58 protein-coding genes and 2 pseudogenes are annotated in these 56,042 nt (G+C 60.9%); 29 read left to right on the forward strand and 31 right to left on the reverse strand.

From position 1 onward, the window contains the following. A partial coding sequence (locus LWH48_RS08900) for a hypothetical protein (protein ID WP_442908303.1) occupies positions 1-1,814 on the forward strand: 1,814 nt, incomplete at its 5' end. Beyond that, entirely contained in the window at positions 1,807-4,992 is a 3,186-nt protein-coding gene (locus LWH48_RS08905; RefSeq protein WP_232912283.1) for a tyrosine-type recombinase/integrase, read from the forward strand. The genes LWH48_RS08900 and LWH48_RS08905, both read left to right, overlap by 8 nt. 153 nt (positions 4,993-5,145) lie before the next feature. Here LWH48_RS08905 and cadR read toward each other — a convergent pair whose 3' ends face one another. Beyond that, positions 5,146-5,553, reverse strand: coding sequence for a Cd(II)/Pb(II)-responsive transcriptional regulator (cadR, locus tag LWH48_RS08910; protein WP_004364961.1), 408 nt, complete (start codon positions 5,551-5,553; stop codon positions 5,146-5,148). 95 nt (positions 5,554-5,648) lie between these two features. Here cadR and LWH48_RS08915 point away from each other — a divergent pair, with 95 nt between their 5' ends. Further along, entirely contained in the window at positions 5,649-6,545 is an 897-nt protein-coding gene (locus LWH48_RS08915) for a cation transporter (protein WP_004574643.1), read from the forward strand. A 3-nt stretch (positions 6,546-6,548) separates the two neighbouring features. Further along, positions 6,549-6,839, forward strand: a complete 291-nt coding sequence (locus tag LWH48_RS08920; RefSeq protein WP_442908304.1) for a signal peptidase II — start codon at positions 6,549-6,551, stop codon at positions 6,837-6,839. Positions 6,840-6,864: 25 nt separating this feature from the next. On the opposite strand, the gene LWH48_RS18245 is transcribed toward LWH48_RS08920, so the two are convergent. The 6 genes from LWH48_RS18245 to merT all read right to left on the reverse strand — a co-directional run bounded on the left by LWH48_RS18245 (position 6,865) and on the right by merT (position 9,956). Continuing rightward, positions 6,865-6,999, reverse strand: coding sequence for a hypothetical protein (locus LWH48_RS18245; protein WP_008957399.1), 135 nt, complete (start codon positions 6,997-6,999; stop codon positions 6,865-6,867). Positions 7,000-7,080: 81 nt separating this feature from the next. After that, a complete protein-coding gene (gene merA, locus LWH48_RS08925) occupies positions 7,081-8,730 on the reverse strand; it encodes a mercury(II) reductase (RefSeq protein WP_082051506.1) in 1,650 nt (549 codons plus the stop codon). Further along, positions 8,723-8,962 (reverse strand): mercury resistance system transport protein MerF, encoded by a 240-nt coding sequence (gene merF / locus LWH48_RS08930; protein ID WP_027965777.1) that lies wholly within the window; start codon positions 8,960-8,962, stop codon positions 8,723-8,725. Before merF (LWH48_RS08930) ends, merA begins: the two co-directional genes overlap by 8 nt. Before the next feature lie 73 nt (positions 8,963-9,035). Then, complete coding sequence (merF, locus tag LWH48_RS08935) at positions 9,036-9,293, reverse strand: mercury resistance system transport protein MerF (RefSeq protein ID WP_033988342.1); 258 nt, start codon at positions 9,291-9,293, stop codon at positions 9,036-9,038. Between the two features lie 2 nt (positions 9,294-9,295). Further along, complete coding sequence (gene merP, locus LWH48_RS08940) at positions 9,296-9,592, reverse strand: mercury resistance system periplasmic binding protein MerP (protein WP_022519794.1); 297 nt, start codon at positions 9,590-9,592, stop codon at positions 9,296-9,298. A 13-nt stretch (positions 9,593-9,605) separates the two neighbouring features. Then, positions 9,606-9,956, reverse strand: a complete 351-nt coding sequence (gene merT / locus LWH48_RS08945) for a mercuric ion transporter MerT (RefSeq protein WP_027965778.1) — start codon at positions 9,954-9,956, stop codon at positions 9,606-9,608. Between the two features lie 73 nt (positions 9,957-10,029). Here merT and merR point away from each other — a divergent pair, with 73 nt between their 5' ends. Both merR and LWH48_RS08955 read left to right on the forward strand, forming a co-directional pair. Beyond that, a complete protein-coding gene (gene merR / locus LWH48_RS08950; RefSeq protein ID WP_006911920.1) occupies positions 10,030-10,476 on the forward strand; it encodes an Hg(II)-responsive transcriptional regulator in 447 nt (148 codons plus the stop codon). Positions 10,477-10,554: 78 nt separating this feature from the next. Then, a complete protein-coding gene (locus LWH48_RS08955) occupies positions 10,555-11,856 on the forward strand; it encodes an ISL3 family transposase (protein WP_033988338.1) in 1,302 nt (433 codons plus the stop codon). A gap of 190 nt (positions 11,857-12,046) precedes the next feature. On the opposite strand, the gene LWH48_RS08960 is transcribed toward LWH48_RS08955, so the two are convergent. Beyond that, a complete protein-coding gene (locus LWH48_RS08960) occupies positions 12,047-12,421 on the reverse strand; it encodes a histone-like nucleoid-structuring protein, MvaT/MvaU family (RefSeq protein WP_232912284.1) in 375 nt (124 codons plus the stop codon). Between the two features lie 235 nt (positions 12,422-12,656). On the opposite strand from LWH48_RS08960, the gene LWH48_RS08965 reads away from it, so the two are divergent. From LWH48_RS08965 to LWH48_RS08985, 5 genes are read left to right on the forward strand one after another with little or no spacing between them, the layout of a single operon-like run. Beyond that, a complete protein-coding gene (locus tag LWH48_RS08965; RefSeq protein WP_133483946.1) occupies positions 12,657-13,091 on the forward strand; it encodes a TIGR03757 family integrating conjugative element protein in 435 nt (144 codons plus the stop codon). Continuing rightward, positions 13,088-14,038: a TIGR03756 family integrating conjugative element protein gene (locus tag LWH48_RS08970; protein ID WP_442908305.1), complete on the forward strand. Its 951-nt coding sequence runs from the start codon at positions 13,088-13,090 to the stop codon at positions 14,036-14,038. The genes LWH48_RS08965 and LWH48_RS08970 overlap by 4 nt, the downstream gene beginning before the upstream one ends. Before the next feature lie 13 nt (positions 14,039-14,051). Then, complete coding sequence (locus LWH48_RS18250) at positions 14,052-15,536, forward strand: integrating conjugative element protein (protein ID WP_269816162.1); 1,485 nt, start codon at positions 14,052-14,054, stop codon at positions 15,534-15,536. After that, positions 15,536-15,916 carry a hypothetical protein gene (locus tag LWH48_RS08980; RefSeq protein WP_232912285.1) on the forward strand — a complete coding sequence of 127 codons (381 nt, stop codon included), beginning with the start codon at positions 15,536-15,538 and terminating at the stop codon, positions 15,914-15,916. The genes LWH48_RS18250 and LWH48_RS08980 overlap by 1 nt, the downstream gene beginning before the upstream one ends. Beyond that, positions 15,916-17,448 carry a conjugal transfer protein TraG N-terminal domain-containing protein gene (locus LWH48_RS08985; RefSeq protein WP_232912286.1) on the forward strand — a complete coding sequence of 511 codons (1,533 nt, stop codon included), beginning with the start codon at positions 15,916-15,918 and terminating at the stop codon, positions 17,446-17,448. The genes LWH48_RS08980 and LWH48_RS08985 overlap by 1 nt, the downstream gene beginning before the upstream one ends. Positions 17,449-17,457: 9 nt before the next feature. Here LWH48_RS08985 and LWH48_RS08990 read toward each other — a convergent pair whose 3' ends face one another. Both LWH48_RS08990 and LWH48_RS08995 read right to left on the reverse strand, forming a co-directional pair. Then, positions 17,458-17,850, reverse strand: coding sequence for a hypothetical protein (locus LWH48_RS08990; protein WP_232912287.1), 393 nt, complete (start codon positions 17,848-17,850; stop codon positions 17,458-17,460). Positions 17,851-17,916: 66 nt separating this feature from the next. Continuing rightward, the gene (locus LWH48_RS08995; RefSeq protein ID WP_232912288.1) at positions 17,917-18,231 is read right to left on the reverse strand and encodes a helix-turn-helix domain-containing protein; all 315 of its coding nucleotides are present in this window, start codon (positions 18,229-18,231) and stop codon (positions 17,917-17,919) included. A 204-nt stretch (positions 18,232-18,435) separates the two neighbouring features. Between LWH48_RS08995 and LWH48_RS09000 the strand changes: the two genes are divergently transcribed. From LWH48_RS09000 to LWH48_RS09010, 3 genes are read left to right on the forward strand one after another with little or no spacing between them, the layout of a single operon-like run. Beyond that, a complete protein-coding gene (locus LWH48_RS09000; RefSeq protein ID WP_232912289.1) occupies positions 18,436-19,278 on the forward strand; it encodes a Mu transposase domain-containing protein in 843 nt (280 codons plus the stop codon). 16 nt (positions 19,279-19,294) lie between these two features. Beyond that, positions 19,295-20,050, forward strand: coding sequence for an IS21-like element helper ATPase IstB (gene istB / locus LWH48_RS09005; protein WP_023007304.1), 756 nt, complete (start codon positions 19,295-19,297; stop codon positions 20,048-20,050). Positions 20,051-20,087: 37 nt separating this feature from the next. Next, complete coding sequence (locus LWH48_RS09010) at positions 20,088-20,861, forward strand: sodium:calcium antiporter (protein WP_200861427.1); 774 nt, start codon at positions 20,088-20,090, stop codon at positions 20,859-20,861. A gap of 202 nt (positions 20,862-21,063) precedes the next feature. Here the strand turns inward: LWH48_RS09010 and LWH48_RS09015 are convergent, their stop codons facing one another. The 4 genes from LWH48_RS09015 to LWH48_RS09030 all read right to left on the reverse strand — a co-directional run bounded on the left by LWH48_RS09015 (position 21,064) and on the right by LWH48_RS09030 (position 22,918). Continuing rightward, complete coding sequence (locus LWH48_RS09015; RefSeq protein WP_232912290.1) at positions 21,064-21,504, reverse strand: DUF411 domain-containing protein; 441 nt, start codon at positions 21,502-21,504, stop codon at positions 21,064-21,066. Next, positions 21,501-21,653: a hypothetical protein gene (locus LWH48_RS09020; protein ID WP_023007307.1), complete on the reverse strand. Its 153-nt coding sequence runs from the start codon at positions 21,651-21,653 to the stop codon at positions 21,501-21,503. Before LWH48_RS09020 ends, LWH48_RS09015 begins: the two co-directional genes overlap by 4 nt. A gap of 78 nt (positions 21,654-21,731) precedes the next feature. Beyond that, a complete protein-coding gene (locus LWH48_RS09025) occupies positions 21,732-21,989 on the reverse strand; it encodes a hypothetical protein (protein ID WP_232912291.1) in 258 nt (85 codons plus the stop codon). 164 nt (positions 21,990-22,153) lie between these two features. Further along, a complete protein-coding gene (locus LWH48_RS09030) occupies positions 22,154-22,918 on the reverse strand; it encodes a Spy/CpxP family protein refolding chaperone (RefSeq protein ID WP_232912292.1) in 765 nt (254 codons plus the stop codon). A 210-nt stretch (positions 22,919-23,128) separates the two neighbouring features. Between LWH48_RS09030 and LWH48_RS09035 the strand changes: the two genes are divergently transcribed. The 14 genes from LWH48_RS09035 to LWH48_RS09100 all read left to right on the forward strand — a co-directional run bounded on the left by LWH48_RS09035 (position 23,129) and on the right by LWH48_RS09100 (position 39,214). Next, positions 23,129-23,623 carry a cupredoxin domain-containing protein gene (locus LWH48_RS09035; RefSeq protein ID WP_232912293.1) on the forward strand — a complete coding sequence of 165 codons (495 nt, stop codon included), beginning with the start codon at positions 23,129-23,131 and terminating at the stop codon, positions 23,621-23,623. Between the two features lie 9 nt (positions 23,624-23,632). Beyond that, positions 23,633-24,298 (forward strand): response regulator, encoded by a 666-nt coding sequence (locus LWH48_RS09040; RefSeq protein ID WP_232912294.1) that lies wholly within the window; start codon positions 23,633-23,635, stop codon positions 24,296-24,298. Between the two features lie 22 nt (positions 24,299-24,320). Beyond that, on the forward strand, positions 24,321-25,613 hold the full coding sequence (locus tag LWH48_RS09045; protein ID WP_232912295.1) for an ATP-binding protein: 1,293 nt from the start codon (positions 24,321-24,323) through the stop codon (positions 25,611-25,613). A 72-nt stretch (positions 25,614-25,685) separates the two neighbouring features. Further along, a complete protein-coding gene (locus tag LWH48_RS09050) occupies positions 25,686-27,521 on the forward strand; it encodes a copper resistance system multicopper oxidase (RefSeq protein WP_232912296.1) in 1,836 nt (611 codons plus the stop codon). Positions 27,522-27,530: 9 nt separating this feature from the next. Further along, positions 27,531-28,301 carry a copper resistance protein B gene (locus tag LWH48_RS09055; RefSeq protein WP_232912297.1) on the forward strand — a complete coding sequence of 257 codons (771 nt, stop codon included), beginning with the start codon at positions 27,531-27,533 and terminating at the stop codon, positions 28,299-28,301. A 130-nt stretch (positions 28,302-28,431) separates the two neighbouring features. Further along, on the forward strand, positions 28,432-28,848 hold the full coding sequence (locus LWH48_RS09060) for a hypothetical protein (RefSeq protein WP_152527156.1): 417 nt from the start codon (positions 28,432-28,434) through the stop codon (positions 28,846-28,848). A 226-nt stretch (positions 28,849-29,074) separates the two neighbouring features. Continuing rightward, complete coding sequence (locus LWH48_RS09065; RefSeq protein ID WP_152527157.1) at positions 29,075-29,488, forward strand: hypothetical protein; 414 nt, start codon at positions 29,075-29,077, stop codon at positions 29,486-29,488. A 157-nt stretch (positions 29,489-29,645) separates the two neighbouring features. Further along, the gene (locus LWH48_RS09070; protein WP_232912298.1) at positions 29,646-30,950 is read left to right on the forward strand and encodes a TolC family protein; all 1,305 of its coding nucleotides are present in this window, start codon (positions 29,646-29,648) and stop codon (positions 30,948-30,950) included. A gap of 35 nt (positions 30,951-30,985) precedes the next feature. Beyond that, positions 30,986-32,614, forward strand: a complete 1,629-nt coding sequence (locus LWH48_RS09075; RefSeq protein WP_232912299.1) for an efflux RND transporter periplasmic adaptor subunit — start codon at positions 30,986-30,988, stop codon at positions 32,612-32,614. Beyond that, positions 32,614-35,739 carry an efflux RND transporter permease subunit gene (locus LWH48_RS09080; protein ID WP_232912300.1) on the forward strand — a complete coding sequence of 1,042 codons (3,126 nt, stop codon included), beginning with the start codon at positions 32,614-32,616 and terminating at the stop codon, positions 35,737-35,739. The genes LWH48_RS09075 and LWH48_RS09080 overlap by 1 nt, the downstream gene beginning before the upstream one ends. A 284-nt stretch (positions 35,740-36,023) precedes the next feature. After that, a complete protein-coding gene (gene lgt, locus LWH48_RS09085; RefSeq protein ID WP_232912301.1) occupies positions 36,024-36,833 on the forward strand; it encodes a prolipoprotein diacylglyceryl transferase in 810 nt (269 codons plus the stop codon). Positions 36,834-36,908: 75 nt separating this feature from the next. Then, the gene (locus tag LWH48_RS09090; RefSeq protein WP_232912302.1) at positions 36,909-37,247 is read left to right on the forward strand and encodes a cation transporter; all 339 of its coding nucleotides are present in this window, start codon (positions 36,909-36,911) and stop codon (positions 37,245-37,247) included. Positions 37,248-37,361: 114 nt separating this feature from the next. Next, complete coding sequence (locus tag LWH48_RS09095; protein WP_232912303.1) at positions 37,362-38,303, forward strand: cation diffusion facilitator family transporter; 942 nt, start codon at positions 37,362-37,364, stop codon at positions 38,301-38,303. After that, positions 38,300-39,214 (forward strand): DMT family transporter, encoded by a 915-nt coding sequence (locus tag LWH48_RS09100; RefSeq protein WP_232912304.1) that lies wholly within the window; start codon positions 38,300-38,302, stop codon positions 39,212-39,214. Before LWH48_RS09095 ends, LWH48_RS09100 begins: the two co-directional genes overlap by 4 nt. On the opposite strand, the gene LWH48_RS09105 is transcribed toward LWH48_RS09100, so the two are convergent. The 17 genes and pseudogenes from LWH48_RS09105 to LWH48_RS09180 form a co-directional block, all read right to left on the reverse strand. Next, entirely contained in the window at positions 39,202-39,471 is a 270-nt protein-coding gene (locus tag LWH48_RS09105) for a hypothetical protein (RefSeq protein ID WP_232912305.1), read from the reverse strand. The genes LWH48_RS09100 and LWH48_RS09105 overlap by 13 nt on opposite strands. A gap of 34 nt (positions 39,472-39,505) precedes the next feature. Further along, positions 39,506-40,075: pseudogene (locus LWH48_RS18450) on the reverse strand (MFS transporter); the annotation flags it as partial. Continuing rightward, positions 40,075-40,275 carry a hypothetical protein gene (locus LWH48_RS09110; protein ID WP_089677401.1) on the reverse strand — a complete coding sequence of 67 codons (201 nt, stop codon included), beginning with the start codon at positions 40,273-40,275 and terminating at the stop codon, positions 40,075-40,077. The gene LWH48_RS09110 and the pseudogene LWH48_RS18450, both read right to left, overlap by 1 nt. Before the next feature lie 68 nt (positions 40,276-40,343). Further along, complete coding sequence (locus tag LWH48_RS09115) at positions 40,344-41,414, reverse strand: YncE family protein (RefSeq protein ID WP_232912306.1); 1,071 nt, start codon at positions 41,412-41,414, stop codon at positions 40,344-40,346. Positions 41,415-42,172: 758 nt separating this feature from the next. Then, positions 42,173-43,204: a zinc-dependent alcohol dehydrogenase family protein gene (locus LWH48_RS09120; RefSeq protein WP_045995012.1), complete on the reverse strand. Its 1,032-nt coding sequence runs from the start codon at positions 43,202-43,204 to the stop codon at positions 42,173-42,175. A 113-nt stretch (positions 43,205-43,317) separates the two neighbouring features. Beyond that, positions 43,318-45,069: a PHA/PHB synthase family protein gene (locus tag LWH48_RS09125; protein WP_089677403.1), complete on the reverse strand. Its 1,752-nt coding sequence runs from the start codon at positions 45,067-45,069 to the stop codon at positions 43,318-43,320. After that, entirely contained in the window at positions 45,069-46,088 is a 1,020-nt protein-coding gene (locus LWH48_RS09130) for a bifunctional enoyl-CoA hydratase/phosphate acetyltransferase (RefSeq protein ID WP_232912307.1), read from the reverse strand. Before LWH48_RS09130 ends, LWH48_RS09125 begins: the two co-directional genes overlap by 1 nt. Further along, complete coding sequence (locus LWH48_RS09135; protein ID WP_232912308.1) at positions 46,085-47,287, reverse strand: acetate/propionate family kinase; 1,203 nt, start codon at positions 47,285-47,287, stop codon at positions 46,085-46,087. The genes LWH48_RS09130 and LWH48_RS09135 overlap by 4 nt, the downstream gene beginning before the upstream one ends. A 52-nt stretch (positions 47,288-47,339) precedes the next feature. After that, positions 47,340-47,798, reverse strand: a complete 459-nt coding sequence (locus tag LWH48_RS09140) for a hypothetical protein (RefSeq protein WP_043337196.1) — start codon at positions 47,796-47,798, stop codon at positions 47,340-47,342. A gap of 66 nt (positions 47,799-47,864) precedes the next feature. Further along, on the reverse strand, positions 47,865-49,565 hold the full coding sequence (locus LWH48_RS09145) for a DUF3141 domain-containing protein (protein ID WP_089677405.1): 1,701 nt from the start codon (positions 49,563-49,565) through the stop codon (positions 47,865-47,867). A 49-nt stretch (positions 49,566-49,614) separates the two neighbouring features. After that, positions 49,615-49,821: pseudogene (locus LWH48_RS09150) on the reverse strand (hypothetical protein); the annotation flags it as partial. Between the two features lie 84 nt (positions 49,822-49,905). Continuing rightward, the gene (locus tag LWH48_RS09155) at positions 49,906-50,565 is read right to left on the reverse strand and encodes a methyltransferase family protein (protein WP_089677406.1); all 660 of its coding nucleotides are present in this window, start codon (positions 50,563-50,565) and stop codon (positions 49,906-49,908) included. Continuing rightward, the gene (locus tag LWH48_RS09160) at positions 50,558-50,803 is read right to left on the reverse strand and encodes a DUF2933 domain-containing protein (protein WP_052384922.1); all 246 of its coding nucleotides are present in this window, start codon (positions 50,801-50,803) and stop codon (positions 50,558-50,560) included. The genes LWH48_RS09155 and LWH48_RS09160 overlap by 8 nt, the downstream gene beginning before the upstream one ends. A 2-nt stretch (positions 50,804-50,805) precedes the next feature. Continuing rightward, positions 50,806-53,214, reverse strand: coding sequence for a copper-transporting P-type ATPase (locus tag LWH48_RS09165; RefSeq protein ID WP_176761525.1), 2,409 nt, complete (start codon positions 53,212-53,214; stop codon positions 50,806-50,808). A 100-nt stretch (positions 53,215-53,314) separates the two neighbouring features. After that, a complete protein-coding gene (locus tag LWH48_RS09170; protein ID WP_023004667.1) occupies positions 53,315-53,569 on the reverse strand; it encodes an SHOCT domain-containing protein in 255 nt (84 codons plus the stop codon). Between the two features lie 399 nt (positions 53,570-53,968). Continuing rightward, the gene (locus LWH48_RS09175) at positions 53,969-54,295 is read right to left on the reverse strand and encodes a DUF5676 family membrane protein (protein ID WP_083970599.1); all 327 of its coding nucleotides are present in this window, start codon (positions 54,293-54,295) and stop codon (positions 53,969-53,971) included. After that, a complete protein-coding gene (locus LWH48_RS09180) occupies positions 54,288-54,641 on the reverse strand; it encodes a YHS domain-containing protein (RefSeq protein WP_023004669.1) in 354 nt (117 codons plus the stop codon). Before LWH48_RS09180 ends, LWH48_RS09175 begins: the two co-directional genes overlap by 8 nt. 719 nt (positions 54,642-55,360) lie before the next feature. On the opposite strand from LWH48_RS09180, the gene LWH48_RS09185 reads away from it, so the two are divergent. After that, the gene (locus LWH48_RS09185; protein ID WP_232912309.1) at positions 55,361-55,561 is read left to right on the forward strand and encodes a hypothetical protein; all 201 of its coding nucleotides are present in this window, start codon (positions 55,361-55,363) and stop codon (positions 55,559-55,561) included. Positions 55,562-56,042 lie beyond the last annotated feature (481 nt).

Below are 56,042 nucleotides of genomic sequence, written 5' to 3' on the forward strand. Positions count from 1 at the left end.
GGGGTGGCGGTGGCCATGCCTCACCCCCTTCCACCAAAACGCATGTCGAGTCGCGCGATGAGGCAGATCCTGAGCCGGAGGGGCCGGAGCGCTCGGTTCAGGTCATGGAGGTTCCTGGGGGGCTTCCGGCGCAACGCCGGCAACGCACGGTCGGGCTGCATCCGGATGAGATGCAGACAATGCGAGGGGTCACGTTCGTCGAGCGGAAAGCGTCGCCGACGGCGGGACATGACCTAGTCGACGTGTATCGGTATCAAAAAGGCCATTTGCACCACATCAGCCGTAACAATCAGCGATTGCCATATCGCTACGCCAGCCTCAGCCATATAGAGCTGGCTGTGGTTGCCCAGCAGGCCTACGACCTTTATGCAGGAAAGAAGAGATTCGAGGACAGGGATGCCGATGGGGAGCTGGCTGGCGTGCTCCTGATGCTGATGTTGTGGCTGGGCCGCCCGGTCGACCAGCTGCTGACGATGCGCATCTATTCCGGAAGACAGGCACTGCCGAAAAATCGTAAGGATCTGCTTGCCTATCTCCTGGAGGAGGAGGCCTTCGTATTACCGATCCCCTCGCCTGCGGCAGGAAATGCGCTTCAGGATGACGCCAAGCGATTACTGGAGCGCGCCGGCGAGGCGCCGCCTGCATTGACCGATGAGGTTGTGATCATCGGCCTCCCGGTGAGGGTGGGACAATTCATTTCGCGGATCCAGCGGCAGCATCAGAGACGCTCACGGTACGCTGAATTGTTTCCCGCCGATCGTCGGGAGGCCATCCACACCGCCATGTCTCAGGCCGTATCGACGATCAATCGGGCTCACCGTATGCGGCTGACTCCCTTGCGCATTTCCCAGACGCTGTTTGATGAGATCGTCAGGCACTCGAGTGACTGGGTGGATGGCTACCTGTTGACGGGGCATGCCTTCACCGTCACCGAGGTTGCAGCTCACTACCACAGCGTGCCGGCGACGTATCTCGAGTCACTGTTCTGTCGTGCCGTGGCATCGCTGCGTGACGCCCTGTATCGCCATCTCACTATCGAGGAGGCGAACGCTCTGGAGCCTGTTCGGCCTCCATCGAATACCGGGGACCATGGCAGTAAATTGAATATCCGGCCGCGTCTCGTGAGGCGGCTTGTCGACCATCTGCAGCATGAGCTCAGAGCGGCCCGCCGGTTACCACCCAGTGAGGAGGCGGCGCGCCAGGTGCATAACCACCTGGTGGCTTATATCGCATTCTGGGTGCTGTTCGCCACGGGCTACCGTGCGGTCAACGACCTGGTGTTTCGCTGGAGAGAGATCGACCTCGAGACCGGCCTGCTGGTGATATCGGACAAGGAACACGAGAGCATGAGCCAGTCGCGGGTTGTCTGGCTGTTGCCGCAGCTACGCGAGCAGCTGCACCTGTACGCCTGGCATCTGGAAGTGTTGCAGATGCAGCTCTATCAACGGGTCACCCTGTACGATCACATCGAGTCATTGTTGGGCGACCCGTGCCCTGACGTGCCGCTGTTGTTTTTCGTCAGCGAAAGCTGGCAGATGGTCAAAATATCTCCCAAGAATCTGCGTCGGCAAGTGCCGCTGTTCAGCCTGCCGATCAATGCTGGCCGGCATTACCTGCGCAGTCGACTGCGGGCGGAAGGATGCCGTGGAGAGCTGGTCAATGCATTCATGGGCCATGCCCAGCATGGGCAGGAGCCATTTGCGGCGCTTTCGACCCTGTCGCCCGTCTCGATGTTTGCCGAGCTGGCGCCGGTAATGGAAAAGCTGCGTCGTGAGGCCGGCTGGACGCCGCAGAGGGGGATGGCAGATGTCTGAGCCATTCAGCTCCGTATGGAAGGGCTGGAATCTCCTGGTGCTACCGGAAGCCGCTGGCGGCGCAGAGGCGCGGCGTCGGCAACAGCTGCGGCCACGGCAACAGGGGCAGCTCGAGGTGCTGGCCCGGGTCAATGAGTTTCATCCCGGGCTGGTCAGCGGTGAGCGCGACATCACAGTGCCAGATGACCTGCCTCAGCAGTGGGTGGATCACATCCTGAGCAAGGCAAGCGCTTCAGCGGCCGCGAGTCGCCACAAGGTGAATTTCCTGGTGCAGGGGCTGCGCCAGGGAGAGCGGCAGCTGGGCTGGAAGGTCAGGGTGCCTGCGCCCATGCACCATGTGCAGCCGGAGGCCAGCCCATTTACGCCTGACGCACTGGTCAGACTGAATGCCTATCGGGATTGGTGTCGCCTGGTGGAGGAGGGCCTCCAGACGGATCAATTCCACGACCTACTGCAGCAAGGCAATGGGCTCAAGGGGCATCGGCGCCTGGAGTCCGAGCACATCAGCTGGGGACTGTTGATGTACCTGGCCATCACCCGGGATGGCCTGCTGGCAAGGAAGGCGGTCAACTCGTTGCCACTGGCGGCAGCTACGCTGGCGACCTACGGTGGGACCTCCTGGTGCCTGCTGCATGAGTCGCCGCCTGAGGATATGCCTGAACCGGTGCCACCGCGCAGCCGCTGGCTGCTCGGAGCGTCGACGCTGGCGGTGCTGATGCGGCATCTCGACCGATATGGAGACCCACAGCAGCAGGCGAAGACCACCTCCTACAAGACTGCCAAGGAGTTCTCTGCCACTGCGTGGAGTGCCTTCTGCCGCGCCGTGGGGGCGGACAAGAGCATGACGCTGCCAGCATGTCAGGCGATGGCGGCTACCGCCTTGCGACTGCATGTGCCGCGTTACCTGGTGGATAGTGCCCTCGGCAAGCATGCAGTGACATCCATTGACGAGCCGCGGTGGCAGCAGCTGCTGTCGGGTGGGTATGTCCAGCACGCGGGGCTGGCGGAGGATGAGGAGGAGAGGCCACCTTTCCCCGGCAGCCAGCCGGCTGTGCCGGATATGCCGCTGGAGCGCGACCAGCCAATCTACAAGGCACGGGAGCTGTTGGCGGGCCTGCGTGGTTGGTTGAGCCCGACGCGGGAGACGAAGCGCCGTACCTACGCTGCCATCACCGCGCGTCTGGAGGAGACGCTTGCCGAGACCCGGCGCATGGTGCCCATTGCTGAATGGATCTGTCGTTGGCTGTATTACCTGCACGTGGACATGAAACGGAAGCAGTCGACGCTGCATACCTATCTGGGATCCGCTCTGCCGATATTGAAGTACATCGGTGATACACCGCTTTCGCCATCACGTCTCACCGAGCTGGTAGATGCCTATCAGCAGGTCATCGAGGAGGGCAAAACCGAGAAGAACCGTCACTATCGCTGGACAGTGCTACATGGCTTTCACAATTTCCTGGTCAGCGAGCTGGGGCTGGCCAAGGTGAAGATGGAGTTGGTGGGCAGTGGGGCGGGCGTCACCTACCATGCCGATGCCAACATCCTCTCGGAGACTGAATACCAGCTCGTGGCCGAAAGGCTGAAACTCATGGATCCCAGCATACTGGGCAAGATCCGCTACTGGGTCTGCGTCCTTGGGTTTCGTGCCGGGTTACGGATCGGTGAGGTACTCTCGATCCAGATCTGCGATGTCCAGCTCAAGAAACGGGTGCCGGATACCGATGTGGTGCTATTGGTGCGTGACAACGAATACGTTGCCAACAAGAGCTACAGCTCGCGTCGGCAGCTCCCCCTGCACCACTTGTTGACCGAGGAGGAGCTGGGGCCGTTCAAGGACTACGTCATCAATCGCCAAGAGATGTCGCGACACCCTCGTGTCATGCTGTTCGGCGAAGGCGGTGAGTCACTGGCTCCGTTGCGCGACGACAAGGTCTCGCCAGCGATTCATGAGGTGATGCGGCGCGTGACAGGGGATCCCAGTGTCCGCTTTCACCATCTGCGCCACTCGTTGGCCAACAATCTGCTGCTGGCATTCCATGGCATTCCGTCGCCCTGGGCGGCACCGGCTCACCTGAACACGTTATGGCATGAAATCACCGGGGGCGTGGTCTCGCGCCAGGGGTTGCACTTTATCGCCCAGGTCATGGGGCATTCATCTCCGGACGTTACCCTGCGCAGCTACTTGCATTGCACCGAGTGGCTAATGGGGCATTACCTGCAGCACGAGCCGCATTCGGTGGAAGGGGCGCGGCGCCCCTCGCCAGCCGCGGAGCTGGAAGCGCTGGCGGAACTGCTGGGGCTGAAGCCCGCGCGTGTTCGCAAATGGAAGCAGCGTTATGGCGAACGGCCGGCGATATGGTTGAGCAAGGCCTTCAAGGCGTGTCCTATCACCGATGTGGAGGACCGTGAGCCCCAGCCATTCCCGGCGCTTGCGGGCATCACCCCTGTGGAACACGATCGCCTGCATCACCTCTCGCTGGAGAGCCTGGAAACCCTGCTGGATGCCCGCAATCGTTACTCCTTTGAGGAGCTCGAGCGAATTTTCAGCTTGAGGGAAGGAGAGGTGGAGCGGCTGATACAGGCCGAGCGGCGTGTGTTGTCGCTACGGACGCGGCGCGGCAGCCGCGCCCACCGCCACTGTCGAGCCACCAAGGGCAAGCAACAGGCTGACGCGCAAACCGACCTGCCTCGATTGCCGCGACCCCATGCCGTATCGGAACGGCGTATCATCCAGGCCCTGTACCACACCATCTGGACGGACTGGTACGAAAAGTCGCCCGATGTGCTGCTCGAGCACTTGCGCTATTTCTACGCGTACCATCGTGCGACAGAGGGCCACGTGTGGATACGGGATGCCGATGCTGGGCTGGCATTTGTCAGTTGGGTGCTGAGTCTCCACTCCGGGGTGCGGGCCAACATCGAGGTGACCCCCACTGCGCGCTCGCCACTGACCGCAAAGCAGCAGCTCAGTGAGTGGAAGAAGCGCCTGCCATCGCAGCGGCACAAGGTGCAGTGGCGAACAAAGCCCACCGGCAGGCGTTATGCCAACGAACTGGGTACGGGCAACGTCGCGCTGCATGTGGTCAACGAAGGGAAAGAGCCGTTGAGCGTGTATCCCGTGCGCTATGTGCTGGTGATGGCGTGCATCGTGATGACTGCACAGCAAAGTGCTTAGGAGCGCTATCGCTCAGTAACAGAAGGTCGTGGGCCATAGGAGGGCCACCTTTTCTGGACAAATAACGGGTAAGCGGATTAAATGGTTGATCTTACCTTTGCATGAGAGTGAGACAGACCGGCATCTCATCGGATTATCTGGTTGATGCTTCACCTACTGCTGGTGCATGTTTCCTTCGCTAATTCCAGCAAGAACCCCACACGCCTCAACTTCCCGGTCATCGTTGCAACTCGCTCTCAGTGAAACGAGTTGTTTCTCAAGCGCTTGCAGAGCGGTTATCTGCGACCGCACATGAGAGATGTGATCATCGAGCAAGGCGTTGACGGCGGTACAAGGCTGATGAGGGTCGTCCTGATAGCTCTGTAGTTCGTGAATCTCAGCCAGTGACAGGCCCAGGATTCTGCAGCGACGGATGAAGGCCAGCCCCTCACCATGCTTCTCGGTATAGACACGGTAACCGTTGTCCTGCCGATCAGGCGGCGGCAACAAGCCCTGCTGTTCATAGAAGCGGATCGTCTGTGTTTCGACCCCTACCAACTGCGCCAACTGACCAATGCGCATCAGCCTCCTCCCCAACGGATTCTTTACTCTATTGACCTTATAGTAGCTTTATAGTTTTAAATGGTACCACAACATTGTTCAAGTGGAGTCGTATCATGAGCAAATCCTGTGGTGGCGCCTGTGGCGGTGATGCAACGTCCGCAGCGGATACCGATATACAGGCCTCCTCCGAGGCGCCAGGGAGATGGGTCAGTGTTTATGCCGTGCCGAAGATGGACTGTCCATCAGAAGAACGAATGATTCGCCTAGCCCTGAACGGCTTTGAGGAGATTCGGGCGCTGTCCTTCGACTTGTCGAACCGCCGGCTGAAGGTCGTGCATGACGGCGAGGTCGAGCCCGTCACCTCGAAACTGAAGACCTTGGGGCTAGGCGCCTCGCTTCAGGAAACCGTCGCTGCAAATCCGGAGACCATCAAGGCCGCCGAGTTTTCGGCAGCTTCTGCTAAGCAAGAATCCGGGACCCTGCGCTGGTTGCTCGGCATCAATGCACTTCTGTTCGTGGTGGAAATGACTGCCGGTCTGATCGCCCAGTCCACCGGCCTGATTGGAGAATCCCTGGACAATTTTGCCGATGCGGCGGTGTACGGGCTTGCCCTTTATGCGGTTGGACATAGCGTGAAAATGCAGGTACGTGCCGCGCATCTTGCTGGTGTACTGCAACTGATCTTGGCTGTGGGCGTGCTCGTAGAGGTGGTGAGACGCTTTGTATTCGGTAGTGAGCCTGAATCGCTGGTGATGATGGCTATCGCATTCGTCGCATTGATTGCCAATACCAGTTGTCTGCTGCTCATATCCAAACATCGGGAAGGCGGGGCGCACATGAAGGCAAGCTGGATATTCTCGGCCAACGACGTGGTGATCAACCTGGGGGTCATCACCGCCGGCGCCCTGGTCGCGTGGACCGGTTCCAATTATCCGGATCTGATTATCGGCACCATCGCGGGGGGCATTGTACTTAACGGTGCCAGACGCATTTTGGCGTTGAAGGGTTAAATAATGCTCATTATTGGCAAAAAGCTCTCGCCGTATGCCCTATTGTCCATATCGGGCCTGCTGGCAGCGTCTGATCAGGCTGTAAAGTGGCTGGTGCAGCAATCAATGGCCTATGGCGAGTATGTTTCGGTGACCCCGTTCTTTAACTGGGTGCACCTATGGAACACCGGTGCCGCATTCAGTCTTTTTGCGAATGGTGGAGGCTGGCAGCGCTACTTTTTTAGGGTATCCGGATTATCTGGTTGGTATGCGAGAGAGAAAGGTGGCCGACAAACTCAACCCACAACGGATTAGCTGGTTGATGGCTCGCTCAGTACGCTCACTTGCTAGAGAGCAGATACTTCACCAAACAGGCGATGCCCAGGACCAGCAGCAATAGTAGGGCAATTCCGATCACTGGCATTATCCAGCCCATCGCCCCCATCATCCCGCAATCGGGTAGTGTCGTGTTCATCGTGACAGAGCTCCCTGTGGTGTCCATGCCCAAAACCCGTGGTGCCGCCGCCCAGTGGCACCACGGTCGCGCTCATATCGTTCACCCGGCACAGCAGGACAACTGCGTCACATCCTTGGTGAAAGTCTGGGCACAGAGCTTGAGCCCTTCCACCATGGTCAGGTAGGGAAATAGCTCATTGGCGATGTCGTGTACGGTCATGCGTGCGCGTAGCGCCATCACCGCCGTCTGGATCAGCTCACCGGCTTCCCCCGCCACCGCCTGCACCCCCAGCAACCGGCCCGAGTCGCGTTCGGCCACCAGCTTGATGAAACCACCGGTGTCGAAATTCACCAGCGCACGCGGCACGTTTTCCAGGTCCAGCTCGCGGGTATCGACGCTGAAGCCTTGCTCGATGGCCTCGGCTTCCGTCAGGCCGACGGTGGCCACCTGGGGGTCGGTGAAGATCACCGCCGGCATGGCGCTCAGGTCCAGGGTGGCTTCGCCCCCGGTCATGTTGACGGCAGCCCGGCTGCCCCCGGCGGCGGCGACATAGACGAACTCCGGCTGATCGGTGCAGTCACCGGCGGCATAGAGCCCCGGCACCGTGGTGTGCAGATGCTCATCGACCAGAATCGCCCCACGTGCGGTTTCCACGCCGAGGCTCGCCAGGTTCAGGGCCTCGGTATTGGGTGTCCGTCCGGTGGCCACCAGCAGTTGATCCGCCCGCAAGGTGCCGGCGTTGGTGTCGACAATGAATTCATTGTCGGTGTAGTCCACGCGGCTCGCCTGGGTCTGCTTGAGGACCTCGATGCTCTCGCGGCGAAACGCCGCCTCCACCGCATCCCCTACCGCCGGGTCTTCCTGGGAGAGCAGGCGGCTGCGGGCCAGCACCGTGACCCGGCTGCCCAGCCGGGCGAAGGCCTGGGCCAGTTCCAGGGCCACCACCGAGGCGCCGATCACAATCAGCCGCTCGGGAAGGGTGTCCAGGGCCAGCGCACTGGTAGAGGTCAGGTAGGGGGTGTCGGCAAGACCCGGGATCGGCGGTACTGCCGGTCGGGCGCCAGTACCGATTAAGGCGCGGTCGAAGTGGACGACCTGCTCGCCGCCCTCGTTCAGCTTGACCATCAGGCTATGGGCATCGATAAACCGGGCCTCGCCGTGCAGGACCGTGATGGCCGGGTGGTCGCGCAGAATCCCCTCGTACTTGGCGTCACGCAGTTCCTCGACACGTCGCTGCTGCTGCTCGAGCAGCTTGGCCCGATCCACCACCGGCGCCTGGGCGCTCAGGCCTGCATCGAAGGGACTTTCCGTACGCAAGTGGGCAATATGGGCCGCGCGAATCATGATCTTCGAAGGCACACAGCCTGTATTGACACAGGTACCGCCGACGGTGCCGCGTTCGATCAGGGTGATCCGGGCGCCGCGCTCGGCGGCTTTCAGGGCCGCCGCCATGGCGGCGCCGCCGCTGCCGATCACCGCGATGTGCGGGGCGTCTTCATCACGGCCCTTGGACACCGATGCGCCTGCCGGGGAAGTGGGCCCACTGTTGGCCAGTCGAGCTTGGTAGCCAAGTCGGGTCACGGCAAACGTCAACGCCGAGGCCGGTGTCTCCGGATCAACGGCTACCGATGCCGTCCCCTGAGGATAGGATACCTCCACCGACTGCACGCCGGGCAGCTTCTCCAGGGCTTCCCTGACATGATCCGCACAGCGGTCACAGGTCATGCCACTCACGTTGAGTTCAATCATCACGTTTCTCCGAGTCTTCATTAGTAAAGCCGGCATCCTGCTTCCGCTTGTGGTATCGCGCGTAGAGAGGTAAGCCGATGGCCAGGGCGGCAAACAGCAGGTAATCGAGATAGCCTGCCAACGCGGCCAGGCCCGCCGTACCGAATAGCACCAGGGCGATTGGCGCGGCGCAACACAGCACCATCAACCCGGTGCCAAGCACGACGCTTAAAAATTTCTGCGAATCTTTCACGCTTATTCCTTCACCGTGGCGGGCAAGCTCGTAAACAACTCACCCGATGACCGCGATGTGCAGCTGCTTGATGTCACTCAGGGGGCGTATTCCTTGATTTGATAGAGCCGTTGTCACAACAGGCGTCGAACTGCTTCTTACGCCAAATCGCATAAATGGTCAGGCCGATGAAGAAGGCCAGGGCCGGCAATAACACAACGTCGAGATAGCCCGTCAGCCCCGCCAGGCCCACCGTGCCAAGCAGGATCACCAGGATCGGCGTAAAGCAGCACAATGCCACCAGGACGGTGCCGATCACGCTCACGCGCAGCAGGGGCTTGGGATTCTTCATGATCACTCTCGATCCGCTTGCGAGGATGTCGGGGTTGATGGATACCCAGCGTTGATGGTGGCCTCGGTCAATGCCTCCACCGACGTTCGGGCGTCGTCAAAGGTGACCACGGCCTCGAGATCCGCGTAGCTCACGTCGACTTGCGAGACGCCGTCCACCTTGTTGAGGGCGGCCTTGACGGTGATCGGGCAGGCGGCACAGGTCATGCCCGGCACCGACAGCGTCACGGTCTGCAGGGCCGCTAAGGCGGGCGTGCTGAGCAGGGCGAGTAGCGCGATGAAGGCGAAACGAGCTTTCATGGTAGATCTCCTTTTAATAGAACAGGGGCAAGATGTAGGGGAATACCAGGGCGATTAGCACCAGCAGCGATACGAGCCAGAAGATCGCCTTGTAGCCCGTCCTGACCCGTGGCACGGCACACACCTCTCCCGGCTGGCACTTTTCCACTGGCCGAAAGACGCGACGCCAGGCGAAGAACATCGCCACCAGCGCGACGCCGATAAAGAGCGGGCGATAGGGCTCCAACGCCGCCAGATTGCTGATCCAGGCGCCGGAAACGCCCAGCGTGATCAGCACCAGCGGGCCGAGGCAACACGCCGAGGCCAGGAGGGCCGCGACTCCTCCGGCGGCCAGGGGCCCTCGCCCCGTTTTAGATGTCCGCATTGACGATTCTCCTTTCGGGATGGGGGGAGCTACGATAAGGTTACTTCCGTAGCTTGGTACGGAGTCAAGCATCATGAAGAGACATGCAGATAAAGTGGCGGACACCATGACCATTGGCGGCCTGGCCAAGGCGGCCGGCGTCAATGTCGAGACAATCCGCTATTACCAGCGACGAGGGCTATTATCGGAGCCCGAACGCCCTCCCGGAGGTATTCGACGCTATAGTGCCGCCGATATCGACAGGTTGACGTTCGTGAAAACGGCGCAGCAGCTGGGCTTTAGTCTGGATGAGATCAGTGACCTACTTCGGCTGGAAGATGGCGCCCACTGTCAAGAAGCCAGTGCTCTCGCAGAGCACAAGTTAGGGGACGTTCGCGAGAAGATCGACAGGCTTGAAAGAATTGAGAAGGTGCTGAGCGAAATGGTCGACAGATGCCATGCACAACAAGGCAATATCACTTGCCCGCTAATTGCGTCATTGCATGAAGGGCTCAGAGAAGCAGAAGACCCAAGGGAGTAACTCACCTTCAGTTCGTTGAAAACAACGCGGTCAAAGAGTCGCGATCATCTATGGACCATGTCGACAAGGAAAGTTTGCATGACTAGCTTGCCTGACAACATCCTTCACCTTCCCGAGTACCACGTCCTAGGCACCAAGATGGAAGAGCATGATCTCCACTACCAGGTCGAAGCTCCTGAGCCTCTAGCTTGCGAGGAATGCGGCGTTGAGAGTGAGTTTGTCAGGTTCGGCAAGCGCGATGTGGCCTATCGCGACCTACCCATCCACGGAAAGCGGGTCACCCTCTGGGTGGTCCGTCGCCGCTACACCTGCCGGGCGTGTGGAAGGACGTTCCGGCCAGCTCTTCCGGAAATGGTAGACGATCACCGCATGACGCGGAGGCTTTACAACCACGTCGAGAAGGAAGCCTTCAATCACCCCTACGCCTACGTGGCTGATACCACGGGCCTCGACGAGAAGACTGTCCGCGAGATATTCAAGAAGAAGGCTGAGTTCCTGGCAGCCTGGCATCGTTTCGAGACACCCCGCTGCCTGGGGATCGACGAGCTGTACCTGAACCGCCGCTACCGCTGCATCCTGACCAACCTGGAGGAGCGTACCCTACTGGACCTGCTGCCCGGTCGCCAGCAGGACGCGGTGACGAGGCGCCTCATGAGCATGACCGAGCGCCACCAGGTCGAGATCGTCAGCATGGATATGTGGAAACCCTACCGCCGTGCTGTCCAGGCGGTACTGCCGCAGGCTCGCATTGTGGTCGATAAGTTCCATGTGGTGCGGATGGCCAACGAAGCCCTGGAGAAGGTGCGTAAGGGACTCAGGAAGGATCTGAAGCCAAACCAGCGGCGGACCCTCAAGGGCGATAGGAAGATCCTGCTGAAGCGTGCCCACGACGTTTCAGATCGCGAGCGGCTTATCATGGAGACATGGACAGGGGCCTTCCCTCAGCTCCTGGCGGCCTACGAGCACAAGGAGCGGTTCTACCACATCTGGGACAGCACCACCCGGCGTGATGCCGAAAAGGCGCTGGCCCGCTGGATTGACGACATTCCACAGGGGCAGAAAGAGGTGTGGAAGGATCTCGTCAGCGCCGTCAGCGGATGGCGCGAGGAGGTGCTGGCCTACTTCGAAACCGACACCCCAATCACCAACGCCTTCACGGAGTCGATCAATCGGCTGGCCAAGGACAAGAACCGCGATGGCCGGGGCTACTCATTCGAGGTGATGCGGGCCCGGATGCTCTACACCACCAAGCACAAGAAGAAGGTGCCGCAGATCAAGGAATCCCCCTTCCTGGGCAAGGCCACCATGACCTACAGCATGGGTCTTCCCGAGCCTGAGAAAAACTACGGCGTCGATCTATCAACCTTCTGGGAGAGTTAAGGGTTCGAAGGAGCAAGGGGGCTCCATCTACCACTTAATCCGGATACCCCAAGAAAACCATCGGTTACGGACTGCCGGACTTCGCAGAGGAACTCAACTACGGAGTCGATCTGTCAACCATCTGAGGGTGGTATCAGATTGATGGGGTGAATGTGCCCCATCAACCATTAAATCCGTATACCCTAAATAATTAGTCCTCGGTCCTCATCAGCCACCCCTCCACAGTCTCGGCACCATATTCTTCCTTCCACGCCTTCAGCGTCTTCTGGTTGCCGCCGCGGGTCTCGACGACTTCGCCAGTGTTCGGGTTCTTGTAGATCTTCAGCTTGCGCTTGGCGCGGCCGGTGCTCTTGGCGCTGCTGGAGCTCTTGTCAGCGGTATGCGTTGGATCCAGAAGCTTGATGACGTCAGCGGCTGACTTGTCGAACTCGCGCATCAGGTCTTCGAGGTGATTCTTGAAATCTAGCTCGGTCTTTAGGCGGTCGTCGTTCTTCAGCTTGTCGAGCTCGTCCTGCAGCTGCTTGAGCTGCTGTTCCTTCTGCATGTAGGTGTTGAGAATGGACATAAACTTCCTCGTGCTAGTGAATGTTGAGAAGGATTATGGTGGCAGCTTGGGTTTGAATCAATGTTCTTGGCCAGATAAACGAAGATGATTTCGGCTATGAGTGGGGTTTAGTGATTAGTGAGCCTTTGATGGCTGGGCCAGAAAACATCTCTCAACGGAATTAACATTTCTTGCTGTCTCCCTTGATGTGCTCGGCAATGCTGTGCCAGTTCTTTGATCTATTGGAGTGGCACGCATGGAGAGACACCACCCACGCCGCTGGCTGGCCGCCTTTGGCCTATCTGCCTGCCTGGTAGGCCCCGTACTCGCTGAGCCAGCCATCGAAGTCTTTACCACCGCTGGTGAGCCGGTCGTCAACGTGCCCTCGGGCGTAGCGGTCATCGAACTCGATGTGCCTGGACGACTGGATGCCCTGCTGTCTCAGCAGTTGCCCGCGGATCCTGACGTTGCTGCAGCCTTGATGCGCGAGCGCATGACCACGCCCGCGTGGCAGGAAACTGCTGACCGCTATGCCGATAGCTATCTCGGGCTGGCCAGGGCCTGGCAGCTGGGTGTCGAGAAAGTGCCCGCCGTGGTGATCGATGGTCGCCATGTGATTTACGGCCAGCCGGACGTCGCGGGGGCATTGAACGAAGCCGATCGCCTGCTGAGTCAGGAGAGCCGCCCATGATGCGCTACAGGACCTTGGGCGCTCTGTTGATTGGCGCTGTGCTGAGCCTGGGCGTAATTGAGAGGCCCGCCCAGGCGCTAACAACACCAGAGATTGTGGCGTCGTCGATTACTACTCAATGCCTGGACTATCAGGTCATCGGCATCTGTGTCTGGCTCAACTGTTCCTGGTCGGGCTGCTCGATACGCACCTCGGTGCAGGTGCGTCATTACATCCCCGAGTTGGTGGTCTCCAGTTACGAGAACACTGGCGACAACCCGTGGTGGGAAGTGGCCACCCTCTCGCCACCCTTGGGTAAGGCCTTGGCAGGCGGGCAGAGCACCTCGGATGCCAACCGGGCGCGACATGAGCACCTGCGCTTCAAGAACGTGGACGCCATCGGCCACCCGGCCGGCAGCGCCTTCAGCAGCTTCGCCAGCGCCTTCGGCATGACCTGTGTTGGGGCAGCGACGCCCTTCCAGCCCTACCACCTCTCGACCCTGGACGCCCTGGCGTGGCGCAGCGGGATTCCCGAGTCGCTCTACCCGGAGGCTCTCACGCCCGGCATGCGTGAGCTGGGCCAGCCCGGCGACCTGTGGGGCAACGTCTATCCGCGCAGCGGCTTCCTGACCCAGGTGCATGATTACAAGACCGCGGCGACCACTGCCCAGCGCTCTGCCGACATCGTCACTCGCACGGGGCAGCCTCACGTCTACACGCCGCTGGTGGCCTCCAGTCGCGACGGCTACTGGCCGCCCGGACCGGTCAAGGAAGGTGACCCCTCTACTCATCGCTGGCAGCGCCTGACGCCCGGCATGAGCAAATCCTGTCGGGTGTGGCCGGACCGTGGCGTCACCGACACTTACGGTGACCGCCTGGATACCGGCGGTGACTACGCCTGGTCGTTGTGGCGCCCCTATCGTTGCTGCAAGCGTCGCGGCCAGACCCTGCTGTATGCAGTCCCCTGAAGGAGAGAAGCCGATGAAAGGAATTCGTATGCGACGCTTCGCCCTTGCGCCGCTGGCCGGCGCCCTGGTGGTGGGGCTGCTGTCTACCCATGCTGCCCAGGCTCAGGCGCAATCCGCCGATGCCCTCTACTACCAGATCGGCGGCGCCTCGCCTTTCAGCGTCTCCGCCGGACGGGGCTACAACCCCAACAGCCGTGGAATTGGCATCAGCTGGAACATGAATGCCACCTGCGGCAACTTTGATATTGGTGCCACGGTCTCCAACCAGCTCAACGGTATCACCAACGGCTTCCAGAACCTGATGGGGACGGTGGTTCAGAACGCTCAGGGTGCCGTAGCCTCGCTGCCCGCCATGGTCATCCAGCGGGCCAACCCGGGGCTCTATGACCTGCTGAGCAACGGCGTGCTGCAGGGGCGGGTCGACTTCGACCGGGCGTCGATGTCCTGCCGCCAGATGTCCGAGCGCATGGCCGACATGGTCACCGGGCAGGGGTGGCAGCAGATGGCCGCGGCCGAGAGCTGGCAGAGTGCGGCCCAGTCCAACGCCGACGTGGTCGCGGCGCAGGAGCAGGTCGACCAGTCGGGCGGCAACCAGGGCGTGACTTGGGTGGGAGGCCAGCGCCGCGGCGGCCAGGATCAGGCGCCGATTCGCGTGGTGCAGGACACCGCCCGGGCCGGCTATAACCTGCTGCACGGCCGTGACGACACCACCAGCACGGCCCCCATTGGCGGGGGCGGTGGCGGCTGGGGGTCGGTAGCCACCAACGAGGGCTCCTGGATCGGTGGCGGTGGGTTGGGCGGCGCCTCCGGTGGGAGCGGTGGCGGCGCAGGGTCAGGTAGCGGGGCAGGGAGCTGCCTGGGCGGCATGTGCACGGTCTGGCAGAGCCCCGAGGAGGCCGCCGAGTGGACCCAGACGGTGATCGGCGAGCAGTCGATTCGTACCTGCGACGGCTGCGAGCGCAGCGAGACCCAGGCCGGCAGTGGCCTGGTCCGCGAGCTGGAGCGTGAACAGCAGGAGGTCTACGGCAAGCTCCTGAGTCTGGTCGACGGCAGCGAGCCGTTGACGCCGGAGAACCTGCGCCAGGTCTCCGCCGGTGACGGCCTTACCGTGTCCCGTGGGGTGATCGAGTCGCTACGCACCGATCCAGAGGCCTCGCTGCTGATCCACCGCCTGAGTGGCGAGATGGCACTGGCCCGGACGCTGACCAAGGCGCTGTGGGCGCGCCGGCTGCTGCTGGCCGGCAGCAGTGACCCGGGCATCGCCGACAACGAGCAGGGCATGTCGGCGCTGGATCGCAAGCTGGTGGCTCTGGATCGGGATATTGAGTCGCTGCGCTCCGAGATGGAGATCCGCCAGGCGCTGGGCAACAGTGCTGCCGGCATCGCCCTGGAACGGGCCTCCCGGCGCAGTCAGGGCGCCTCCCAGGGTGAGACCTTCCGCCCGGATGCGGCCCTGGATGGCCGTGGCCGCCCAGCCGGCGAGGAGGTCGGCGACTGATGGCTCGACGCGCTTTCTCCTGGATGAATCCGGCCCGCTGGCCGTCGCTGCTGGTCGCCATGGCGGTACTGATCGGAATGTTGCTGATTAGCGGCGTCATTCTATCTATCAGCGTGCGGCTGCTGGGTGGGCTCGAGGCCCACCATAGTGCCTGGCAGGCTGCATGGGCGTGGCTGCTGGCCTGGCGGCTGAGCCTCTACGCCGCGCTAGCCCTGGTCTGGTGGCGCAAGTTGCGCCCACGGGCGGTGGCACGGCTGCGCCAGGATCATGACGACGGCCGGCAGGCGCTCGCCAAGCTCCGGCGACTCGAGGTGATAGCGCTGGGCATCCTGGCCCTCATCGAGGTTACCAACCTGATCAATCGGCTGGGAGGTGCCTGATGGGAGGCCTGCTCACCGCGCCGCTGGTGGTGTTCGACTACTTCTCGAATGCCATGACGCTACTCGGCTGGATCATCAACAACGCCATCTGGAACGTCATGGTCGGCACCGGCATCGCCGCGGTGCCGTTCATTACCCTGGTTCTCTCCGAATGGTTCAAGGCCCGCCAGGAGGGCGACGAGGCCGGGACCAAGGGCATCTTGACGGTTAACCGCATCGAGACCCGGCTCTACGCCATGATCCTGGCCTATGCATTCACCTGTTTGCCGTTGCTGCAGGTCCAGCTGGCCACCGCCGATATCGACGAGAACCGCTCGATGGAGTGCGGTACTCGACAGTTCGCCTCTGGCGGCTGGTCCGAGGGAGCCTTCGGTGCGACCGAGAATAGTATCGGTGGCCGTCAGGCGCGGCTGCCGCTGTGGTGGGCGGGCGTGCATGCCGTCTCGCATGGGGTAACCGCGGCGGCCGTTCACGCTATTCCCTGCTCGACGGACTTCGAGTCCATCCGCATGGATCTGGACCTGCACAGCGTCGAAGACCCGGGGCTGCAACAGGAGATAGGGGAGTTTCAGCGCCAGTGCTTCGGTCCGGCGCGCAATCGGCTGCTGCAGGAGGGCGGCGCCATCGAGGCGACCCGCGCCATGGATGTGGACTGGATCGGCTCGAACTACTTCCAGACCACGCCCGGCTACTACGACAGCTTCTACGCCGGGCGGCCTATCACTGGCTTCCCCTACGATGCCAGCCGGGATGTCTCCCGACCCAACACCGGCCCGGGGATGCCGGGCTACCCCTCCTGCCAGGAGTGGTGGTCAGCCGAAAGCGTTGGCTTGAGGGCCCGGCTGCATGATGAGGTGAGCACGGGGTTCTGGGACGACTTCCGCAGCGTCTTCACCGGCAGTGACGCCGAGGACTACGTGATACGGCGCCTGGTTAGCCCCCGCTCGGGTGCGGCCAGCGGCAACCTGGATCAGGCGGTGGTGGGCTTTCGCGGCCTGGATGGCGGCAGTAGCTTCTGGGATGCTACCGTCACAGCCGGCTCCGCCATTGGCGGCACCCTGTCGATCCTGCCCTTCCAGGCCGGCATAGACATGCTCAAGCAGGCATTACCGATGGTGCAGGGCATCCTGGTGATGGCCATCATCATCTGCCTGCCGTTCGTGATGGTCATCTCAAGCTACAGCTTCAAGGTCGCCGGCATGGCCACCTTCGGGCTCTTCGCCATGTGGTTCCTGACCTTCTGGTGGGAGCTCGCCCGCTGGATCAACGCCAACCTGGTGGATCTGCTCTACCGCAGCGACGCCGCCAAGCTGAGCTGGCTCTCCGCCGCCAATAACCTATACGACCGCATGGTGCTGCAGTTCGTGGAGGGAATGATGTTTCTGGTGCTGCCGACGATCTGGATGGGAGTGCTGACTTGGGCAGGCTTGAAGGCTGGCGGTGCGATATCGAACAGCATTGGAGATGGCGGGGGCAAGAAAGCTCAAGGTGCAGGCGAAAAGGGCGGAGATAAGGCTCAGTCGGCACGATGAAGCCTATCCTCAATCCATTCTGTTACCGTCTTTGCCGTAGTAGCCGTAGCCGCTGCCAAAGTCCCCCCAGCCAAGATCCTGGTCCTGATCATTTTCCGCTGGCGGCTGGGAGGAGTGGTGGAGCATCCCCTGAGCCACACTGCCAGCCACCACCACCGCTCCGCCAGCCACCTTGCCGGCTCCCCGGGCGATACGCCGCCACCCCTCCTGGGTGGTGGCCGTTTGGGCAGTGGACTTGGCCACGCCAGTGGCGGAGTCGCGCAGCAAGCGTAGCGACTCTGCTGTACTCGCCTGGGTGTGCCAGCCGTCAGACCAGCCTTCCTGCTGCCCACCGTCGAGAGCCTTGCGAGCTGCTCGGCGGCCAGCGCTGCCGGTTCGGGTCAGAAGTGATTTCAGCGCCATGGGCGTCCCTCCCTTTCTACATCAGCCTTTTAGCATAGACATGACGAGAGGGAAGCTCCAGCGGGCTTAAGCGAGGGATGCGAGGTGCTCGATGGTCTCGGGGTACTTTTGAACCAGCCGGATGAGGGTCTTAGCCTGGGCATTGGGCTTGGCGCGCCCCTGTTCCCAGTTCTCCAGCGTCCTGGGATTGGTACGCAGGTACATGGCAAACACCGGGCGCGACATATGCAGCTTCTCGCGCAGCGCGATCAGCTCGCTGGCAGTGACGTCAGGAACCTCGTCCAGAGCAAGGGAATGTGAGCGCAGCGTACGCTTGCCCTGGCGCTCCGCGGCCAGAGCGTCGAAGCCCTCTACGAGCTCGTCAAAGATATTGCGGTCCATGGTCATGTCCTCGCGTTGAATCCTCCAAATCATACGTAACTTGCGTTCACTTTGTCTTGTCCCGCCAGTTTCTGCGGTTCCCTTCCATGTTCTGGCCCCATCGGTTGAGCTAAGCCAGCAACGAAGTGAAAGGGCCAAAGGACGGAAAGGGGTGAAGGGAAGGGGGCTCAAGGGGAAGGGGCTTGCCCCGAAAGGCAGAGCAGAGTGAGAACAGAAAAGGGAAAAGGCAAAGGGTTGCTGCCGGCGCGGCCTTACAAGCCCAAGGACAAGGCCAAGGCGGAGGCCGCGGTACTGCTGGTGGAGCGCTGGATCCTGGCTCGCCTGCGCCACCACACCTTCTTCACGCTGGCCTCGCTGAACCAGGCCATCCGCGAGCTGCTGGAGGATCTCAACCGCCGACCCTTCCAGGGCCGCGAGGAGAGCCGGCGCGATCTGTTCCAGGCCATCGACCGGCCAGTGCTGCGCGCCCTACCAGAGACGCCCTACGAGTACGCCGAGTGGCGCAAGGCCAAGCCTGGCATCGACTACCACCTCGACATCGACAAGCGACTGTACAGCGTCCCGCACAGCCTGGTTGGCCAGGTGCTGGAGGTGCGCCTGACCCACGCCATGCTGGAGGTGTTCCACAAGGGGCACCGGGTGGCGGCGCACCCGCGCCACGCGCCGGGGCGTTTCTCGACCCTGGCCGAGCACATGCCCAAGCGCCACCAGGCGCACCGCGACTGGTCGCCAAGCCGCTTCCTGGACTGGGCGAAGGACATCGGCGTCGCCACGCTGGAGATGACCCAGCGACAGCTTCAGGACCGCCCCCATCCCGAGCATGGCTACCGTGCCTGCCTGGGCCTGCTGCAGCTCAGCCGGCGCTACGGCAAGGCGCGGCTGGAGCAGGCCTGCGCGCATGCCCTGGCGATCCCCACCACCCGCTACGCCAGCATCGCCTCGATCCTCAAGCAGGGGCTGGATCAGCAGCCGATGCTGACCCTCCCCGAGGCGCTTGACGACCTGCCGCCCCACACCAACGTGCGCGGTGCCGAGTACTACCACTGACCCGAGGAGACGACCGATGATGACCCAGCCCCTGCTCGACACCCTGCGCCACCTCAAGCTGACCGGCATGCACGACGCCCTGGCTCACCAGCTCACCCAGCCGGACACCTACGACCTGCCGTTCGAGGATCGCCTGGGCATGCTGCTCGACCGAGAGGCCCTGCATCGCGATAACCGCCGACTCGACCGGCTACTGAAGGCCGCCAAGCTACGCGTCACGGCCTGCGTCGAGGACATCGACTACCGCCACCCCCGCGGCCTGGAGCGGGGCCGCATGGCACCGCTGACGAGCGGCGAGTGGATTGGCCAGTCACTCAACCTGTGCATCACCGGCCCCACCGGGTGCGGCAAAACCTGGCTGGCCTGCGCGCTGGGCAACCAGGCCTGCCGGCAAGGCTACTCGGTGCGCTACCTGCGGGTGCCGCGTCTGTTCGAGCAGCTGCGCATCGCCCAGGGCGACGGCTCTTACGCCCGGCTGATGGGCCAGCTGCAGAAGACCGACCTGTTGATCCTCGACGACTGGGGCATGCAGAAGATGACCGCGCCGCAGCGCCAGGACTTGATGGAGGTGATCGAGGACCGGCACGGCCGGGGCTCGACGCTGATTGCCAGCCAGCTGCCCATCGAGCACTGGCACGACTACATCGGTGCCGCGACGGTGGCCGACGCCATTCTGGACCGGCTGCTGCACAGCGCCCACCGCCTGACACTCAGAGGAGAATCGATGCGCAAGAGCGCCGCCCCGCAAGCGGCAGAAGTTGACCCATCGTGACCGGTCAGCTTACAAAACCAGAGCCAGCGAGAGAGGAGTGAGCAAATCGGTCACGATCCCCGGAATGACCGGTCACGTTCGTCGGAATACGCAACTGGTTCTAGATGGCAGTGTCGGGCGTCTTGATGGAGGGCTACTGGTGATAGGCCTGACTGCCTACCTGCTGTTCCTTTTCCGCCAGAGCCGTCGGGAACCATCACCGGAGAGCCGCGCCAAGCATGGCCCGATAGGCGCCAGGCTATTGAACAACCTGGCGTATGTGGTGGGAGGCTTGGGCATGCTGGTGCTGGGGTCGCGCTGGCTGGTGGACGGCGCCGTGGTCTTTGCTCAGTCGCTAGGCGTGAGCGATCAGGTAATCGGTCTGACCATCATCGCGGCGGGTACCTCGTTTCCCGAGGTAGTCACCTCGATCGTGGCTGCGCTGCGTGGGGAGCGCGACATTGCCGTTGGCAATGTGGTGGGAAGTAACGTGTTCAATCTCCTTGGCGTGCTGGGCCTGGCCGGGCTGCTGGCTCCCACCGGCATCGCCGTCCCCGAGGCCATGGCGGGTTTCGATATCCCGGTCATGAATGCCGTGGCCTTGCTCTGTCTACCGATCTGCTTCACTGGCGGGGTGATCAGCCGCTGGGAGGGTGGCGTTCTGTTAGCCTATTACCTGGCTTACACCCTCTACTTGATCCTGGCTGCCACACACCACGATGCGCTACCGGTCTTCAGCGTCACCATGCTGTTCTTTGCACTCCCGCTGACAGCCCTGACGCTGGTGGTACTGGTGTTACAGGAGCGCCACCGAGGAATACGGCCCTTATGACCACTATTTACCCCTGCCCGCGCCCGAAGTGGCCGGTTGGCCTGTCGGGCCGTGGGTGCTATCGACCAATTGCCAATGCCTTGACGTCATCGGCAGCCCTGTCACGCGCTCCATATCACGACGCAGTTGTGCTTCAACCAAACAGAAAAAACCGCTTCACTCAAGCGTGAAGCGGCCTTTTTTCCTCTGTCTGTAGGTCGAATTACAGAGTCATGAAGGGTGTTGCCTCCCCGTTCCGGAATTGGTAGACGTTCCAGTCTTCCTGCTTTGGGCCCGGCATCCCGGGGGTGCCGATAGGCATGCCGGCCAGGCCGATGCCATCGGTGTCAGGACGTTCCTCGAATAGTTTCTCCACGGCCACGAAGGGAACATGGCCCTCAATCACGTATTCACCCATCTCGATGGTGTGGCAGGCGCCGAGCCCGTAGGGCAGGCCGACGCGCTCCTTGACCTTGCCCAGCTCCACGTCATCGACGATGGTCACGCTGACACCGCGCTCCTCAAGCTGGCGGGCGTACTCGTCGCAGCAGCCGCACTGGGGATTCTTGTAGAGGGTGGCCTCGGTCGGCGATGCGGCCTGGGTGGTGCCGGCGCCCAACAGCAGCGCGGTGGAGAAAAAGAGGGTGGGGGCAAAGCGGTTCATGAGCGGTTCTCCTGGGTGTGACGGGAAACGAACAGGTATTTGACGAGGGCGGCAATGCCTAGGCCAAGCAAAAGCGTGACCGTCAGCGGCATCAGCCATCCCATCCAGCTCATTGAGTCCATGAAGGCGAAGCATTCGTTGCTGAACATAACAAGACTCCTGACGAACGTGCAGGTAAATCCGGTGGCAGGCGGATGGCCAGCATCACCGAGGCGTTGGATGCACGGTCAGGGTTTGGGAGGTTCGCGCGGGGGCGGGGCGATGAATTCGACCTTGGCTGGTCCGTCGGTGTCGGCCAGGGTATCGGGGGTGGCAGGAATGACGAGGGACGTCGACGCCAGGGCCGCGCAGCCGGCGCATTCGGGGTCGGCGTGATCGAACAACTCGACCTCAGCCGTGCTGCAGTCAGCGGCGCAGCTCTCCATGGCCGCCTGAGCGGTCAGGCCGGACACTGACAGCAGCACCACGAGCAGCAACGCCAGCAAGCGTCCTCCACGTGTGCGGTGCTGTGATCCGGTCGGTGCGGTCATGGTGATTCCCTCGACTTCCTTGCGTCATTCTGTGCCAGTCATCCGGTTGACCACCTTGACCCAGCGCAATAGGGAGCGAGATGGCTGAGCGATGCCCGCCAGGCGGCGGGCATCGGGTATCACTGCGGGTTGTTGTCGGAGGAAGGGTCCTGCTTCAGCTGCTCGCGCTGCTCATCGTTCAGCAGGTCCTGCATCCGATTACGCATGCGCACCTTGTCCGCCATCATCTCGCCCTGGAGGGTGGCCATCTGACCATGGAGTGCCTGGACTTCCTCCGGATCAGGACGCTCCGCCTGCATCAGCAGCATCATGTCGTCATGCAGGTTCATCATCTTGCCCATGCGTTCGAAGTGGGCGGAACGTTGCTCCCTGCGCATCTCGCGCAGGGAACTCAGCTGCTCCTCGTCGAGCATTTCGGCCATGCCGCCCATGTTCGCCATCATCGGACATGGCATCATTCCGCCTTGGCCGCCCATCATCATGCCGGGGCCCATGCCGCCTTGACTGCCCATCATCATGCCGGGGCCCATGCCGCCTTGACCGCCCATCATCATGCCGGGGCCCATGCCGCCTTGGCCGCCCATCATCATGCCGGGGCCCATGCCGCCTTGGCCGCCCATCATCATACCGGGGCCCATGCCGCCTTGGCCGCCCATCATCATGCCGGGGCCCATGCTGCCTTGGCCGCCCATCATCATGCCGGGGCCCATGCCGCCTTGGCCGCCCATCATCATGCCGGGGCCCATACCGCCCTGACCGCCCATCATGCCGCCTTGTTGCATGCCCTGACCCTGTTGCATACCTTGCGCAGAGGCGGCACCGCTGGTGACGACACCCATGCTGGCGGCCAGGGCGATGGCGAGAAGCTGCTTGTGCTTGATCATGTGCTGTACTCTCATCTTGCTGATGGTAGAGAAATCGCCTTACCCACCCCGGGAAGGCAGTCATGGCTTCAGTTATGAGCTTACAACCTATGGGTGGGCCCAATGTCAAGGTGTGATGTGGATTGACACTATTTTTTGCTTTGTTCAGCTTGTCTTCAGGTTTGTGCGTTACAAGTGAACTCCCCTGACTCAACTAAAAGAGGGTATATCATGCGCAAGACTCTACTGACGCTGGCACTCGGCCTCGCTACGACAGCTGCCTTCGCTGGTGCTGGGCACGGCGGCTCTCAAGCTGCGGTGAGCGATGCCGACATCGATCGCACCATTAGGCTCGAGGCGGGTGACATGTGGTTCAACGCCGAGAATCTCGATATCGCGCCCGGAGACACCATCAAGTTCGAAATCGTCAACACCGGCAACCTCGAGCATGAATTCGTAATCGGAGACGCCAAAGCACAGGAAGAGCATCGCGAAATGATGCAGGCGATGATGGGAAGTGGGGACGGCGGACATGGCGGTCATGGAGGCCATGACATGGCCGAAGGCGAGCATGGTGGCAGCATGCCGTCAGTGACCATCGCGCCGGGTGACACCGCAGAGCTTGTATGGACTGCCCCCCAGAATGTGGACGGGCTGCAGTACGCCTGCAACATTCCGGGCCATTATGAGGCAGGCATGTACGGAAATATCGATTTACAGGGGTAAGTTTTTTACATGAAACTGTTGCTTCTTGAAGATGACGACCTTCTCGCAGAGAGTCTGGCCGAAAGTCTGAAAGACAACGGTTACCGGGTTGACTTGGCCACTTCGCTGAAAGTGGCCAGGTCACTTATGGCAACCGAGCACTATGAACTGGTAATCCTCGATCTCGGTCTTCCAGACGGCTCTGGGCTGGATTTGCTCAAGAAGTGGCGTAAAGATGGATACGACCTTCCTGTTCTGATTCTGACTGCTCGAGATACCTGGGAAGATAAGGTCGTAGGTCTTGAAGAAGGTGCTGATGATTACTTGACAAAGCCCTTTCATGAGCCTGAGCTAATAGCCAGGATTAGAGCACTACTTCGCAGGAAGTTTGGCAGTACGTCGCATGAGCTTTCTCTCAATGGTATTACGTTGGATGAGGCAAGCCGATCTGTCAGCGTCAATGGGGGAGCTTGGCAGTCATTGACCGGAACTGAATTTGCCCTTATGCGCTATTTTATGCATCATCCTGATCGAGTGCTTTCTAAAGAACGCCTCCTCCAGCAACTTTACGCATTGGATCAAGATGCGGCGACGCCTAATATTATTGAAGTGTACATTGCCAGATTGCGACGTCATGTAGGGAAATCGTCGATACAGACTCGGCGCGGGCAGGGGTATGTCTTTGTTACGAATTGACCCACGGAGCCTGCGAATCCGCTTGCTGGGTTGGCTCTCTGGTATTGCCATCATCGTGACCGGAGCCACATGGCTGCTGCATGGTATCTTGCTTAAAGACCTGGCGCGCGATTTTCTCGGAGAGCGCCTGAAACGAGAAGCCGACCATGCGATTGAACAAGTCCAAAAGGATCATATTGCTACCCCCATCGTGCTGGATTCCGCGAGCCGTGGTTTTCAAGCCTTTCACCACCTGTACGTACTACGCTTAGGCAGCGATATCTCCTCTTCAGACCCACGTTGGGTGAAGGCACTGGACTTTTTGTTGGATGACACCAGTGATGATCTCGTGGAAGTCAGGGATGGTGAGCAACATTTATTGGTATATCGGCGGTCTTTCTCTTTGGAGGAAGAGCGTGGGGTGCTTCTTGTTGGTGAAGATTTTTCTCAGGTAGAAGCGGGGCTGCATGAGCTTCACTGGTGGGTAGCGGCTATTGCGGCAGTTCTGTTACTGCTCTTGGTGTTGCTGAATATTCTGGCGGTCAATCGAGGCTTGATACCTCTCTCACGACTCCGGGGTCAACTTGGAGAACTTCGAACTGGAGATCGAGAGCGACTATCCTTGGATGTTCCCTCTGAGCTAGATAGCTTGGTCATTCAGCTCAACCGATTCATGGATGAGATCGATAGTCGTTTGCAACGATCTCGCGACTCGGTAGCAAACCTGTCTCACGCACTCAAGACGCCGCTCGCGGCGGTGACCCAGGTGCTGCGAGGGACGCGTCCTATTGATGATACTCGTCGCCAGAAGCTGGTGCAGCGTCTCGAGGAGATTCACGCCCAACTGGATGCAGAACTTAGGCGGTCAAGGATTGCGGGACCAAACGCGGGGCGTATGTCTGATCTCCATCGTGATTGCACAAGGTTGATCGAGATGTTTCGAGGTCTTTATCCAAATATTAATTTCACCATGAGATTGCCAGAGGAATCCGAGAAACGAGTACCCATTGAGTCTCAGGATTTTTCCGAGATGCTAGGGATAGTGCTTGACAATGCTGGAAAGTGGGCTGGAAGTGAAGTGGATTGTCGTGTTGTGCTCGATGATTTCCTAAGGATTACCGTCGAGGATGACGGCCCTGGCGTTGCAGCAGATGACCTGCCACGCCTTGGTCAACGTGGCCGGCGGCTAGATGAAAGTCACCCCGGGTATGGTCTTGGCCTTTCCATTCTGGGGCAGCTCATGACGCGCTATGCCGGGAAAGTGAGGTTTGAGCCCAGTGCACTGGGGGGCTTGTGCGTGAGGATGGAGGTGCCCATCAAGGAATCTACCGATTAATTGCGCATTTTCAGGCCTGTTTCAGGTTCGTCAGTCAAACTGGCTCGCGTCAAACATGGACGGGAGTCACACATGGCAAACTCGCGCGTCATCACGCACCCGATGTCACGTCGTCAGATCCTCAAAGGCGGTGCGGCGCTTGGCCTTGGGTCGGCAGCGGCCCTTAGCCTACGTCCTAGCTGGGCCAACCCCTGGGGTCAGACCAATGTCTATTCCAAGGGAGTCGAAGAGGGGCCGGAGGTGTCGCTGGCCATCCGCCGCGAATCGATCCTGATCGACGGCAAGGAGGCACGCCCGATCAGCATCAACGGCACCAGCCCCGGGCCGATGATCCGGCTCAAGGAAGGCCAGGACGCCGTGCTGCGGGTCACCAACCTGCTCGACGAGCCCACGTCCATCCACTGGCATGGCCTGATCCTGCCGCCTGGGATGGATGGCGTACCGGGAGTGAGCTTTCCCGGCATCGCGCCGGGCGAGACCTTCACCTACCGTTTCCCCGTTCGCCAGAACGGTACCTACTGGTATCACAGCCACTCCGGCCTGCAGGAGCAGCTCGGCCATGCTGGCCCGCTGATCATCGATGCCGCCGGACGCGAGCCCTTCCGCTACGACCGTGAGCATGTGCTGCTGCTCACCGACTGGACCTTCGAGGACCCCATGTCGGTGTTCCGTAACCTGAAGACCGCCGAGGGCTACTACAACTTCCAGGAGCGCACCATCGCCGACTTCTTCGCCGACGTGCGTGAGGAAGGCTTTGCTGCCACCGCCGAGATGCGTGGTATGTGGGCGAAGATGCGCATGAGCTCTCGCGACATCGCCGACGTCACCGGCAGCACCTACACCTACCTGCTCAATGGTCATTCCCCCGAAGAGAACTGGACGGCGTTGTTCCAGGCCGGTGAGCGGGTCCGCCTGCGGGTGATCAACGGCTCGGCGATGTCCTACTTCGATGTGCGTATTCCCGGATTGAAGATGACCGTGGTGGCAGCCGACGGTCAGCCGGTGCAGCCGGTACCGGTCGACGAGTTCCGGATAGGGGTGGCCGAGACCTACGACGTGCTGGTCGCCCCCGAGGACGACACGGCCTATACGATCTTCGCCGAGGCAATGGATCGCAGCGGTTACGCCCGCGCCACCCTGGCGCCGCGCGAGGGCATGGCCGCCGAGATTCCCGAGCGTCGCAAGATTGCCGACCGCGGCATGGAGGCCATGGGTGCCCACGGCATGGGCAGCATGGAGGGCATGGACCACTCCGGCATGGGCGGCTCAGACATGCAGGGCATGGATCATTCCGGCATGGGCGGCTCAGACATGCAGGGCATGGATCATTCCGGCATGAATGGCTCGGACATGCAGGGCATGGACCACGCCAACATGCAGGGCATGTCAGGTGAAGAGAACAGGATGAACGCCAATGGCATGTTGGCGGCAGGGGCGGCTCAGCCTGGCTCTCGCTACGATCAGGCCGGTATCGGTATCGATCCCGGCGAGCGCCGGATGCTGGTCTACCGGGATCTCAAGGCCTTTACTCCCTGGCCGGACCGCCGTGAGCCTGAGCGTGAGCTGGAACTGCACCTCACCGGCAATATGGAACGCTACATGTGGTCCTTCGACGGCAAGAAGTTCAGTGAAGTGACTGGCCCCATTCACTTCAATAAGGATGAGCGCCTGCGCCTGATCCTGATCAACGACACCATGATGGAGCATCCCATCCATCTCCATGGCATGTGGATGGAGCTGGAGAACGGCCAGGGCGAGTTGATCCCGCGCAAGCACACCCTGAACGTCAAGCCGGGTGAGCGCGTCTCGGCGCTGATCACCGCTGACGCCGAGGGCAGCTGGGCCTTCCACTGCCATCTGCTCTACCACATGGATGCCGGCATGTTCCGGGTCGTCAAGGTTTCGTAAGGAGAAGGCATGAATAACAGAATCCCACTGACCGCCGCCGGTGTCCTGCTGGCCACGACAGCGTTTTCCGTCGCCCAGGCAGAGGACGGCTACGATGCTCCGGCCGGCTGGCCGTCACCGGTTGTGGAACACAATATGGGCATGGCACTGTTCGACCGGCTCGAGTACGTCGTGCCCGACAAGGGGGAAGAGGCCGTGGTTTGGGACTTCCAGGCTTGGTACGGCGGCGACGTCAACCGTGTCTACCTGAAGTCCGAGGGCGAGAACGTCCAGGGCGATGGCGAGGACGCCGAGTTCGAATCCCTGGAGCTTCTCTATAGCCGGTTGATCGCTGACTTCTGGGAACTCCAGGGCGGCATCGGCTATCAGGGCGGTGTGTTCTCGGACGACCATGCCGAACGCGGCTATGGGGTCATCGGCCTGCAGGGTGTGATGCCCTACGGGATCGAGACTGACGTGGCACTTCAGGTCAGCGACGAGGGAGACGTCTCGGCGAGTTTCGAGGGTGAGTATGACCTACGCCTGACCCAACGACTCTATCTGCAGCCACGTACCGAAATTGTCGTCGCTGCCAGCGAGGTCGAGGAGTTCGGTGTCGGCGAGGGGCTCAACTCCGTGCGTGCCGGTATGCGCCTGGGCTATCAGGTAACCCGGCGGTTCGCGCCCTACGTGGGTGGCTACTGGGAGAAGCAGTACGGGGATACCGCCGATCTCTCGCGTGCCGGAGGTGATGCCACGGAAGATACCGGTCTCGTAGCCGGGGTAAGGCTGATGTTCTAGCCATCCTTGTATGTCGGTGCTTGCGCCACCTTCCGGTGGCGTTTTTTTTTACCCTTCACCTACGTATATTCAGCTCTATTTCAAGTTGCACCACTATCATGACAGTGTCACCAAAACGGAGAGACCTCTCATGAAGTTCAAGACAATTACTTTTGGAATGGCAGTGGCAAGCATGTTTTCAATGCCTGTCCTCGCCAATATGGGAGCCAGTGTCCAGGAGATGCCGGTTTTGGAAAGAGGAGTATCTCCTACACAGATCCTGGCTAATGGACACCCGAAACGCTTCCAGGTCAACATCGACCAGCCCACGACGCTGAGAGTCTCAAGTGAACACTTTGCGGGAGTGTCGAGTCAGGGTAATCAGATCAAAGCGATATTATATGATGATGCCGGTAACCGTGTAGCGGAAGCATCCAGCCCTCGAGGTCACTTTCAGCTCAACAGACAGCTGCAACCTGGGAGTTATCAAATTGAAGTGTCAGGATCATCACTGGGAGGCAATGCTGAGAGTGATCGAAACCGGTATGAGCTTCATACTGCATACTGAATGAAGTAGTCGGGGCAGATTTTTTTCATCATAGTGGCCAGCCTTGAGCTGGCCTTTTTTATTACAGACCAATCATGGGTAATTTTTTTGGGGAACCACAAATGATGTTGGCAATGCAAGTGAACAGTTATGACCTGTGTCATGGTTTTTAAGTCTACCTGTTAAGCCTGGGTTCAGGTAGGAGGGGTAGTCTAGCCCTGTCATCAAACAGAAATGGAGAGTTGACATGAAAATCAAATTTGCACTTGCCGCCGCCATTATTAGCATCGTTGCTACTCCGGCATTTGCGAGCTTTGGTCATACTGAATCCCAAGGCAGGCAGCTGACGGAGGGGATTACGTCTGGTGGGATTTTGACCAGCGGCTTCCCACATGAATATGCACTTTCATTAAACGAAAGTTCGGAGGTGAAAATTGCCAGTGATCACTTTCCAGGATCATCAAGTCTTACACTTGGGATGAAGGCAAAGTTGATGAATGATTCAGGGAAAACTATTGCGGAAGTAGATTCATTCAATGGAGACTTCACGATTGATGAAAAGCTCGAGAAAGGCGAATATCGCCTGATGGTATCAGGTGATAGTGGTGGGTTTGGTGATAGTGATATGCACCAGTACAGTCTGCATGTAGACATTCAGTGATGCGCGGTGGTTGGCCAGCTAATGCTGGCCAACCAGCGTCCCAGTAAGATTTTGGTTTTCCGAATAGATTTCCAGTCATGGTGTATTATGGCTGAGTATTTAATTTAGTTATGATGATGTTTTGCTGTGTGGCATAACCTTTTCGTGGAGATCTGCTGTGATCAAGGCTGCATTATTACTCACCGGTGTCTTGGGTGTCGCCTGGATGCCAGCTATTGCTGTTGCCGGAAGTGAAGCGGACAGTTTGAAAAAAGCGATACAGATAGCCATTGATCAAGACCCTTGGTTAACCGGAAGTATGTCCACTGAAGCCGCCCTTGAGAACGAGGCCATTGCATCGGCCCAGCTACCTGATCCCCAGATTTCATTGAAAGCGGGAAATCTGCCGGTTGATACCTTTGACTTGAATCAAGAAGGTATGACCCAGTTCAGCGTAGGAATCAGTCAGAAATTTCCCAGAGGAGATAGCCTGGCGCTTGCCAAGCAACAAAAGCAGCAGATTGCGGCCCAACAGCCGATGTTGCGGCAGGATAGGGAAGCCAGAGTCGAGGCTACGGTCAGCCAGCTTTGGCTGGAGGCCACTCGAGCTCAGCTGAGCATCGAGCGGATAGAGCGTGATCGTAGCTTGTTTGAGCAGCTAGCTGATGTCGCCGAGGTGAGTTATTCGTCCGCCTTTGGAATGACCCGCCAAGACGATGTGATTCGTGCTCAGTTGGAGTTGACTCGCCTGGAGGACCGGTTGACCGATCTCAGGCAGCAACAGGAGGCCGTTGAACGACAGCTATCTGAATGGCTGGGGAGCGAAGCGATAATGCCGGTAGTGGCGGATTTCCCCGGGCTGGAATTGGAAGAACCTAAGCTTTTCACTGCCGTTGAGCGTCCCAATCGTCAGGCATGGTATGAGCGGGTGAGGTATCACCCTGCCGTGCTGGCAGTCGATAAGTCGATTGATGCCATGGAAATTGGAGTCGATGCAGCGAGGCAGCAGTACAAGCCAGAATGGGGTGTGTCGGCTCAGTATGGCTACCGCGAAGACGACCCCATGGGTGGGAGCCGAGCGGATTTGTTCTCCGTCGGCGTCACATTCGACGTGCCTATCTTTACGGAAAATCGACAGGACAAGCGAGTGGCGGCGGCTGCCTCTCGCCATGAATCAGTGCAATATCAAAGGGAAAGCTTGATACGTGAACTGATTGCCAGGCTAGAAACAAATTGGGCTAAGTTGTCGCGGCTTGATGAAAGGCTTGCACTGTATGGGAATCGCTTGTTGCCAGAGCTGAGCGAACAGGCCGAAGCTTCCCTGAATGCCTATAACAATGACGATGGTGATTTTGCAGAAGCCGTGCGGGCACGAATTGATGAAACCAATGCGAGTGTGGAGCTCATAGGCCTGAAAGCCCAACGACTCAAGGTGATCTCGGATATCAACTACCTGCTGTCCCAAGGCACGTCTTCACGCTAACTCACGACTTCTCAAGTCTGGAATGAGACATCACGATGAATCAAATGGGTAGGTACTTTTTCGTCATATCGTTAGGCGTCATGTTGGGCGTGTCCGGCAGTATAGTCCTGGGAGGCAAGACATTCATCCTGAATGCAGTAGAAACTGCTATTGGAAACGATAGTAGTGAGACTGGGATGGAAGAGAGGAGGGAGCGCGTTCCCCTTTATTGGGTGGCGCCAATGGATCCCAACTATAAGCGGGACAAGTCTGGAAAATCCCCGATGGGGATGGACCTCGTGCCGGTATATGATGATCAGGACCAAGGAGATACTCCCGGGACAGTGAAAATTTCTCCTGATGTCGTCAATAATCTTGGTGTCAAAACAGGCACAGTCGAAAAGGATACCTTTGACACTACGGTAAGGACAGTTGGCTATGTCCAATACGATGAGGACAAGCTGGTACATATCCATCCCCGCGTCGAGGGATGGATAGAGAAACTATTTGCCAAGTCCGAAGGCGATCGCGTTACCCAGGGTCAGCCACTCTATTCACTCTACTCGCCGACGCTCGTTAATGCTCAAGAAGAGCTGTTGCTCGCAATGAACCGCGGTAACCAACGCCTGATTTCTGCCGCCTTGGAGAGACTGCGAGCGTTACAGGTTCCTACTGAGGCTATCCAGAGCCTCAAAGACACGCGTCAGGTCAGCCAGACGATCATCTTGCGCGCGCCCCAGAGTGGCGTTTTGGACAACTTGCAAGTGCGTGAAGGAATGTTCGTGAGCCCGGGAATGAGCATGATGAGTATCGGCGTTCTTGATCACGTGTGGGCTGTCGGAGAGGTGTTTGAGCGCCAGGCAGCTTTGATTTCTGAGGGTGATGAGGTTCGCATGACCCTTGACTATCTGCCCGAACGGCAGTGGACAGGGGTGGTGGACTATATATATCCAAGTATTGATAGTGAGACGCGTACGGCTCGTGTAAGGATGCGTTTCGCCAACGACGACCTGGCACTGAAGCCTGGAATGTTTTCTCAGCTGACCATTATGTCCGATACGACGACTGAGGCATTGCAAATACCCCGTGAGGCCTTGGTTCGCACCGGAAGCCAGTCGCGTGTCGTTCTTGCATTGGGTGATGGAAAATTCAAATCTATCGAAGTCGACGTTGGACGCGTGGGTTGGGAAACCGTCGAGATATTATCGGGCCTGGAGGAGGGCGATCGCATTGTTACGTCGGCTCAGTTCCTTCTGGATTCCGAGTCAAGTCGAACATCAGACTTTCGACGAATGGAGCATAGTGACAGTGCTGAAGAGGCCGATGAGAATTCCCTTGTTGAGACCGTATGGGTGCCAGCACGCATCGAAGATGTCATGCCGGATCATGGCATGGTGACGCTATCCCATGCCCCCATCGCGGCTTGGAATTGGCCGGCCATGAGCATGGATTTCCAGGTTGCTGATACGGTTAGCCTTGAACAGCTGAAAGACGGTATGGACATCCATGCCGAACTCGAACGGATTGCGGAAGACAAATTCGCTCTACGCGGTGTGCATGTTGACGATGATAAGACTAAAGCACCCAGCGATGAGGGCATGGATCACGGAGAAACCAGTAATGCGGAACGCGGCCAGCAAGACGCGATGAGCCATCAAGGCCATGCAACTGGGGAGAGCAAGTAATGATTCCTGCGTTGATCCGTTGGTCAATAAGCAACCGTTTTCTCGTGCTTCTTGCTGCCGTGATTCTGGCGGGGGCGGGAATCTATTCAGTCAAGAATACCCCGATTGATGCTCTACCGGACTTGTCAGATGTGCAGGTGATCATCAAGACCAACTACCCGGGCCAAGCTCCGCAGGTCGTCGAAGATCAAGTCACCTACCCGCTCACTACGGCCATGCTGTCGGTCCCCGGGGCGGCCACGGTACGTGGATACTCCTTCTTCGGCGACTCCTACGTCTATGTGATCTTCGACGAGGACACCGATCCCTACTGGGCGCGCTCTCGTGTACTGGAGTACCTTTCTCAGGTAGCGCCTACGCTGCCGGACAGTGCGCGCCCACAGCTTGGCCCTGATGCCACTGGCGTGGGGTGGGTCTACCTCTACGCCCTCATCGACAGAACTGGCCAACATGATCTCAGTGAGTTGCGGAGCTTGCAGGACTGGTTCCTGAAGTATGAGCTTCAGACCGTGTCGGGCGTCTCTGAAGTCGCGGCGCTTGGCGGCATGGTCAAGCAATACCAGGTCGTGGTAGATCCGGAGAAACTGCGTGCCTTCGACATTCCCCTGGCTCACATCCAGACCGCTATACAGCGGGCCAACCAGGAAGTGGGCGCCTCGGTCGTCGAGATGGCCGAAGCCGAGTACATGGTGCGCGCCACTGGTTATATCCAGAGTCGTGAGGATCTTGCCAGTATCCCGCTGGGTGTGGATGACAATGGAACGCCTCTGCTGCTCAAGGATGTCGCCGACATCGGGATGGGGCCCCAGATGCGTCGTGGCATTGCCGAACTGAACGGGGAAGGTGAGACCGTCGGCGGCATCGTGGTCATGCGCACAGGAGAGAATGCCCAGAAGACGATCGATGGCGTCAAGGCCAAGCTTGAGCAGCTCCAGTCCAGCCTGCCGGAGGGGGTGGAGGTCGTGACGGTCTATGACCGTTCAGGCTTGATCGAAAAGGCGGTAGACAACCTGCTGCGTGGCTTGCTCGAGGAGTTAGCCATCGTAGCCTTGGTATGCGTGCTCTTCCTGTTCCATCTGCGCTCTGCGTTAGTGGCGATGATCAGCTTGCCGATGGGCATCCTCACTGCCTTCATCATCATGAACTGGCAGGGCATCAACGCCAACATCATGTCGCTTGCGGGTATCGCCATAGCGATCGGTGCCATGATCGATGGCGCCGTCGTATTGATCGAGAATTTGCACAAGCACATGGAGCGTACACCGTTGACGCGTGAGAACCGCTGGAAGGTGGTGGCCGACTCGGCGGCGGAAGTGGGACCGGCTCTTTTCTTCAGCTTGCTGATCATCACTGTCAGCTTTGTTCCTGTCTTTACCCTCGAGGCCCAAGAGGGGCGAATGTTTTCACCCTTGGCCTTCACCAAGACCTATGCCATGGCAGCCAGTGCCGGGCTGGCGGTCACCTTGGTTCCGGTGCTGATGGGCTATTTCATCCGCGGCCGCGTACTTCCTGAGCACAAGAATCCGGTCAATCGACTGCTGGTCGGGGCCTACATGCCGGTACTCAAGGCAGTACTGAGATTCCCAAAGACGACCATCGCCCTGGTGCTAGCGATAACCCTGGTGGGCTTCTGGCCGGTCAGCAAGATTGGCAGCGAGTTTATTCCACCCCTGGATGAAGGCGACTTGATGTACATGCCGACCACCTATCCAGGGCTGTCGATCGGCAAGGCGCGGGAGCTCCTTCAGCAGACCGATAAGCTGATTGCCAGCGTACCGGAGGTGGACACGGTGTTTGGCAAGATCGGACGGGCCGACACGGCTACCGACCCTGCGCCGCTGACCATGATCGAAACATTCATTCAGCTCAAACCGCGGGAAGAGTGGCGAGAGGGGATGACCACCGACAAGCTCAAGAAGGAACTCGACAGCCTGGTGCGGATACCGGGGGTATCCAATGCCTGGGTGATGCCCATCTCGACGCGTATTGATATGCTGGCAACCGGGATCAAGACGCCGGTGGGTATCAAGGTGGCCGGAGAAGATCTCAAACAGATTCAGTCCATCGGGCTGCAGCTGGAGACGATCCTTGCCGATGTTGCTGGCACTGCGTCAGTTTATTCCGAGCGGGTGGCCGGAGGCCGCTATATCAAGGTCGATATCAACCGTGCTCAGGCTGCGCGCTATGGCCTGAACATTGCCGACGTGCAACAAGTGGTGGCGACCGCTATCGGTGGTCAGAACATCACTCAGACCATCGAGGGATTGGAGCGCTACCCGGTCAACCTGCGCTATCCACAGGATTACCGGGACTCCCCCGAGCGGCTGGCCGAGCTGCCGATCGTCACCGCCAATGGGCAGCGCATCGCGCTAGCCGACGTGGCGGACATCTACGTGGAGGACGGACCACCGGCGATCAAGAGCGAAAACGCACGTCCCAACGGTTGGACCTTCGTGGATATCGAGGGCGTGGATGTCGGCACCTACGTGCAGCGCGCCATGGACGTCGTGGCGGAGGAGCTCGAGCTGCCCGCCGGGTATTCGGTGACGTGGTCCGGGCAATATGAATACATGTTGCGTGCCAAAGAGAAGCTGAGTTATGTGGTGCCTTTCACGTTGGCCATCATCGTGATCCTGCTCTACATGAGCTTCAAGCGCTTCAGTGAGGTAGCCATCATCATGGGTACGCTACCGCTGGCCATGGTAGGGGCCATCTGGCTGATGTATCTGCTGGGCTATAACTTCTCCGTGGCCGTGGGAGTGGGGTTTATCGCTCTGGCCGGGGTAGCAGTCGAGATCGGGGTGATCATGCTCGTTTATCTCAACCAGGCCTATCAGCAGATGCTCGAGCGCTGCCAACACAAGGGAGTACAACCCCGTCGGGAGACTCTTCGCCATGCCGTGCTGCACGGTGCTGCTCTCAGGGTGAGACCGGTAATGATGACATCGGTCTCGACCATTGCCGGTCTTCTGCCGCTGATGTACAGCTCCGGCACGGGGTCCGAGGTGGTCAGCCGCATTGCGGCCCCGATGGTGGGGGGGATGTTGAGCGCAGTGATACTGACGCTTCTGGTGTTGCCCTGTGTCTACTACCTGTGGAAATGCCGCCATGTGAATCATGCATAACGTCAGGATCGACAAGGCTGGGTGGCACATTCTAGATAATCGAATGCAGTATCTCGCGAGCACCCAGCCTAACACGAATCGTCAGTGGTACTCGATGTGAGGTACACCAGCGATGCCCCCTGGCGTTAGGTTGAATTTGCACTTCGTGAGTCAAGATTCAGCTTGTATTCAGGCCATGAGGCTATGCTGGTAGATAACAGAACACGCTTGGCTATTCGCTAACCCGCTGGCGTAGCGTCGAACGATTCATAGAAGCCGAAGGTCGCGAGGAAGAGGAAATTGCCATGATTGCGTACCCACAGATCGATCCAGTGGCATTTTCCCTCGGACCGGTACAGCTACATTGGTATGGCCTGATGTACGTGGTAGGGCTGACGGCCGCATGGTGGCTGGGGCGGCGGCGAGCCCACCGTCTCGGCCTGACCCACGATGATATCGGTGACCTGATCTTCTATGGCGCTCTGGGCGTCATCATCGGGGGCCGCCTGGGCTTTGTGCTGTTCTATGGGCTCGATCAGCTGCTGACCAACCCCCTTTGGCTGTTCAAGGTCTGGGAAGGGGGCATGAGTTTCCATGGGGGCCTTGCCGGCGTACTGATCGCTGCGTGGCTGTTCGCTCGGCGGCACCGCCTGGCCTACCTTCAGCTGACCGATTTCATCGCCCCGCTGGTGCCGATCGGTTTGGCTGCAGGGCGTTTGGGAAACTTCATCAATCACGAGTTGCCGGGGAGGGCCAGCGAAGTGCCCTGGGCGATGATCTTCCCTCCCATGCTGGGCTTGGGGCCTGAACCCCGCCATCCATCAGCTCTCTACGAGTTTGCCCTGGAGGGTGTGGTGCTGTTTGTCGTGTTGTGGTGGCTGTCACGGAAACCGCAAGCTCAAGGGCTTATCTCGGGTCTATTCCTGCTTCTGTATGGCACCTTCCGCTTCATCGTGGAGTTTGTGCGCTTACCCGACCCTCAATTGGGCTTCATCGCCTTTGATTGGCTCACCATGGGACAGTTGTTGACGGTACCAATGTTGGCAGCAGGTGCGCTCTTGGTCATCACTGCACGTCGTAGTCAGCGAACCATGGGTGCTACATCAGACCGGTAAGCAAGACAAGTGATGTGAGACATGGCAATAATATTGGAAGAACGTTAACGATATTACAGTACGAGGAGAATTCTCATGACACACAGAGAGCATCGGTTGGGAGTTTCTGAAACGACCTTGGTGAACCGGCACTTAAAGCTTGATTCCAGCGATCTGGATGCGGTGAAAGCGGCTGTTGCAGATATTGATGAGCTCTACGGGCTAGACAGCGTTTCGTTCGATGAGCAGAAACGAAAGCTCCACCTGGCCTATGATGCTTCACGTCTCTGCCTCGACTGCGTTGAAGATATCCTCGACAAATATGCGGTTGAAATCAGTCGTGATTGGTGGAACCGCTTCAAGGAGGAGCATTATCGCTTTGTCGATCAGAATGTGAAGGACAATGCCAAGAAGGAGCCTTGGAGCTGCCATTGAGTTGTTGTCATAGCCACGCACGGGCTAGCCTGGATATTGCATCAGACATGAAATCGCTCGAACACGATGCCCATGATCGAATGGCACGTACTGAAACGGAGACAAGGTGCGCTTATGAATCACGGCAACGGCGGTCACGGCCATGCGGGGCACATGCCTTCCAGTGGATCTGGAATGGCGATTTCGGCCTGGCTGACGGGGATCTACTTCTTCATCGAGATGGGCATCGGTCTTTGGACCGGCTCGGTCGCGGTGATCTCGGACGCCTTCCACACCTTCTCGGCGGTGGGTGGCGTGCTGGTGGCCATCACCGCTGCCCGGCTCGCCCGCCGCCCGGCTGATGAGGACCGCAGCTTCGGCTGGTATCGCGCCGAGATCGTGGGTGCCCTGGTCAACGGCGGCTTTTTGCTGAGCATGGCGCTGATCGTGGTCGTGATGGCCGGCATGCGGATGACCGACCCCATTGATCTGTCCACGGCACCCATGCTGTGGGCGGCGGCTGGCGGCCTGCTTACCGAGATCGTCTCGCTGGGCCTGATCTGGAAACAAAGCCGCAGCGACCTGAACGTCAAAGGCGCATTGTGGCATATCATCCAGACTTTCGTCGGCAGCCTGCTCATCATCGTCACCGCGCTGGTGATTCGCTTCACCGGGTTCTTGCTGATCGACCCGCTGCTTGGCATGGCCTTCGGCTTCGTACTGTTGTGGGCGAGCTGGGGTATCCTGCGCGATGCCACCCATTTGCTGATGGAGGGTACGCCCTCCGAGATTCGACTGGCCGAGGTGACGGAAGCACTGATAGCGCTTGACGGCGTGGAAAATGCTCATCACGTGCACGCCTGGGCACTGACCAGCGGCCGTTACGTATTCTCCGGTCACCTGCGAATCTCCGACGGCACCGATCCACAGGCCGTGCTCAAAGCCGGCTATAGCATGCTCAAGGATCATTATGGCTTTTTCTTCGCCACACTGCAGGTGGAGACCACCTGTCTCGACGAGTCAGGTGCCGAAGTGATCGATGTCACGCGACCGGCGAGCAAGGGAGGGCAGGCATGAACACCCTCCTTCTGCTTGCGCTGATCACGGTCTCCGAGGCGACCATCGGTGTGTTCGTTAAGCTTACCGACGGGCGGATTCCGATCCAAACTTTGACCTTCTATGCCATGGCCTTCGCGGCGGCCTTCCTATTCATAGCGCGGGCCCTGGCAACTCGGCAATGGCCTCGGTTTCCCAAAGGCAACGTCAAGGATACCGCCATCATCGGCGTACTGATCGCCACCCAGGGCGGCGTCTTCAACTTCGCCATGTCACTTGTGCCGATCGCCAACGCGGTGATCTTCTGGAGCATCGCGCCATTCTTCGTGTTCATCTTTTCGGCGCTGTTCTTGGGCGAGAAGGCGCGCAGGAGCTATGTCTTGATCTTCGCCATCGCCCTGATCGGTATCGCGCTCGCCAATCCGCTCGGCGGCGGCCATATGCTGGGCAACCTCGTGGCGCTGGCCACCGGGGCGATCTACGCCGCGATGGTTACCTACATGCGCTATGAGGGCAAGACCGAGACCGGGAATGACATCGCCTGGTCGCTGCTAGTCGCGGCGCTGGTGCTCTCGCCGTTCCTGTTGATCGCGGGTCCCGGCCAGGTGGCGATGACGATCGCCTATCCGGCACTCGGCGTGGAACTGCCGGTGATGCTCTGGGCCGCAAGCCTGGGCATCGTGTCCACGGGCTTCGCCTATTTCGGCATCTCCATCGTCTTGAAGTCGCTCAATGCCAACGTCTATGCCCTGGTCGATATCATCGTCTCGCCGGTGGTGGCCTCGAGCCTGGGTTTTCTGATCTTCGCAGAGGTGCCGGGCCGAGGCATGATCTATGGCGGCGCCTTGCTGCTCGGCGCCGGCTTCTGGCTGACCCGCGAGATGTCGCGGGGTCGGGAAAGCCAGGCCGTGCATCCCTGTCAGGGCGTATAGATTTTACCGAGGACGAAATACTTCGGCTGTTTGCCGCGAGCCTCGCCGGTGGGCACGCACCAACGGGTGCGTACCTGGGGATTCGGACGCTGCGGCACCAGCCCGCACTCCGTGAACAGCAATCCGACCCTGAAAGGGTCGAGCCCGATCGACTGTCGCGCCTGCAGGCTGAGGCCCACCTCGAAGGCCCCCAGGCCCAGCATCGCCAGCAGCGTCAGCGTCAGGAAGCCACCGATGAGCCGGCTGTTCGTGAACATGATGGTAGAGCAACAGCCACATCGCACCGGCGAGTCCTGCCGTGACCACGAAGGGCCAGGCCACGGGCCCGCCGAGCAGCCTCTCGGATTGCGGCATCACCATCGGAATGCTGGCGAGCCAACCGCTGAGCATGGGGCCGGACAGGAAGCCCAGGGTGGAGGCGGCACTGAGCCAAGCGAAACGACGTGCACGGCGTGTCGCATCGTCACACTCGGCCGCCTGCGCCAGTGCCACCGGGATCACCGCCGCCGCGAAGGCGCCGGCAAGGGCCCGTACTCCATAGGCGAGTGGCAGGTTTCGAGTCAGGCTGAACCCCAGCATGGCCAGTGCAAACCCTGCCAGCCCCCACAGCAGGACGGGCCGCCGGCCCAGGCGGTCGGAGAGACTTCCCCATAGTGGGGCAAAGCCGAACAAGGCCAGCGTATACACCCCCGTCAGCAGCCCGGTGTGCAGCGATACGTCCCCGGGGGTAGTCACTGCCAGCACCCGGTCGAGGAACAGCGGCAGAATCGGCAGCACCGTACCGTAGCCGAGGAAGACGACTAAGGTGGCGGCGAGCAGAGCCGTGAAGCCGGCTCCTGATTTGCTGAGGACCCCCGCCATTAGTGAAAGACCATGCTGGCGATATCAAAGCCGGCATCGACTTGGAATATCTCACCGTTAACACCAGTGACATAGTCGCTGGCTAGCACCGCCGTCCGTGCCGCTTTTACGGAGGCAACGCGGAGCAGGTAACCGTTCCGAGCCCGCTGCACCAAGTCATCGAGCGTTGCAATAGGCACTGGCGTTGCCGTCTGGGTCATGTCACTTCTCGGGTGGATGCTATCTAGGTTGATAGGTTCCGCTCGCAATCGGCAGCAAGAGTGCTGTCTTAACGCGGGGCCAGAGATATCTGGTGGCCTATCCCATTAAGTGGTATGTCGTGCTGGATATTGAGAGTGATTGGGTCGATTACCCAGAGCTTGCTTTCCTCGCTACTGGTGACAAGCAACCGACCATCAGTTGGAGCCACTGCCAGATGGTAGGGGGCCGGGGGCAGGTCGATACTTTGCCGAGTCCCGTCGTCGAGTGTGATCCTGACAAGCCGGTCGTCACCTTGGCTCGTCGCGTACAGCGTCTGCCCTTCTGGGCTCAAGCCGACGCCATGGGGGGCTTTGCCCACTGTATATTCACCCGCCACGGTGCCGGTAGACAGATCGAGTGCAACGACGCGCCCGGCCGAATCATCATTGACGTAGAGCCGGTCATTGTCGGGTGATAGGACCATGTGCCCCAGGCTGCCGCCGATCCGCATGTTGCGTTCAACGAACCAGTTCTGGGTATCGATCTCACTGACCGTCCCATTCCCCGTGTTGCTGACCAACAGCGATTGGCCGTCTTCAGTTTCGGTGACGTAGTTCGGGGCCGGTCCGGTGGCCACTGTCGCGACAACCTGGCCGGAATTTAGCGAAACGATACTGATGCCACCCCCCATGGGATGAGTGGAGACGGCATAGCGACCATCGGCCGTCACCAACACATGGTGAACCGGGCTGGGGACTTCCAGCTTTCGCACGATGGAATGGGTGGTCGTATCCACTACATACAGTAGGCCGGTGCTTTGCTCATCCGCCGGGGCCTTCCCGCTCCCACCGTGATGTGCCGCATGTTCGTCTTCCGTCATGCCCTCCGGACGACTGACATTTTCCTCGGTATCGCGCGGCGTGAGGCTGCCGGCAACCAGATACTTACCGTCCGGTGTTAATGCCGAGCCGTGCGTATTAATGGTATCCGGTATGGTGGCAGTCATCTGGTAGCTCTCCAGGTCGATCACGCCGACGGCATCTGCCAAGCCCATCGGCACGAAGGCGTGATTACCAGACGCCATCGCAGTGATCGATGCTCCCATCATCACACCCGCCACCATGGAGTTGAGCCATGGCAGTATTGATTTGCGTTTCATGCTTTACTTCCTTATCTTTGCTGAAATACGCCGTAAGAGCGCAGGGCTATGGGTTCGCTGTCGACACGGTCGTTGGTGATTTAGTCCTGGGGCGGCATAGTTTTGATGAGACGAATCTCACTGGGTCACTTTACCCTTGTGCCACGAAACGACACGCCCAAACGCCACGCCTTAGAGTTCCTCGAACCCCATCTCAAAAAGGCTGTCGCGAGTGGCGGCGACGTAGCGAATTCATTACCACCGTGACTTTCATTGTGCCGGCTTTCTCGCCTTTCCTCCGATTACCGTGAGATGGATGTTCATGTCGGTGAAGGTGCTGAGCTATGGAGTCGCCTGCCTCGCCTTGATGTCTTGAATCAACTTGTTGGCTGGGTCATCATGGGTTTAAAGATTATGTTTTTATTCCCCGTAGTAATATAAGTGGGTGAGGCCGAATGGAGTAAATCTGGGCAACACATGATATTTCGATCAGACGTCAAGTCTGTTTGACGACATTGATTATAGCTGTGCAAGCTGAAATGAAGCTGAAGATGCAGATGCAGTTCAGCGGTGCTCGCTTCTCGGGCCATTGAGTAGTTCGCCGAAGTGCTCGATGCCGGAGGCGGCCTTGGCACGCAGCTTGTCGAGGCTCTTATTGGGCATCGCCTTCACCATGGCCATGCAGTAGCCCCCCCCCCGGGGGCGATGGCCGCGACGCAGGTATTGTGGCGGGCGAAGTCCTTGGCCCAGGTGGCGCCCATCGCATCCCCCCGGATCGGTTACTCGGCCGTCAATAGCATCTTGATGGCCTGCTCCTTCGATGCCCGGGAAAACACGTCGTAGGCCTTCTCGATGTCGTCGAGCTTGAAGCGGTGGGTCACCAAACCTGCGGGCTCGACGCCACCGGCCTCGACGATGCGCATTAGCACCGGGGTCGTGTTGGTGTTCACTAGGCCAGTACGCACCGTGACATTCTTGATCCAGAGATCCTGCAGGCGGAACTCGACGCTCTTGCCGTGCACGCCGATATTGGCGATATGCCCCCCCGGGCGCACGATGCGCTGGCAGATATCGAAGGTCTCGGGGATTCCCACTGCTTCCATGGCGACGTCCACGCCTTCGCCACCGGTCAGCTCGTCGATAGCGTCGAGTGGATCCCGGGCGATGGTGTCGGTGGCGCCGAGCTGCTTGGCCATGGCCAGACGGTTCTCGTCGGGGTCGATCATGATAATCCGTGCGGGAGAATAGAAGCGCGAGGTCATCAGGGCCGCCAGGCCGATGGGCCCCGCGCCGACAATGGCCACCGTGTCGCCGAGCCCTACCTCGCCGTTCAAGGCGCCGATCTCATGGCCGGTAGGCAGAATGTCACTGAGCATCACCGCCGCGGCGCGGTCCATGTCCTTAGGCAAGCGGTGCAGGCTGTTGTCCGCGTGCGGGATACGCACGTACTCGGCTTGGGTGCCGTCGATCAGATGACCGAGGATCCAGCCGCCGTCGCGGCAGTGGGCATAGAGACCCCGCTTGCAATAGTCGCAGCGGCCACAGGAGGTGATGCAGGAAATCAGCACCTCATCGCCGACCTGAATATGGCTGACGCCGTCGCCGACTTCCTCGACGACGCCGACGCCCTCGTGGCCGAGGGTACGACCATCCTCCACGGCGGGCACGTCGCCCTTGAGGATGTGCAAGTCGGTGCCGCAGATAGTGGTATGGGTGATGCGCACTACCGCGTCCGTGGGCTTGGTCATGCTCGGGCGCGGCTTTTCCTCCCAGCGTCGCTGGCCCGGTCCGTGATAGACGAGTGCTTTCATGATGTTACCTCATTGAGTGGCACAGCTCGGCAGCTCATGGAGAGCTACGCATTCGGGTCAATTCGCGGTTACAGTTGCACCGCTTCCTCTAGCAGGCCCGCAGGACGGGCTCATTACTCCAGTACATAACGCCCTGGCGCTTCGTCCAGCGCTGGATAGCCTCTGGTCACCCCCGGCTCCCGAGCGGGTATGCGCTGGGTACTGTGACCTTCCAGCCAGCCCTGCCAGCAGGGCCACCAGGAGCCGTCATGATGCGCGGCAGTGGCCTGCCAGCCATCCGGATCCATGAAGGGGTCCTCAGCCTGGATGGTCGAGATCTGGTGGAAGCGGCGGGAATCACCGGGCGGGTTGACGATGCCGGCGTTGTGCCCGCCGCTGGAGAGCACGAAGGTGACGTCCGCCGGCGTCAGCCACTGGACCTTGTAGACGGAGCGCCAGGGGGCGACATGATCCTTGAGCGTGCTGACGGCGAACACGGGAATCTCGATGTCGGTCAGCGATACGGGCCGTCCGTCCACCCGGTAGCGCCCACCGGCGAGGTCGTTGTCGAGGAACAGCCACCGGAGGTACTCGCTGTGCATGCGCGCCGGCATGCGGGTGCCGTCGGCGTTCCAGGCCATCAGGTCGAACATGGGCGGACGTTCGCCGGCGAGATAACTGCGCACCATCCTCGACCAGATCAGGTCCTGGGAACGCAGCAGCTGGAAGGCGCCGGCCATCTGCCGGGTGTCCAGATAGCCCCTGACGGCCATGAGGTCCTCGAGGAAACGCACCTGATCCTCGTCGATGAACAGCATCAGCTCACCGGCCTCGCTGAAGTCGGTCTGCGCGGCGAGCAGCGTCAGGCTGGCCAGGCGATTGTCACCGTCCCGGCCCATGGCGGCCGCGGCAATCGACAGCAGCGTCCCGCCCAGGCAATAGCCCACGCCGTGGACACGCTGCTGCGGGCAGATGGCCGTGACCGCGTCGAGGGCCGCCATGACCCCCAGCCGCCGGTAGTCGGCCATGCCCAGGTCCCGCTCCTCGCTGCCCGGGTTCTTCCAGGACACGACGAACACCGTATGGCCCTGCGCCACCAGGTAGCGAACCAGGGAGTTTTCCGGGGAGAGGTCCAGGATGTAGTACTTCATGATCCAGGCCGGCACGATCAGCACCGGCTCGACATGGACCTCCTGGGTGGCGGGCGCGTACTGGATCAGCTCGATGAGCCGGTTGCGGTAGACCACCTTGCCCGGCGTCACCGCCACGTCTCGGCCGACCCGGTATGCTTCGACGCCCACAGGCCCCTCGCCGGCCTGCCGGCGGCGCCAGTCCTCCAGCAGATTACTGGCGCCGCGGGCCAGGTTGGCGCCACCCTCGCGCCGAGTCTGCTCCAGCAATTCGGGGTTGGTGGCGAGGAAGTTCGACGGCGAGAAGACGTCGAGTATCTGTCGTGCACCGAAGTTCACCATCGCCTCATGGTGGCGCGAGACACCCGGTACACCGGTGGTGGCTGCATGCCACCACTGCTGCTGCAGCAGGAAACCCTGATAGAGCACGTTGAAAGGCCAGCGCTGCCAGGCCTCGCCGCGAAAGCGCTTGTCCTGGGGTAACGGCTCGATGCAGGGCTCGCACGGTGCCCGGCAAGCCTGCTCCCAGTAACCGCCGAAGCGTTGCCACTTACGCAGGGCCTTGCCGGCGAGTTCGGCCTGCTTGTCGGGCGACAGGAGCAGATGTTGCGCCCAGTCCCACCAGGCCTGCTGGACGGCGGTCGGCGACAGCCCACCCGTGAAGAGGCTCGCCATGGCGTGCAGGCGCTGATCGGTCGACGTCGCCGGTGGGCTCGCTGCCGGCCCGTCGATGTTGGTTCGGGTCGTGGTGTCCATCAGCGCACCTCCATGGGGCGGCAGGCCGACTCGGGTTGCGGGGAACAGCAGAAGGTGGGTTCCGCTTCGGTAGGAGAGGGCACGGGCAGGCGGATCCCCGCACGGTACATCAGCGCCGCCACGGCCAGTCCGGCCAGGCGTGCCTCGGGAGGGTCGGCCCGGGAACTCAGTACCACCGGTACCGTCAGCCCCATGACCACCCCGGCCGCCGTGGCGCCGGCATGGTACTCGAGGTTCTTGGCCAACACGTTGCCGGACACCAGATCCGGCATGAGCAGGATGTCGGCTTTCCCCGCCACCGGGGAGTCTATGCCCTTTTCGTGGGCCGCGCGTTCCGAGATGGCGTTGTCGAAGGCCAGCGGCCCGTCGACCTCGGCGCCGGCGATCTGGCCGCGGCGGGCCATCAACGTCAGGCAGGCCGCATCCAGGGTGGAGACGATGGCCGGTTTGACCGTTTCCACGGCGGAAATGACCGCGGCGCGTGGCCGCTCGAGCCCGATCATGTGCATCAGCTCGATGGCGTTGTGCAGGATCTGCGCCTTGGCGTCGAGATCCGGCACGATGTTCACGGCCGCATCGGTCACGGCCAGCAGGCGTGGGTAGTCGGGCACGTCCACCAGAAAGACGTGGCTCACGCGCCGGCCGGGCTGTCGCAGGCCATTGCCCAGCAGGGCATGCATGAAGGTATCGGTGTGGAGGTGCCCTTTCATCAGCGCCTCCGCGCGTCCGGCCTGCACGAGCTCCACCCCGATGCGGGCGGCCTCCACATCCGAATCGGCCTCGATCATCGCTTGTGGATCGAGGTCCCACCCGATCGCCGCGGCGGCCTCGACGACCTCGGCGGGGCGGCCGATGAGCACCGGCTCGGCGATGCGTCGCCTCGCCGCCTCGCGAAGCGTCTCCAGCACCGCCGCCTGGGCCGCATTGACCACGGCGACGCGGATCGGGTCACCGCCACCGGCCTGCTGAATCAGGTCATCGAGCGTCGCAAGGGCCACTGGCGTTGCCATCTGGGTCATGTCACCTCCTGGGTGTTGGTTAATGTGCGCTGCACGTGCCGGGCGATCATCCGTTCTTCATCGGTGGCCACGGCCTCTACCCGGACCGGGCCCTCGTCGGCGGAAATCACCGGCCCGGGCGTGCGGTTGCGTCCTTCCTCCAGTGTGATGCCGAGATACCCCATTCCTGCGCAGATCTGTGCCCGGATCGCCGGTGAGTTCGCGCCGATGCCGCCGGTGAAGATCAGCCGGTCCAGCCCGCCGAGCGCGGCGCTCAGGGCACCGATGAAGTGGCGGGCACGATGGCAGAAGAAGTCGACGGCTTGCGTGGCCTCCGGCGTGTCCTCGCGGTGCGTCAGGAGTTCCCGCATGTCGGCACTCACCCCGGAAAGCCCCAGCAGCCCCGAGCGTCGATAGAGAAGTTCCTCGATCTCTGCGGCATCGAGCCCGTCATGACCGGCCAAATAGAGCAGGATACCGGGGTCCAGATCGCCGCTGCGGGTACCCATGGGCATGCCGCCCAAGGCGCTGAAGCCCATCGTGGTCTCGACGCTGCGCCCGTGGCGGATCGCCGCCATCGACGCCCCGTTGCCCAGGTGTGCGACGATCAGTCGTTCGTCGAGCGCTGTGGGGCCGTGGCGCCGTCTCAGGTCGTCGACGATGAACTCGTAGGAGAGGCCGTGGAAACCGTAGCGACGCACCCCTTGGGCCGCGTATTCCCGGGGCAGGCCGGTGTGCCGGGCGACCGCGGGCAGGCCGTGATGAAACGCCGTGTCAAAGCAGGCGAGTTGGGGCACGTCGGGGAACTGCGTGCGCATGGCGGTGATGCCGGCCAGGTTGTGTGGCAGGTGCAGCGGAGCCAGTGGCACCAGAGCGTGAAGCCGGTCCAGCAGGGAGGCATCGATCCTTTGGGGGCAGTCGCAATCGGGGCCACCATGGACCACCCTGTGCCCGATGCCGACGAGGTCCAGTCGGCTTGTCTGCTGTTGAAGAAGGGTGTCGACCTTCTCGATGGCGGTGGCATGATCAGCCAGTCGCGCGGGGTGGTCGTCAACCGTTCCCTGTGCACTCGACATCTGGAGCCGGCCTTGTGACGTGCCGATCCCACTGGCCGATCCCCAAACCAGCCGTGCGAGCCCTTCCGTCAGACCGAATACGGCAAACTTCAGGCTGGATGACCCGCAGTTGACCACCAGAATGGCCGATCGGCGGCTTGGCATCGTCGAGTCCTCCTTCTCCGGGGGCGAAAGGTGATCCCTGTTCAGCGCCTGGCTACAGGTCTCGGGCTCGGTTGATCTGTTGGGACAGACGCATCGCCTCGTGTTCCTCCAGCTTCAAGAGCTCGCGAACGAGATCCCGAGCCTCGGGGATGTCGGCGCGTCCTTCCAGGTAGCGGTATAGCGCGATGACCTGATCGTGCAGCGAGAAGACTTCCCGGCTGATGTCTTCGAAGCCCATCTCGGCATAGGGCAAATTGCACGCCTGATGGGGTTTGATGGGCGCATGCGACAGATAATCGTAGACCCAGGTGTTTAGGGCCTTGGGGTCGGCCTGCTTCTCGAAGCTGGCCACGGTGTGCTCCAGGACCGCCTCGTGATCGGCGAGATACTCCAGCAGTGATTTGGCCCGTGCCTCCTCCTGCCGGGTGGCACAGTGCCTGAAGCACTCGGCCAACTGGGCATGCAGCTGGCGAGTCCAGTCGATCAGGTCATGAAAGGTCTCGATCTTCATTTATTGCTCTCCATTAGTGGGTTGCTCTATAGGTATTGGCTGTAAACCGGGTCGGCTTCGACTGGGTCACTCGTTCTCGCTCCACCATCCCCCGCCGTAGAGGCTGCGAAACCCCATCTCGTACATGCTGTCGCGGGTCGTGCCGGCAAGCTCCAGCGTCGAGGCGATAGAGTCGCTCAACAGCGTCTCCCATTGCCGATAGGGGGTGTCACTATCGATCGGCGCCGGTGCGGTCTCTACCATCTCGGCCAGCCACTTCACACCGGTCATCCAGGGGGAGAAGCGTTCCGAGTACATCAGCCGGCTGGTCCGCGCCGGATGCAGTTGACGCAGCACCTCGGCTGACCAGGGGGTGGTGTAAAACCGCACCCAGGGCCCGACGAAGGTCTCGTAGAGGGCCACATTGTGCTCGGAGAGCGCTCGCACCCCTTCGAACGCCGGGGCCTGGTCGGGAAAGTTCAGGTCTTCCACGCGGCGCTCCTCGAAGCGCACCTGGAACTGGGGCTTGTGACAGTCGGGGTCGCCGGTGGGGTTGTCGATGCGCATCTCGTAGAGGCCAGGGGCCAGGTCATTCAGATTGCCGACGCTCTCGAGGATCGCTCGGTGCTCGAGGCGCGCCACCTTGGAGGAGACGAAGATGCCCAGATGCCCGACGTGGGGATTGAGCAGGTAGACGATACGCTGGTCGGCGGCCTTGAGTGCCGCGGTATCGGGATAGACCGCGGGGATCCAGTTGAGCGCCTGATGGGGCGGGGTGATGTTGTCGCCGCCGGAGGCGAAGATCACCAGGGGGTTGCGGATGCGCTTGAGGTCGACGCTACAGCCGGGGCAGACCTCGAGCTCGCCACGCTCCAGCTTGTTGCCGACGAAAAGGTTCTCGACGATGGCAACGATCTCCTCTTTGCTCAGGCTATAGAAGCCCGTCCACCAGCGCTCGAACTCGAGGAAGCGTTCGCGCTGGCCGTCGATGTCGGCGAACAGCTGATAGTCCTTCTGCCACAGGGTATTCGCAGGCTTGAGGGCTTCGAAGTTGGTGGCGAGGTTCGCACCGTCGAAGCGCCCGTCTCCCAGGTCGGCCATCAGGTGCGTCAGCCAGGCACCGCCAAGCAGGCCGCCGGCGAGGCGCATGGGATTGACGCCGGATTCGCCGGACCAGTAGGAGAGCGGCGAGCCGTTCAGCACCGCCGGCCCGACCAGACCCTCGCAGTCGGCGGAGAGCAGCGCGATGGCCCAGCCCGCCTGGCAGTTACCGTAGAGCACCGGCGGCTGGCCGGGGTGGCGCTCGGCCAGCGTCTCGACGAAGCGGCGCAGGACGTGCAGCACGTCCTCCAGTGTCTGGCCGGGGACGGGCTCGGGGAAGAAGATCACGAAGTAGACCGGGTGTCCCTCGTGGAGCGCCATGCCCACCTCGGAGTCGCGCTTGAAGCCGCCGATGCCTGGGCCGTGGCCGGCACGCGGGTCGACGATCATCACTGGCGGCCTAGTCTCGTCGAGGCAGTCCTCCAGGCAGTCCTCGCCGACCCGGGTGATGCGCAGCAGGGCATAGTTGGCGGGGCGCGCCAGTCGACGGCCATCCACGAGCATCTCGTAATCGAAGTCGAGCAGTGGCGGCTTGCCCGCCTGCTCATGCTCGAGCATGTTGTCCGCGCGCTCACGCAGCGTGTCCAGGTAGCGTACGCCGCGTCGCCACAGGTCGGTCTGATAGGCGAGTAGCTCCGTGGCCGGGTGGCTCGGGAGGGTGCCTTCTTCGGGCTCGGGTGCGGTCATCGGGGCGTCCATCTCTGGTGGGGCGGTGGGTTGGCGCTTGCGCGGGGTTTTATGAGCCGTGGGTGGCTTGGTGGTGGATGTTTTGGCGGTCATAGTGGATACCTCTCAGTGTCAGGATGTCGTGGGCGCCGATCTCGATCCGGAACTCGGACAGGAAGCGGTACGGCGGAACCTTCAGGTTGATCGGCGCCGGCACCGCCTTGAACACGCGTCCGGCGAAGTCGAACTGGGAGCCGTGGCAGGGGCAGAAGAAGCCCCGGGCGAGTCGTCGCTGACGACCACGATCGTGCCGACGAGAAAAACGTCTGCTTTTCATGACTGCACCTCTGGGATTTTGTCCTTACAGGCGCCAGCCACTCGTACTCGCCATCCGCAGGTGCGGAATGAAGCGTGGCGTGCGGGCCGCGTAGGTCTGCCATTTGTCGCCAAACTGGCGCGCTACCTCGCGCTCTTCGTGGATCGCCAGTCGTGAGTACATCCACACCAATACCGGGAACATGACCAGGGTCAGCAGGGTGGGCCACTGCAGCAGGAAGCCGGTCATCACCAGCACGAAGCCGGCGTACTGGGGATGCCGGACATGGGCATAGAGCCCGGTGGTGGCCAGTTCTCCCCGCCGCTGGGCGGTATAGAGTGACCGCCAGCCGGCGGCGATGAGCCAGAAACCCGCGGCGATGAACACCATGCTCAGCAGATGGAACGGCCCGAAATGCGGGTTGGCCTGCCAGCCGAACAGCATCTCCAGCAGGTGGCCCGCATCGTGGCTGAACCAGTCCACCTCCGGGTAGCGCGACTGCAGCCAGCCGGAGAGGAAGTAGAGGGTCAGCGGGAAGCCGTACATCTCCGTGAACAGCGCCACCAGGAAGGCGCTGAAGGCCCCGAACGAGCGCCAGTCGCGGCGCGTCTGCGGCTTGAAGAAGCTGAAGGCGAAGAAGATGAAGATCGCCGAGTTGAGAATGACCAGGCCCCACAGCCCATAGGCGGGTACGTCATCACTCATCGCGTCCTCCCTTGTGATCATCATGCCCGCCATGACCCCCGTGGCCTCCATGTCCGCCGTGCATGAACACATGCATTAGCGGACAGGCGAGCAGGATCAGCCAGGGCAGGGCACCGAGCAGGTGCACCTTGTGCTCCTCCCAGAGCAGGAAGCCCATCACCGCCAGGGCGATCGCCACCATGAGCCAGAAGCTGCCTTTGCTGGGTCCTCGCTCCAGCCACCCCTTTTCGTCATGCATGATCAAATCCTCACCCGGCGCAGGCGCAGCGAATTCATCACCACCGACAGCGAAGACGCGCTCATCGCGAAGGCGGCGAACATCGGCCCGATCAGGATGCCGAGGAACGGATAGAGGATCCCGGCGGCGATCGGTACGCCGGCCCCGTTGTAGACCAGGGCGAAGAACAGGTTCTGCTTGATGTTGCGCATGGTGGCCAGCGACAACTTGCGGGCCCGAACGATGCCGTCGAGGTTGCCCTTGACCAGCGTGAAGCCGGCGCTTTCGATCGCCACGTCGGCGCCGGTGCCCATGGCGATGCCCACATCGGCCTGGGCCAGGGCGGGAGCGTCGTTCACCCCGTCGCCCGCCATGGCCACCTTGCGGCCTTGTTCCTGCAATTCGCGGATGATGCGGGCCTTGTCCTCGGGCAGCACGTCGGCGCGGATCTCATCGATACCCAGTCGCCCGGCCACCGCCTTGGCGGTCCGCTCGTTGTCGCCGGTGGCCATGATGATGCGAAAGCCAAGTTTGTGCAGCGCCTTCAGGGCCTCGGGGGTGGTCTCCTTCACCGGGTCGGCGACGCTGACCAGGCCGGCGATCTGGCCATCGAGCACGACGAACATCACCGTTTCGCCTTCATCGCGGCGGGCGTTCGCGGTCTCGGAGATCCGGCCGCCATCGAGGCCCAGTTCGGCCATCAGCTTGGCGTTGCCGAGGGCCACCGACTGGCCGTCCACGACCCCCTTGACGCCCATGCCGGTCACGGCTTCGAAATCGGTGGCATCGGCGAGGGATACGCCACGTTCTTCGGCGCCGGCGACGATGGCCTCGGCCAGTGGGTGTTCCGAGCCACGTTCGAGGCTGGCCGCCAGGCGCAATACCTCGGCCTCGTCATGCCCTTCCTCGGGCAGCACCGCCACCAGCTTCGGCTTGCCTTCGGTCAGGGTGCCGGTCTTGTCGACCATCAGCGTATCGACCTTGGCGAAGCCTTCCAGCGCCTCGGCATTCTTGATCAGTACGCCGGCCTGCGCGCCGCGTCCGGTGGCCGTCATGATCGACATCGGCGTGGCCAGCCCCAGTGCACAGGGGCAGGCGATGATCAGCACCGCCACCGCCGAGACCAGCGCATAGGACAGCGCCGGCGCCGGCCCCCAGATCGCCCAGGCGATGAAGGAGAGGATGGCGACGCCGATCACCGCGGGCACGAACTTGCCCGCCACCTTGTCGGCGAATTTCTGGATCGGTGCGCGGCTGCGCTGGGCGGCAGCCACCATCTCGACGATCTGGCTGAGCATGGTGTCGGCGCCGATGCGGGTGGCCTCCATGACCAGGCTGCCGGTGCCGTTGATCGTGGCCCCGGTGACCTTGTCGTCTTTGACCTTTTCCACCGGCACCGGCTCGCCCGAGATCATCGACTCGTCGATCGAGGAGCGGCCCTCGACCACCACGCCGTCCACCGGCACCTTGTCGCCGGGGCGCACCCGCAGGTGGTCGCCCACCTGCACGTCTTCCAGCGCGACCTCTTCTTCGCTGCCGTCGGGCCGGATCACCCGCGCGGTCTTGGCGGCCATGTCCATCAGCGCGCGGATCGCCTTGCCGGTGCCTTCACGGGCGCGCAACTCCATCACCTGACCCAGCAGTACCAGGGTGACGATCACCGCCGCGGCCTCGAAATAGACGCCGACGGTGCCGTCTTCCCGGCGAAAGCCGTCGGGGAAGACGCCCGGCAACAGCACCGCCACGATGCTGAACAGATAGGCCGCGCCGACCCCCATGCCGATCAGGCTGAACATGTTGAGGTTCATGGTGCGGAAGGAGTTGTAGCCGCGCACGAAGAACGGCCAGCCCGACCACAGGATCACCGGCGTGCTGAGCACCAGCTCGATCCACATCGCGTTGCGTTCACCGAAGAAGTCGCGAATGGCCCCGAGGCCCAGGTAGGGGCTCATCGTCAGAATCAGGACCGGAAGCGTGAGCACGGCCGCGACCCAGAAGCGTCGGGTAAAATCGACCAGCTCGGGATTCGGCCCTTCATCGCCGACCGCCGCCGATTCCAGCTCCAGACCCATACCGCACAGGGGGCAGGCACCGGGAGTGGTTTGGCGCACCTCGGGGTGCATCGGGCAGGTGTAGACGGCGCCGGCATGCCCGGCCGGCACCTTGTCGTACTTGCCGCCGTGGGCCGGCGCGGAGGCCCCATGACCATGCCCGTCATGCGTCTGCGAGTCGTCGCTTCCCACGGGCACGAGGTGCATGCCGCACTTGGGGCAGTCACCCGGCTGGTCGGAGACGACCTCCGGGTGCATCGGGCAGGTGTATTGGGCGCCACCCTGGCTGCCGGCGGTGTGTTGGTCCGTATCGCCGCTGCCTCGTGTCGGTGCCTCGTGCGAGGCATGCCCGTGACAATGGTCGTGTTGGTGTTGCGTCATGGGATCGTCTCCGTCGCTTCCGCGTCTTGATTCAACCTCGTGGCCCTATCTCGATAGGATCGAAACTAATAGTGCCGTATCCAATAATCAGGAGGTGCGATCAAAGTAGAAGATCGCGCCTGCGTTGCTCGTATTCCTCGCGGTCGATCTCGCCGCGGGCATAGCGTTCTTGCAGAAGGTCCAGTGCCGTTGGCCGCTGTTGAGACATGGCCTCGCCCCGGCCTCGGGTCATGCCACGCACGAGGAGAACGGCCAAGGCAATGACGGCGCCCCAGAACAACACCATCATGAGCCCGCCGAAGAGCATATGCCCCCAGCCGTAATTCCCCATATACGCCATCATGTCGCCCCACATGGTCGGATCTCCTTTCATGTTGAATTACCCTGCCCTGATGTCAGGCTAAAACCTGTGGGTAACCCAAGGATCAAGAAAAATAGAGGTGAAAGCATGCGGCTCTTGATCCCGGTCAGCTTTCGTCATCCTCGTTGGAATGGAATCACCACCGCAGGCATGCGTTGATGTGTGAATCCATGTTAGTGCCCCCCGCTCATCGTGAGTATTGCGTGAGGTATCGGCTAGCTTCCGCCACTGTCCCCAGCGAGGAATAAACATCGGTACTCGCCGCTGATAGGCGCGAGATGTCGCTGCCAATTCCTTGGCAACATCGAGTATGGCCGAAAAAGCTGAAACAAGCCTGAATGGCTGCTTGGAGCGTTACATGTGTTGTCCATGGGGCCTGCCTCCCGCCGATTCTCACCGTCCAAAGCGTGTGGCAAAGAAGTTGTAGAGCGGGCCGAAGACCAGGGCGACGTACCAGCCGTAGCCGAAGCTTTCAGCCAGGCCCAGGAAGAAGCTTGACCAGCTCAACCAGGTGAAGCCAGGCAGCAGGCGAAGCCAGCTCTCATACATCGCCTGGTCGGGAAACAGCAGGTCGAAGCCGACGCATAGGGTGAAGGTCACGGCCAGAAACAGCCCCAGGCTCATCCCGAGCGTGATCACGGGAATCCGTGGCGTAGCCTGGACCGGCAAGCGGGTTCCGGAGCGAGGCTTGGCTGTCGACGGAACATCGGCATCAGGCATCTTCGTTCTCCGGTTGGGTAGTAAAGTCCTTTGCTGCAGGTGCGAGATATTGTTCGGGCGCGGCCTCGAAGCGCTCCCGGCAGTCACGAGAGCAGAAGTAAAAGACGTGGCCATCGTGGACGCTCGGCTTGGCCCTTTCGGTTCTGACGGTCTTGCCGCAGACGGGATCGACGTCCTCGGCTGGCGGAATCCACTTCAGCCCCTCGGTGGCGTGTGGATCCTCTCGACTATCGTCGCCATGCTTGCTCCTGCCATGGCGGTGCCCCATGACGTGGGCACCACAGCCAAAGCGCATCATCAGAAAGAGGATCGCTGCCCAGATCAGGAAGTAAAACAGTGCGTTCATAAATGCCTCCTCGTGACTTCCGCTAAGCTGTACCCGATACCGAGCCCGCTGGCGTGCTTACGAATGTGCATGCGAAAGAGACTCTCCACGCACAGCGGCCACTCCGGCAGTTGCCTGGATCAATGTGGGGCGGGCACGGGTTTCTCCCGCACAGCCATGTCTGGAAGCGCGGGATCAGGGAGCGAGTCGACTTAGACTCTGTAGCGTTGGGTCAAAAGGTAGACTGGAACCGAAGAGGGGGAGAGGAGAGCGCTTGGCCTGCCGCTGGCGGTGACAACCCGGGGCGCTATGGCTGGGGCCGTCATGCTCAAAGGAAGAGGCTCGAAGTCCAAGTCCTGGCGCTCCAGGCGCAACAGGGCGCTGCCGACATTACGAGTGCCATGGCCATGGTGGCATCGCGGTTGAGGATAGTCTGCGTTGATGAACTCGATGTTCGAGTGCGCATCTGCGTGAGGCTCAACGCCAACCTGGCCAGACACAGTAGAGGAGGGAGCATCTGCCGAGGAAGGGACATCTGCCATTGTGGCGGCGCTAGAGAGCAGTAGCACCATGCCCAGCAGGATGACCAGACCAAAGCGATGCCACGCGGTGGCAGACCGCGAGGATTGCTTGGGAAATGACGCGTGCCTGGCCATGCGGCAGGGCTCCTGCAGAGTGATGAACTGGTCTAATTGGAGCGGACACCCCGGTAAGCCTCATACTAGAGGCATTGGAGGTGTTTGTGGTGGGTCAGCCACGACGACCATGGCGCCTTCGCCGCCCGCGGTGTGCACGGCCAGACGATCTGGATCGATCCCACCGCCGAGATGGTCATTGTGCGTCTGGCCTCCCACCCAGTAGCTGCCAACGCCGCCAATGACCCCACCTCGCTGCCGGCCTATCGGGCCCTGGCCGACTACCTGATGGATCAGGAGCAGTGACCTTCGGGTAGATAGCGTCTCGCTAAGCCTGCGCGGCGGGCGATATGGCGATCCCCCTGCGCACCCCGGAGATTCTGAGCCAGCAGGGCCTCGAGCCCTGGCTCACCTCGGTCGCTGTGTCCCATATAACCTTATTTGGCAACACCCCCACGCCTCTCATGGAAGCGCACCTTGGGGGGGGGCCACTTCAGAATGCGCTTAGCTTGCTTGATGATACAGGGCATCATGGTGAATCGGCAGGGAGGCCGCAAGGCGCGATGTGGCCATGGACGCTAGCCCGTCTCAGCCATGCCCTTATCATATTCTTGCCATCTTTTGGGATCACGTACGAAATCGGCTCCAGGCACGCTATACCATATTTCAGCCTTTTTTTGTGAAGGCACTCCTGACGGCAGGCTCACGCAAAAAACGGCTTATACCATATTTGGCTCGTTTTTGGGGAATTGGAGATTCCAGCCAGCTTCCCTATTCACCATGATGT

Origin of the sequence: Halomonas sp. G15 (assembly GCF_021282295.1) — a bacterium.
Taxonomy (GTDB): Bacteria; Pseudomonadota; Gammaproteobacteria; order Pseudomonadales; family Halomonadaceae; genus Halomonas; species Halomonas alimentaria.

Coding starts and splice junctions, on each gene's coding strand:
- LWH48_RS09100 (WP_232912304.1), top strand. CDS start 38,300: ATGAACACCCTCCTTCTGCTTGCGCTGATCACGGTCTCCGAGGCGACC.
- LWH48_RS18250 (WP_269816162.1), top strand. CDS start 14,052: ATGAAAGGAATTCGTATGCGACGCTTCGCCCTTGCGCCGCTGGCCGGC.
- LWH48_RS09160 (WP_052384922.1), bottom strand. CDS start 50,803: ATGCATGACGAAAAGGGGTGGCTGGAGCGAGGACCCAGCAAAGGCAGC.
- LWH48_RS09050 (WP_232912296.1), top strand. CDS start 25,686: ATGGCAAACTCGCGCGTCATCACGCACCCGATGTCACGTCGTCAGATC.
- LWH48_RS09015 (WP_232912290.1), bottom strand. CDS start 21,504: ATGAACCGCTTTGCCCCCACCCTCTTTTTCTCCACCGCGCTGCTGTTG.
- merT (WP_027965778.1), bottom strand. CDS start 9,956: ATGCGGACATCTAAAACGGGGCGAGGGCCCCTGGCCGCCGGAGGAGTC.
- LWH48_RS09030 (WP_232912292.1), bottom strand. CDS start 22,918: ATGATCAAGCACAAGCAGCTTCTCGCCATCGCCCTGGCCGCCAGCATG.
- LWH48_RS08980 (WP_232912285.1), top strand. CDS start 15,536: ATGGCTCGACGCGCTTTCTCCTGGATGAATCCGGCCCGCTGGCCGTCG.
- LWH48_RS09110 (WP_089677401.1), bottom strand. CDS start 40,275: ATGACCCAGACGGCAACGCCAGTGCCTATTGCAACGCTCGATGACTTG.
- LWH48_RS09180 (WP_023004669.1), bottom strand. CDS start 54,641: ATGAACGCACTGTTTTACTTCCTGATCTGGGCAGCGATCCTCTTTCTG.
- LWH48_RS08985 (WP_232912286.1), top strand. CDS start 15,916: ATGGGAGGCCTGCTCACCGCGCCGCTGGTGGTGTTCGACTACTTCTCG.
- LWH48_RS09165 (WP_176761525.1), bottom strand. CDS start 53,214: ATGACGCAACACCAACACGACCATTGTCACGGGCATGCCTCGCACGAG.
- LWH48_RS09125 (WP_089677403.1), bottom strand. CDS start 45,069: ATGGACACCACGACCCGAACCAACATCGACGGGCCGGCAGCGAGCCCA.
- merP (WP_022519794.1), bottom strand. CDS start 9,592: ATGAAAGCTCGTTTCGCCTTCATCGCGCTACTCGCCCTGCTCAGCACG.
- LWH48_RS09170 (WP_023004667.1), bottom strand. CDS start 53,569: ATGTGGGGCGACATGATGGCGTATATGGGGAATTACGGCTGGGGGCAT.
- LWH48_RS09140 (WP_043337196.1), bottom strand. CDS start 47,798: ATGAAGATCGAGACCTTTCATGACCTGATCGACTGGACTCGCCAGCTG.
- LWH48_RS09035 (WP_232912293.1), top strand. CDS start 23,129: ATGCGCAAGACTCTACTGACGCTGGCACTCGGCCTCGCTACGACAGCT.
- LWH48_RS09115 (WP_232912306.1), bottom strand. CDS start 41,414: ATGAAACGCAAATCAATACTGCCATGGCTCAACTCCATGGTGGCGGGT.
- LWH48_RS09120 (WP_045995012.1), bottom strand. CDS start 43,204: ATGAAAGCACTCGTCTATCACGGACCGGGCCAGCGACGCTGGGAGGAA.
- LWH48_RS09095 (WP_232912303.1), top strand. CDS start 37,362: ATGAATCACGGCAACGGCGGTCACGGCCATGCGGGGCACATGCCTTCC.
- LWH48_RS08965 (WP_133483946.1), top strand. CDS start 12,657: ATGGAGAGACACCACCCACGCCGCTGGCTGGCCGCCTTTGGCCTATCT.
- LWH48_RS09080 (WP_232912300.1), top strand. CDS start 32,614: ATGATTCCTGCGTTGATCCGTTGGTCAATAAGCAACCGTTTTCTCGTG.
- merF (WP_033988342.1), bottom strand. CDS start 9,293: ATGAAGAATCCCAAGCCCCTGCTGCGCGTGAGCGTGATCGGCACCGTC.
- LWH48_RS09145 (WP_089677405.1), bottom strand. CDS start 49,565: ATGACCGCACCCGAGCCCGAAGAAGGCACCCTCCCGAGCCACCCGGCC.
- LWH48_RS09135 (WP_232912308.1), bottom strand. CDS start 47,287: ATGCCAAGCCGCCGATCGGCCATTCTGGTGGTCAACTGCGGGTCATCC.
- LWH48_RS09065 (WP_152527157.1), top strand. CDS start 29,075: ATGAAAATCAAATTTGCACTTGCCGCCGCCATTATTAGCATCGTTGCT.
- LWH48_RS08955 (WP_033988338.1), top strand. CDS start 10,555: ATGACTAGCTTGCCTGACAACATCCTTCACCTTCCCGAGTACCACGTC.
- LWH48_RS08960 (WP_232912284.1), bottom strand. CDS start 12,421: ATGTCCATTCTCAACACCTACATGCAGAAGGAACAGCAGCTCAAGCAG.
- LWH48_RS09175 (WP_083970599.1), bottom strand. CDS start 54,295: ATGCCTGATGCCGATGTTCCGTCGACAGCCAAGCCTCGCTCCGGAACC.
- LWH48_RS09040 (WP_232912294.1), top strand. CDS start 23,633: ATGAAACTGTTGCTTCTTGAAGATGACGACCTTCTCGCAGAGAGTCTG.
- LWH48_RS09075 (WP_232912299.1), top strand. CDS start 30,986: ATGAATCAAATGGGTAGGTACTTTTTCGTCATATCGTTAGGCGTCATG.
- LWH48_RS09105 (WP_232912305.1), bottom strand. CDS start 39,471: ATGTTCACGAACAGCCGGCTCATCGGTGGCTTCCTGACGCTGACGCTG.
- LWH48_RS09090 (WP_232912302.1), top strand. CDS start 36,909: ATGACACACAGAGAGCATCGGTTGGGAGTTTCTGAAACGACCTTGGTG.
- LWH48_RS18245 (WP_008957399.1), bottom strand. CDS start 6,999: ATGAACACGACACTACCCGATTGCGGGATGATGGGGGCGATGGGCTGG.
- merA (WP_082051506.1), bottom strand. CDS start 8,730: ATGATTGAACTCAACGTGAGTGGCATGACCTGTGACCGCTGTGCGGAT.
- lgt (WP_232912301.1), top strand. CDS start 36,024: ATGATTGCGTACCCACAGATCGATCCAGTGGCATTTTCCCTCGGACCG.
- LWH48_RS08995 (WP_232912288.1), bottom strand. CDS start 18,231: ATGGACCGCAATATCTTTGACGAGCTCGTAGAGGGCTTCGACGCTCTG.
- istB (WP_023007304.1), top strand. CDS start 19,295: ATGATGACCCAGCCCCTGCTCGACACCCTGCGCCACCTCAAGCTGACC.
- LWH48_RS08915 (WP_004574643.1), top strand. CDS start 5,649: ATGAGCAAATCCTGTGGTGGCGCCTGTGGCGGTGATGCAACGTCCGCA.
- cadR (WP_004364961.1), bottom strand. CDS start 5,553: ATGCGCATTGGTCAGTTGGCGCAGTTGGTAGGGGTCGAAACACAGACG.
- LWH48_RS09155 (WP_089677406.1), bottom strand. CDS start 50,565: ATGAGTGATGACGTACCCGCCTATGGGCTGTGGGGCCTGGTCATTCTC.
- merR (WP_006911920.1), top strand. CDS start 10,030: ATGAAGAGACATGCAGATAAAGTGGCGGACACCATGACCATTGGCGGC.
- LWH48_RS08905 (WP_232912283.1), top strand. CDS start 1,807: ATGTCTGAGCCATTCAGCTCCGTATGGAAGGGCTGGAATCTCCTGGTG.
- LWH48_RS08990 (WP_232912287.1), bottom strand. CDS start 17,850: ATGGCGCTGAAATCACTTCTGACCCGAACCGGCAGCGCTGGCCGCCGA.
- LWH48_RS08970 (WP_442908305.1), top strand. CDS start 13,088: ATGATGCGCTACAGGACCTTGGGCGCTCTGTTGATTGGCGCTGTGCTG.
- LWH48_RS09060 (WP_152527156.1), top strand. CDS start 28,432: ATGAAGTTCAAGACAATTACTTTTGGAATGGCAGTGGCAAGCATGTTT.
- LWH48_RS09055 (WP_232912297.1), top strand. CDS start 27,531: ATGAATAACAGAATCCCACTGACCGCCGCCGGTGTCCTGCTGGCCACG.
- LWH48_RS08920 (WP_442908304.1), top strand. CDS start 6,549: ATGCTCATTATTGGCAAAAAGCTCTCGCCGTATGCCCTATTGTCCATA.
- LWH48_RS09130 (WP_232912307.1), bottom strand. CDS start 46,088: ATGACCCAGATGGCAACGCCAGTGGCCCTTGCGACGCTCGATGACCTG.
- LWH48_RS09020 (WP_023007307.1), bottom strand. CDS start 21,653: ATGTTCAGCAACGAATGCTTCGCCTTCATGGACTCAATGAGCTGGATG.